The sequence below is a fragment of the Bacteroides caecicola genome (genome assembly GCF_023337095.1).
Classification (GTDB): domain Bacteria; phylum Bacteroidota; class Bacteroidia; order Bacteroidales; family Bacteroidaceae; genus Phocaeicola; species Phocaeicola gallinarum.
In genome coordinates, this window is sequence record NZ_JAMBLM010000002.1 from 115,343 (window position 1) to 173,013 (window position 57,671).

44 protein-coding genes (1 of these 44 cut by a window edge) are annotated in these 57,671 nt (G+C 47.9%); 19 read left to right on the forward strand and 25 right to left on the reverse strand.

The window, feature by feature from the left end; genetic code table 11:
• Positions 1 to 407 precede the first annotated feature (407 nt).
• Genes hisG through hisC form a run of 3 tightly spaced genes read left to right on the forward strand, consistent with a single transcriptional unit; the run spans position 408 to position 3,619 of the window.
• Positions 408 to 1,259, forward strand: a complete 852-nt coding sequence (hisG, locus tag M3085_RS02220; RefSeq protein ID WP_249052197.1) for an ATP phosphoribosyltransferase — start codon at positions 408 to 410, stop codon at positions 1,257 to 1,259.
• Positions 1,260 to 1,283: 24 nt separating this feature from the next.
• Positions 1,284 to 2,579: a histidinol dehydrogenase gene (hisD, locus tag M3085_RS02225; RefSeq protein WP_249052198.1), complete on the forward strand. Its 1,296-nt coding sequence runs from the start codon at positions 1,284 to 1,286 to the stop codon at positions 2,577 to 2,579.
• Positions 2,576 to 3,619, forward strand: a complete 1,044-nt coding sequence (hisC, locus tag M3085_RS02230) for a histidinol-phosphate transaminase (protein ID WP_178255847.1) — start codon at positions 2,576 to 2,578, stop codon at positions 3,617 to 3,619. The genes hisD and hisC overlap by 4 nt, the downstream gene beginning before the upstream one ends.
• Positions 3,620 to 3,713: 94 nt before the next feature.
• Here hisC and M3085_RS02235 read toward each other — a convergent pair whose 3' ends face one another.
• The 5 genes from M3085_RS02235 to M3085_RS02255 form a co-directional block, all read right to left on the reverse strand.
• Positions 3,714 to 5,366 (reverse strand): AMP-binding protein, encoded by a 1,653-nt coding sequence (locus M3085_RS02235; protein ID WP_178255848.1) that lies wholly within the window; start codon positions 5,364 to 5,366, stop codon positions 3,714 to 3,716.
• A 19-nt stretch (positions 5,367 to 5,385) separates the two neighbouring features.
• On the reverse strand, positions 5,386 to 5,964 hold the full coding sequence (locus M3085_RS02240; protein WP_178255849.1) for a helix-turn-helix domain-containing protein: 579 nt from the start codon (positions 5,962 to 5,964) through the stop codon (positions 5,386 to 5,388).
• Between the two features lie 144 nt (positions 5,965 to 6,108).
• Complete coding sequence (locus M3085_RS02245; RefSeq protein ID WP_249052199.1) at positions 6,109 to 7,074, reverse strand: transporter; 966 nt, start codon at positions 7,072 to 7,074, stop codon at positions 6,109 to 6,111.
• A gap of 4 nt (positions 7,075 to 7,078) precedes the next feature.
• Positions 7,079 to 9,547, reverse strand: a complete 2,469-nt coding sequence (locus M3085_RS02250; RefSeq protein WP_204501051.1) for a bifunctional UDP-N-acetylmuramoyl-tripeptide:D-alanyl-D-alanine ligase/alanine racemase — start codon at positions 9,545 to 9,547, stop codon at positions 7,079 to 7,081.
• Positions 9,523 to 10,509 carry a GSCFA domain-containing protein gene (locus M3085_RS02255; protein WP_249052200.1) on the reverse strand — a complete coding sequence of 329 codons (987 nt, stop codon included), beginning with the start codon at positions 10,507 to 10,509 and terminating at the stop codon, positions 9,523 to 9,525. Before M3085_RS02255 ends, M3085_RS02250 begins: the two co-directional genes overlap by 25 nt.
• A gap of 171 nt (positions 10,510 to 10,680) precedes the next feature.
• Between M3085_RS02255 and dxs the strand changes: the two genes are divergently transcribed.
• The 5 genes from dxs to scpA all read left to right on the forward strand — a co-directional run bounded on the left by dxs (position 10,681) and on the right by scpA (position 19,030).
• Positions 10,681 to 12,588, forward strand: a complete 1,908-nt coding sequence (dxs, locus tag M3085_RS02260) for a 1-deoxy-D-xylulose-5-phosphate synthase (protein ID WP_249052201.1) — start codon at positions 10,681 to 10,683, stop codon at positions 12,586 to 12,588.
• Positions 12,585 to 13,922, forward strand: a complete 1,338-nt coding sequence (trkA, locus tag M3085_RS02265) for a Trk system potassium transporter TrkA (protein WP_178257509.1) — start codon at positions 12,585 to 12,587, stop codon at positions 13,920 to 13,922. The genes dxs and trkA overlap by 4 nt, the downstream gene beginning before the upstream one ends.
• A gap of 246 nt (positions 13,923 to 14,168) precedes the next feature.
• On the forward strand, positions 14,169 to 14,774 hold the full coding sequence (locus M3085_RS02270) for a hypothetical protein (RefSeq protein WP_249052202.1): 606 nt from the start codon (positions 14,169 to 14,171) through the stop codon (positions 14,772 to 14,774).
• 221 nt (positions 14,775 to 14,995) lie between these two features.
• The gene (gene mutA, locus M3085_RS02275; protein WP_249052203.1) at positions 14,996 to 16,852 is read left to right on the forward strand and encodes a methylmalonyl-CoA mutase small subunit; all 1,857 of its coding nucleotides are present in this window, start codon (positions 14,996 to 14,998) and stop codon (positions 16,850 to 16,852) included.
• Positions 16,853 to 16,879: 27 nt separating this feature from the next.
• Positions 16,880 to 19,030, forward strand: a complete 2,151-nt coding sequence (gene scpA / locus M3085_RS02280) for a methylmalonyl-CoA mutase (RefSeq protein ID WP_178257512.1) — start codon at positions 16,880 to 16,882, stop codon at positions 19,028 to 19,030.
• Between the two features lie 117 nt (positions 19,031 to 19,147).
• Here scpA and M3085_RS02285 read toward each other — a convergent pair whose 3' ends face one another.
• The 3 genes from M3085_RS02285 to pflB all read right to left on the reverse strand — a co-directional run bounded on the left by M3085_RS02285 (position 19,148) and on the right by pflB (position 22,548).
• Positions 19,148 to 19,387, reverse strand: a complete 240-nt coding sequence (locus tag M3085_RS02285) for a hypothetical protein (RefSeq protein ID WP_178257513.1) — start codon at positions 19,385 to 19,387, stop codon at positions 19,148 to 19,150.
• Positions 19,388 to 19,486: 99 nt separating this feature from the next.
• Positions 19,487 to 20,215 carry a pyruvate formate-lyase-activating protein gene (gene pflA / locus M3085_RS02290; RefSeq protein WP_178257514.1) on the reverse strand — a complete coding sequence of 243 codons (729 nt, stop codon included), beginning with the start codon at positions 20,213 to 20,215 and terminating at the stop codon, positions 19,487 to 19,489.
• A gap of 110 nt (positions 20,216 to 20,325) precedes the next feature.
• The gene (pflB, locus tag M3085_RS02295) at positions 20,326 to 22,548 is read right to left on the reverse strand and encodes a formate C-acetyltransferase (RefSeq protein ID WP_178257515.1); all 2,223 of its coding nucleotides are present in this window, start codon (positions 22,546 to 22,548) and stop codon (positions 20,326 to 20,328) included.
• Between the two features lie 353 nt (positions 22,549 to 22,901).
• Between pflB and mazG the strand changes: the two genes are divergently transcribed.
• The 3 genes from mazG to M3085_RS02310 all read left to right on the forward strand — a co-directional run bounded on the left by mazG (position 22,902) and on the right by M3085_RS02310 (position 27,402).
• Positions 22,902 to 23,690 carry a nucleoside triphosphate pyrophosphohydrolase gene (gene mazG / locus M3085_RS02300; protein WP_178257516.1) on the forward strand — a complete coding sequence of 263 codons (789 nt, stop codon included), beginning with the start codon at positions 22,902 to 22,904 and terminating at the stop codon, positions 23,688 to 23,690.
• Positions 23,691 to 23,713: 23 nt separating this feature from the next.
• A complete protein-coding gene (locus tag M3085_RS02305) occupies positions 23,714 to 25,024 on the forward strand; it encodes a S28 family serine protease (protein WP_410554058.1) in 1,311 nt (436 codons plus the stop codon).
• A gap of 86 nt (positions 25,025 to 25,110) precedes the next feature.
• On the forward strand, positions 25,111 to 27,402 hold the full coding sequence (locus tag M3085_RS02310) for a cation:proton antiporter (RefSeq protein WP_178257517.1): 2,292 nt from the start codon (positions 25,111 to 25,113) through the stop codon (positions 27,400 to 27,402).
• Positions 27,403 to 27,495: 93 nt separating this feature from the next.
• On the opposite strand, the gene M3085_RS02315 is transcribed toward M3085_RS02310, so the two are convergent.
• From M3085_RS02315 to M3085_RS02370, 12 genes are all read right to left on the reverse strand, one after another.
• A complete protein-coding gene (locus tag M3085_RS02315) occupies positions 27,496 to 28,869 on the reverse strand; it encodes a glycoside hydrolase family 57 protein (protein ID WP_178257518.1) in 1,374 nt (457 codons plus the stop codon).
• A gap of 18 nt (positions 28,870 to 28,887) precedes the next feature.
• Positions 28,888 to 30,159 (reverse strand): glycosyltransferase family 4 protein, encoded by a 1,272-nt coding sequence (locus M3085_RS02320; RefSeq protein WP_178257519.1) that lies wholly within the window; start codon positions 30,157 to 30,159, stop codon positions 28,888 to 28,890.
• A 16-nt stretch (positions 30,160 to 30,175) separates the two neighbouring features.
• The gene (locus M3085_RS02325) at positions 30,176 to 32,113 is read right to left on the reverse strand and encodes a glycogen debranching enzyme N-terminal domain-containing protein (protein ID WP_178257520.1); all 1,938 of its coding nucleotides are present in this window, start codon (positions 32,111 to 32,113) and stop codon (positions 30,176 to 30,178) included.
• Between the two features lie 314 nt (positions 32,114 to 32,427).
• A complete protein-coding gene (serS, locus tag M3085_RS02330) occupies positions 32,428 to 33,702 on the reverse strand; it encodes a serine--tRNA ligase (RefSeq protein WP_178257521.1) in 1,275 nt (424 codons plus the stop codon).
• Between the two features lie 255 nt (positions 33,703 to 33,957).
• The gene (gene kdsA, locus M3085_RS02335; protein ID WP_178257522.1) at positions 33,958 to 34,761 is read right to left on the reverse strand and encodes a 3-deoxy-8-phosphooctulonate synthase; all 804 of its coding nucleotides are present in this window, start codon (positions 34,759 to 34,761) and stop codon (positions 33,958 to 33,960) included.
• Positions 34,762 to 34,765: 4 nt separating this feature from the next.
• Positions 34,766 to 35,698, reverse strand: coding sequence for a diacylglycerol/lipid kinase family protein (locus M3085_RS02340; RefSeq protein WP_178257523.1), 933 nt, complete (start codon positions 35,696 to 35,698; stop codon positions 34,766 to 34,768).
• A gap of 4 nt (positions 35,699 to 35,702) precedes the next feature.
• Positions 35,703 to 36,617 carry a tRNA (adenosine(37)-N6)-dimethylallyltransferase MiaA gene (miaA, locus tag M3085_RS02345; RefSeq protein WP_249052204.1) on the reverse strand — a complete coding sequence of 305 codons (915 nt, stop codon included), beginning with the start codon at positions 36,615 to 36,617 and terminating at the stop codon, positions 35,703 to 35,705.
• A gap of 145 nt (positions 36,618 to 36,762) precedes the next feature.
• Entirely contained in the window at positions 36,763 to 37,773 is a 1,011-nt protein-coding gene (gap, locus tag M3085_RS02350; protein ID WP_191710409.1) for a type I glyceraldehyde-3-phosphate dehydrogenase, read from the reverse strand.
• Between the two features lie 171 nt (positions 37,774 to 37,944).
• Positions 37,945 to 39,477, reverse strand: a complete 1,533-nt coding sequence (locus M3085_RS02355; protein WP_178256266.1) for an acyl-CoA carboxylase subunit beta — start codon at positions 39,475 to 39,477, stop codon at positions 37,945 to 37,947.
• Positions 39,478 to 39,479: 2 nt separating this feature from the next.
• Complete coding sequence (locus M3085_RS02360) at positions 39,480 to 40,001, reverse strand: biotin/lipoyl-containing protein (RefSeq protein ID WP_178256267.1); 522 nt, start codon at positions 39,999 to 40,001, stop codon at positions 39,480 to 39,482.
• A gap of 38 nt (positions 40,002 to 40,039) precedes the next feature.
• Positions 40,040 to 41,551: an acetyl-CoA carboxylase biotin carboxylase subunit gene (accC, locus tag M3085_RS02365; RefSeq protein ID WP_191710408.1), complete on the reverse strand. Its 1,512-nt coding sequence runs from the start codon at positions 41,549 to 41,551 to the stop codon at positions 40,040 to 40,042.
• 243 nt (positions 41,552 to 41,794) lie between these two features.
• The gene (locus M3085_RS02370; RefSeq protein ID WP_204500797.1) at positions 41,795 to 42,289 is read right to left on the reverse strand and encodes a hypothetical protein; all 495 of its coding nucleotides are present in this window, start codon (positions 42,287 to 42,289) and stop codon (positions 41,795 to 41,797) included.
• Positions 42,290 to 42,459: 170 nt separating this feature from the next.
• Here M3085_RS02370 and M3085_RS02375 point away from each other — a divergent pair, with 170 nt between their 5' ends.
• Complete coding sequence (locus tag M3085_RS02375) at positions 42,460 to 43,122, forward strand: uracil-DNA glycosylase (RefSeq protein ID WP_249052205.1); 663 nt, start codon at positions 42,460 to 42,462, stop codon at positions 43,120 to 43,122.
• Positions 43,123 to 43,238: 116 nt separating this feature from the next.
• Here the strand turns inward: M3085_RS02375 and M3085_RS02380 are convergent, their stop codons facing one another.
• From M3085_RS02380 to M3085_RS02395, 4 genes are all read right to left on the reverse strand, one after another.
• A complete protein-coding gene (locus M3085_RS02380; RefSeq protein WP_249052206.1) occupies positions 43,239 to 45,119 on the reverse strand; it encodes a glycoside hydrolase family 35 protein in 1,881 nt (626 codons plus the stop codon).
• Between the two features lie 105 nt (positions 45,120 to 45,224).
• Entirely contained in the window at positions 45,225 to 46,310 is a 1,086-nt protein-coding gene (locus M3085_RS02385; protein ID WP_249052207.1) for a BF3164 family lipoprotein, read from the reverse strand.
• Positions 46,311 to 46,454: 144 nt separating this feature from the next.
• On the reverse strand, positions 46,455 to 46,721 hold the full coding sequence (locus M3085_RS02390; protein WP_191710403.1) for an NVEALA domain-containing protein: 267 nt from the start codon (positions 46,719 to 46,721) through the stop codon (positions 46,455 to 46,457).
• Positions 46,722 to 47,141: 420 nt separating this feature from the next.
• On the reverse strand, positions 47,142 to 48,449 hold the full coding sequence (locus M3085_RS02395; protein ID WP_178256273.1) for an inositol-3-phosphate synthase: 1,308 nt from the start codon (positions 48,447 to 48,449) through the stop codon (positions 47,142 to 47,144).
• A gap of 237 nt (positions 48,450 to 48,686) precedes the next feature.
• On the opposite strand from M3085_RS02395, the gene M3085_RS02400 reads away from it, so the two are divergent.
• From M3085_RS02400 to metH, 7 genes are all read left to right on the forward strand, one after another.
• A complete protein-coding gene (locus tag M3085_RS02400; protein WP_178255675.1) occupies positions 48,687 to 49,583 on the forward strand; it encodes a PfkB family carbohydrate kinase in 897 nt (298 codons plus the stop codon).
• Between the two features lie 80 nt (positions 49,584 to 49,663).
• On the forward strand, positions 49,664 to 49,969 hold the full coding sequence (locus tag M3085_RS02405; protein ID WP_178255676.1) for a hypothetical protein: 306 nt from the start codon (positions 49,664 to 49,666) through the stop codon (positions 49,967 to 49,969).
• Positions 49,950 to 51,779, forward strand: coding sequence for a YgiQ family radical SAM protein (locus M3085_RS02410; RefSeq protein WP_249052208.1), 1,830 nt, complete (start codon positions 49,950 to 49,952; stop codon positions 51,777 to 51,779). The genes M3085_RS02405 and M3085_RS02410 overlap by 20 nt, the downstream gene beginning before the upstream one ends.
• Positions 51,780 to 52,213: 434 nt before the next feature.
• The gene (locus tag M3085_RS02415) at positions 52,214 to 53,062 is read left to right on the forward strand and encodes a hypothetical protein (protein ID WP_178255677.1); all 849 of its coding nucleotides are present in this window, start codon (positions 52,214 to 52,216) and stop codon (positions 53,060 to 53,062) included.
• 94 nt (positions 53,063 to 53,156) lie between these two features.
• Positions 53,157 to 53,726, forward strand: a complete 570-nt coding sequence (locus M3085_RS02420; RefSeq protein WP_249052209.1) for a Yip1 family protein — start codon at positions 53,157 to 53,159, stop codon at positions 53,724 to 53,726.
• The gene (gene smpB / locus M3085_RS02425; protein WP_249052210.1) at positions 53,726 to 54,187 is read left to right on the forward strand and encodes an SsrA-binding protein SmpB; all 462 of its coding nucleotides are present in this window, start codon (positions 53,726 to 53,728) and stop codon (positions 54,185 to 54,187) included. The genes M3085_RS02420 and smpB overlap by 1 nt, the downstream gene beginning before the upstream one ends.
• A 64-nt stretch (positions 54,188 to 54,251) precedes the next feature.
• Positions 54,252 to 56,987 carry a methionine synthase gene (metH, locus tag M3085_RS02430; RefSeq protein WP_249052211.1) on the forward strand — a complete coding sequence of 912 codons (2,736 nt, stop codon included), beginning with the start codon at positions 54,252 to 54,254 and terminating at the stop codon, positions 56,985 to 56,987.
• Positions 56,988 to 57,175: 188 nt separating this feature from the next.
• Here metH and M3085_RS02435 read toward each other — a convergent pair whose 3' ends face one another.
• A protein-coding gene (locus M3085_RS02435) for a beta-N-acetylglucosaminidase domain-containing protein (protein WP_249052212.1) crosses the window boundary here: on the reverse strand, positions 57,176 to 57,671 show its 3' end. The gene runs 2,066 nt beyond the window's last position; 496 of the gene's 2,562 nt are visible here — the last part of the coding sequence; the start codon falls outside the window, past its right edge; it ends in the stop codon at positions 57,176 to 57,178.

The following is a 57,671-nucleotide window of genomic DNA, read 5'->3' on the forward strand; positions in this document are numbered from 1 at the left end:
AAATCTCGCCAACAGACTTTACTTTTGCCAAAAACAAACAAAGATAATCATGAATATTACAGCTACATACCACGTGCATCATCATTACCTAACGTTTATGCGGTAGGCTGATACGGCGTGTATGTAACAAGAAAAAAACGCAAAGGCTTGCCCATTACCAACGGCGAGCCTTTTTTTATTTCCGGGATTGAAGAAACACGGTGTCCGGCGTTGTCCGGAGCTTGAAAAAATTCTATCCGATAAACCGATGAATCCTACGGGTAAGAAGGGGCAACCCTTCCGCTTGGAAGGGGGAGTGCTAACGGTAGCGTTTTCGGGAGGGATATCGGCTGCGGATTTCTTCCATGTTTCAGTTGGTCGGGAAATTTAACCGGTTATTTGACAACTTCATAAATACATAAAAAGATATGCTTAGAATTGCTGTACAATCAAAAGGTCGGTTGTTTGATGACACAATGACCTTACTTGCGGAAGCCGACATCAAGCTGTCGACTTCGAAACGTACCTTGCTCACCCAGTCGTCCAACTTCCCGGTGGAGGTTTTGTTTCTGCGCGACGATGACATCCCCCAGTGTGTGGCAAGCGGAGTAGCCGACTTGGGAATCGTGGGCGAGAACGAATTTGTAGAACGAAATGAAAATGCCGACATCATCTACCGCTTGGGCTTCAGCAAATGCCGCCTGTCGCTCGCCATCCATAAAGAGGAGAATTACGAGGGGCTGGAGTGGTTCCGGGGAAAGAAAATAGCCACGTCGTATCCGGGCATCCTGCAACGCTTCTTGGACAAGAACGGAATCGATGCGGAAATCCACGTAATTACCGGTTCGGTGGAGATAGCTCCGGGCATCGGACTGGCAGACGCTATCTTCGATATCGTAAGCTCCGGCTCTACGCTTATCAGCAATAACCTGAAAGAGGTAGAGGTGGTGATGAAGAGCGAAGCGTTGCTCATCGGGAACAAGAGCCTCAGCGACGAGAAAAAGGAAACGCTCAAAGAGCTGCTGTTCCGCATTGATGCTGTAAAGGCTGCCGAAGACAAGAAGTATGTGCTGATGAACGCTCCCACCGAGCGGGTGAAAGACATCATCGGCGTGCTGCCGGGCATCAAGAGTCCCACCGTGATGCCGCTTGCCACCGAGGGATGGAGCAGCGTACACACGGTGCTCGACCAGAAGTGTTTCTGGGACATCATCGGTAAGCTGAAGGCGCTGGGCGCACAGGGCATACTGGTGTTACCCATCGAGAAAATGATTATTTAACCTTACTACATAGAACGGAATGCCATGAATATCATAACTTATCCCGAACGTTCTGCATGGAACGAACTGCTGAAACGCCCCGTGATGAATACCGACACGCTGCGCGACACGGTACTCGAAATTCTGAACCGCGTACGCACCGAGGGAGACCGGGCGGTAATGGAGTACGAAGAGAAATTCGACAAAGTAACGCTTCAATCGCTCGCCGTGAGCGAACAGGAATTTGCCGATGCCGAAAAAGCGGTAAGCATCGAGCTGAAAGCTGCCATCATGCTGGCTTTTAACAACATCCGCACGTTTCACGCTGCCCAGAAATTTGAGGGGAAACGGGTTACCACGCTGCCGGGCGTTACGTGCTGGCAGAAAGCGGTGGCTATCGAAAAGGTGGGTCTGTACGTTCCCGGCGGAACGGCGCCGCTGTTCTCTACCGTGCTGATGCTCGCCACTCCCGCCCAGATAGCCGGATGCAAGGAAATCATTCTCTGTACGCCTCCCGACCGGAGCGGGAAAATCCACCCCGCCATCTTGTACGCGGCAAAGGTGGCAGGCGTAAGCAGGGTATTCAAGGCGGGAGGTGTGCAGGCTATCGGGGCAATGGCATACGGAACGAGCAGCATCCCGAAGGTGTACAAGATATTCGGACCGGGCAACCAGTATGTTACGGCTGCCAAACAGCAGGTGTCACTGCGCGATGTGGCTATCGACATGCCTGCCGGTCCGTCGGAAGTGGCGGTGCTTGCCGACGAGATGGCGCAACCTGCTTTCGTGGCTGCCGACCTGCTCTCGCAGGCGGAACACGGAACCGACAGTCAGGCGATACTGATTACCACTTCGGAGGCATTGCTGCGTGAAGTGACCGGAGAAGTACAGCGCCAGCTTGAACAGCTTCCGCGCAAGGGCATCGCCGAGAAGTCGCTCGCCAACAGCAAACTGATACTGGTGCGCACGATGGACGAGGCTGTCGACATGGTGAACGAGTATGCGCCCGAACACCTGATTATCGAAACAAAAGATTACCAGCAGACGGCGGAACGCATCGTCAACGCAGGTTCGGTATTCCTCGGCCCTTACTCGCCGGAAAGTGCGGGCGATTATGCGTCGGGCACGAACCATACGCTGCCCACCAACGGCTACGCAAAGGCATACAGCGGCGTAAGTCTGGATAGTTTCATCCGCAAAATCACGTTCCAAGAAGTAACGCAGGAAGGTATCCGCATGATAGGTCCTGCCATCGAAGTATTGGCTGCCAACGAGTATTTAGACGCGCATAAGAATGCCGTGAGTGTCCGATTGGCTTTTAACCCTCAGAACAAACTATGAAACCGTTACAAGAATTGACTCGCCCGAACATCTGGGCGCTGAAGCCTTACTCATCGGCACGCGACGAGTATAGTGGCGCAGAGGCATCTATCTTTTTGGATGCCAACGAGAACCCGTATAACACGCCTAACAACCGTTATCCCGACCCGCTGCAAAAGGAACTGAAAAACCTGATTGCACCGGTCAAGAAGGTGCTGCCCTCACAGCTTTTCCTCGGAAACGGGAGCGATGAAGCCATCGACCTGATGTATCGGGCGTTCTGCCGTCCGGGGGTAGACAACGTGGTGGCTATCGACCCTACGTATGGCATGTATCAGGTGTGTGCCGAGGTGAACGATGTGGAGTACCGTAAAGTGCAGCTTGATGAGAATTTCCAGTTTACGGCAGACTCGCTGCTGGCGGCTTCGGACGAACACACGAAACTCATCTTTCTCTGCTCGCCCAACAACCCGACGGGGAACAACCTGTGCAGGGAAGAGATTATCGCGCTCTTGCAGGGATTTGAAGGACTGGTGATTATCGACGAGGCGTATGCCGACTTTTCCGATGCTCCTTCGTTCCTGCTCGACTTGGAGAAATACCCCAACATGGTGGTGCTTCAAACGTTCTCGAAAGCATGGGGATGTGCTGCCATCCGCCTCGGCATGGCATTTGCCCACGCCGACATCATCGGCATTTTAAATAAAATAAAATATCCGTATAATGTGAACAGGCTGACGCAGCAAGAGGCGGTGCGGATGATGGAGCAGCATTACCGGGTAAAGGAATGGGTCAGCTCGCTGCTCGAAGAGCGTACCCGCCTCGTCCGTGAGTTCAAGAAACTCCCCTGCTGTCAGCATGTATATCCTACGGATGCCAATTTCTTCCTGACGCGGGTTACCGATGCCAAGAAAATTTACGATTACTTGGTGAGTCAGGGTATCATCGTGCGGAACCGGAGCAACATCACACTCTGTAAAGACTGCCTGCGGATTACCATCGGCACGCGCCCCGAAAACGATGCACTATTAGATGCACTCAAGAAACTGAAACTTCAGTAAGCTGAGCTTGTAAATAACGAAATCCCGCCGCACCGTCCGGATGCACATCTCAGACGGTACGGCGGGATTCTGTTATGACAGCCACCGTCGGTTATCAGATAATTTCTATTCCTTGCTGCTTACATAATTCCAGTCCGACATCTTTCAACTTGAATTTTTGTATTTTCCCGCTTCCGGTCATCGGGAACTCTTTCACGAAGAAGATGTATTTCGGAATCTTATAGCGGGCTATCTTGCCTTGACAGAACTCACGCACGTCGAACTCGTTCATCGTGTATCCGTCGTGAAGGATGATGAAAGCACCTACCGCTTCACCGTATTTCTTCGAAGGGATTCCGGCTACCTGCACATCCTTGATACCCGGCATCTGATACAGGAACTCTTCTATCTCGCGCGGATAGATGTTTTCACCGCCACGGATAATCATGTCTTTGATACGCCCCGTGATGCGGTAATTGCCGTTTTCGTCTTTCACACCCAAGTCGCCCGAATGGAGGAAACCGTCCTTATCGATAACCTCGGCTGTAGCTTCGGGATTCTTATAATACCCCTTCATGGTGTTATATCCCCGGTTACACATTTCACCCTGCACGCCTACGGGACATTCTTCGCCCGTTTCGGGGTCGATAACGCGCACTTCGGTAAATTCGTAATCGCGTCCTACGGTGTTATAGCGCACTTCCGCATCGTCGTCGATACGGCTGTGAGTCATTCCCGGCGAAGTCTCGGTAAGCCCGTACACACTGGTTACGCGCATAAACATCTTTTCTTCCACCTGACGCATCAGTTCTACAGGACAGAGCGAACCTGCCATGATGCCCGTGCGCAGACACGAGAGGTCGAACATGTCGAACATCGGATGATGAAGCTCGGCAATAAACATGGTAGGCACACCGTAAAGGGCAGTACAACGTTCCTTGTGTACGGATGCCAGCACCAGCAGAGGATCGAACCGCTCTACCATCACCTCCGTACATCCATGCGTGAGGCAGTTCATCGTAGCAAGTACCACACCGAAACAATGGAACAGCGGCACACATACACAGAGTTTGTCATCGGCAGTAAACTTCATGTGTTCACCTGTGAGGAAGCCGTTGTTTGCAATATTATAATGTGTAAGCATAACGCCTTTGGGGAATCCCGTAGTTCCGGAAGTATACTGCATATTCACCGTGTCGTGGCAGTTTACCTTGCTGCGTGCTTGGCGCAACTCCTCATCATCGATGTTATTTCCCAGCAACAGAATCTCCGCCGTGTTATACATACCGCGATACTTCTCCTGCCCGATGTAAACCACATTGCGCATACACGGAAAACGTTTGCTCTTCATGTGTCCGCGCTCGAAAGTTTTCAGTTCGGGCAGCATGGTGTAAGTCATGTCAACAAAGTTACTGTCTTTCTCGCCGTTCACGATGCAAAGCGTGTGCATGTCAGAGTTCTTGCAAAGATACTCCAGCTCCGCTTGCTTATAACTGGTATTCACCGTTACTGCCACCGCCCCTATCTTGGCACAGGCATAAAGGAAAGTAAGCCAGTCGGGGACGTTGCCAGCCCATATCCCCACGTGTGTACCTTTTTTCACACCGATGGCAAGCAATCCCTTCGCCATATTGTCTACACGCCGGTTAAACTGGCTCCATGTAAAACGCAGGTTACGGTCGGAATACACCAAATACTCCTTATCGGGAGTGGTTTCCGCCCAATGCTCCAGCCAGTCGCCTAAAGTTCTTTCAGAGAGTTGTAACATAGCCGTTGGGTTTTAGAGATTAAATGGGAGTATAAATTACCGCAAGAATGCGCGCCGCCTGTCCTTCGTAAGCATGTACGTGATGTGGCACGATGGAGTCGTAATAAATCGTATCTCCTTCGCTCAATACATACGTCTGTTTACCGTAATTCACTTCCAGCTTACCGCTCATCACCAGAATGAATTCCTCTCCCTCGTGTGCCGAGAGGCGGAAATCCTCGTTTTCTCCGGCATCGATGTCAATGACAAACGGCTCCATGTGACGGTCGGTCTTGCTGCGTGCCAACGAGTGATAATGCAAGTGCTGGCGGGCATCGACGGCATTGTTCGAGAAGCTCACCGTATCGTCGGCTTCTCCCTGACGGCAAACTACGGCTCCCACTTCGTCGGGCTGGTCATCGAGGAACGTTCCCAGACGTACCCCCAGCGTCCGTGCTATCTTGATTAGCGGAGCCAGCGAAGGGATGTCGATGTTATCTTCAATGCGGCGGATTTGGTCGACAGTCAGTTCCGAGCGTTCCGCCAATTCTTCAATGCTTATTTCCTTGAGTGTTCTGAGCGATTTAATCTTTTCGCCAATGATATTCGTGCAATCCATAGTAATCGTTGTTTTAAGTTATCTGTATTTGCTATAAAATAACCACTTAGCTGCAAATATACGCAAATTACATAATATAAAGAAAAGAAAATCAGTAAAACCGCACAATCCGTTATGATTTATCGCCACAGGGTATCGTTTCGCTTATTCCGAGGCAGACGATGCTTCCTCTTTCCGCTTACGATAGAGCTGATACGAATTGACCACATTATGCCATACGCTGTAAAAGCCGGCGGCAAGGGAGGTTACGGGAGTGAAAAACGTATATCCCATCCAAATGGCGAGGGCGGTATTTTTCTGTCCCAATGCTTGTCCGGCAGTAATGGAATCGCCATACACACTGCCTATGCGTTTCCCGAAAATAAACTGTAAAGCGCAACACACGAGTGATATTACTGCCAGTCCTGCCTGATACCAGAAAGAGACATCGCTGTGAGCCACACTTTTAGCCGTAACCGCAATGGCGATGGTAAGGGCTACTGCCCACAGGTAGAACGAGAGGTCTTGATACTCGGCGACACGCGCATGGAGCTTGGGACAAAGGTAGCGCAACAGGATGGCTGCCACAAACGGACAGAGCAGCAGCGGAAAGACTTTGCCTAACGTAAGCGTAAAGGCGCTTGCGAAACTTACACCCGGCTGCGGATGCACCAAAGGAAGCAGCAGGGGCACAAGAAACGAAGTCAGCAGGTTGGCGAGGATAATGTAGGTGGTGATGTGTCCGGCATCGCCTCCCAACTTGCGTGTTACCACGGCGGAAGCAGTAGCCGTAGGACATATCATGCAGAGCATGGCACCCTCTACCAAGATGCGTGCGGGGAAGTGGGGCAAGAGTATAAGAAGCAATGCCATCAGCGAGAAACTCCCGCCTTGTATCAGCAGCAGCCACAAATGCCAGCGGCAGGGGCGCAGGTCGTGCAGGCTAATCTTACAGAAGGCAAGAAACAGCATCGTGAATATCAGCAGCGGCTGAATGATGTCGACGGCACGTGCCACAAAAGGTTTGGTCGGGGCAAGCGCGGGAATGTTTACGTAGACCACATAAAGCAACACTCCCGATGCCATTGCTATCGGGAGTGTCCAGTTCTTACAAAATCGAATAATGTTCATGGGGTTAATCTTGGTAATAAATGCGTTTTACGCGATTGGATACGCTGGTCAATACCTCGTAAGGGATGGTTTCAAGAATGTCTGACAACACCGTTACAGGCAGGTCGTCGCCAAAGATAATCACCTTATCGCCCTCTTTACAGTCGATGTCTGTCACATCTATCATACATACATCCATACAGATATTGCCCACGTAAGGAGCTTTCTGTCCGTTCACAAGGCAGTAGGCATGTCCGTTACCCAAGTGTCGGTTCAATCCGTCGGCATATCCGATGGGGATGGCTGCAATGCGCGAATCGCGGTTCAGGATTCCCTTCCGGCTGTAGCCCACGGTTTCCTCTGCCGGAACGTCGCGTATCTGGAGAATGGTAGTCTTCAGGGTAGTAACGTTATGAAGCATTTTATTGGTAAAGGGGTCTACCCCGTACAGTCCGATGCCCAGACGAACCATGTCAAACTGTGCGCCGGGGTAACGCTCGATACCAGCCGTGTTACAGATGTGACGCAGAATCTTATGATTGAATCCTGCTTGCAGTTCGGCGGCGGCAGCTTCGAACGTCTCTATCTGGCGGCGGGTAAAGGCATCGAAACGGGCATCGTCACTGCCTGCCAGATGCGAGAATACCGACCGTGGAATCACGGCACTCTGTCGATGCAGGCGTTCCACCAATCGGGACATATCTTCGGGTGCAAAACCCAGCCGGTGCATTCCTGTATCTATTTTCACATGAATCGGGAAGTTGGTCACGCCCTCACGTTCGGCGGCTTTTATCAGTTCTTCCAGCAAGTGGAAACTGTAAACTTCGGGTTCGAGCTTGTAATCGAACATGGTATGGAAAGCGGTTACTTCAGGATTCATGATGATAATGGAGCTTTGGATACCTGCTTTGCGAAGGTCGGCTCCCTCATCGGCAACAGCCACTGCCAAGTAATCTACACGCTGGTCTTCAAGCGTTTTCGCCACTTCGAATGAACCTGCCCCGTACGCCGATGCTTTCACCATGCAAACCATTTTGGTATCCTGACGCTTCAACTTATTACGATAGTGATTCAGGTTGTCAACCAAAGCGTTCAGATTGATTTCCAGAATGGTCTCATGTACTTTCAGTTCCAGCAAGTCGGTTATCGTGTCGAAATGAAAAGCCCGTGCTCCTTTGATAAGTACCACTTCGTTACGCAGCCCGTTCAGGATTCCGGACTCCAACAATTCGGAGGTAGAGCGGAAGAACGATTTTTCTATTTCAAACCGCGATGCCGATTCGGAGATTTCTTTCCCCACACCGATAATGCGGTTTACGCCACGGCTGTGTACCAAGTCTGCCACCTGCCGGTAAAGCAGTTTGCTGGTTTGTCCGCTCTCAAGAATATCCGACAAAATCAAGGTACGCTTACGGTGTTTGTCTTCGGAACGACGCGCCATAAAGTCGAGTGCAATGTCCAGTGAAGCAAAATCGGAGTTGTAACTGTCGTTAATCAATACGCATCCGTTCTTTCCCTCTTTCACTTCCAGACGCATGGCAATCGGCTCTAACCGTGCCATCCGTTCGGCGATAAGTTCGGGCGACACCATCAGGTAAAGCGCCACTGCCAGACAGTTCAGCGAGTTTTCGATGGAAGCATCGTCAATAAAAGGGATGCGGTATTCTTTGAAGAACCCCAAGTAGCGGTATTTAATGGTGGTTCCGGTATCGTCTTTCTGTATTTTCTCAATGAAGAGCGGGCGTTCGCTGTCTTTCATCGACCATGCTATTTCACGTGCCGTGAAGAGCGATTTTGCAATGCAGCTGCTTATCAGCTCGTTATCGCCGTTATAAATTATCACGTCGCAGTCTTTAAACAGTTGTACTTTTTCCATGCACTTGTCTTGCAGCGAGGAAAAGTTTTCCTGATGCGCCCACCCGATGTTGGTCAGCACGCCGATGGTGGGGCGGATAATCGGAGTAAGAGATTCCATTTCTCCCATCTCGGATATGCCGGCCTCGAAGATACCCAGCTCGGTATGTTCATTCATCAGCCATACCGACAAGGGCACGCCTATCTGTGAATTATAGCTGCGGGGCGAACGGGTGATGATACGTTCCGGACTGAGCAACTGATACAGCCACTCTTTGACCACCGTTTTCCCGTTACTGCCGGTGATGCCTATAACCGGCACATCGAACTGCTCGCGCCGGCGTGCTGCCAGCTTCTGCAAGGCTTTCAGCGGGTCTGCCACCAACAGAAAGTTGGCATCGGCATAACGTGCAATGTTTTCGGGCAACGTACTCACCACAAAATTGCGCACTCCGCGCGTATAAAGGTCGTCTATATATTTGTGTCCATCGTTGCGCTTGGTTTTCAACGCAAAAAATAAGGTTTCTTCCGGAAAGCACAGCGAACGGCTGTCCGTCAGAATCCAATCAATCTGTGCCGAAGCGTTTCCATGACGCTCCGCACCCGTGACAAGAGTTATTTCTTCAATATTGCTCGACATAACTTGATTTCTTTTTCCGCGTCTAAGTACGGTAATTTTTCTTTTAGTCTTTCAATCTTTAACAGTATTTGACTTAAAAAGCTGCGATATGCCTCGGATGTGGCATCGAACGGGCGGTGAGCGAGTCCCCGGCGGATTTCATCCCATTGCTTCATCACAATCCGGGTATCGGCAGAGAAGGCTGTATCGGAAAAACATTCCCAAATATAATTAACAGCCAGAGGAGTGGGATGAAACATATCATCGGCATAAAAACGGTAGTCGCGCAACTCGTCCATCATGATTTCGTAAGAAGGAAAATAATGGCAGTAGGATAACCGGCGGCACAAACAGTCGGCAGCAAGCAGCAGCGTGGCTTTGCTCACCTGATTGCCGTGCATCCCGTCTCTGACGTGGCGGATGGGGCTTACCGTAAACAGGATTTTCAGGTGGGGATTCATGCGTTTAAGCTCGCCCAGCATGGTGGTATAAACGGATACGATTTCTTCCACCTCCAGCAGACGGCGCGTAAACAACCGTTCCGGCAGCTTGTGGCAGTTGCCTACGATATTCCTGTCCTCACACCACTCGTACACACGTGCCGTTCCCCACGTAAACAACAGCCAGTCAGCCTGTTTCAGATGCTCTTCCCCTGCTTCCATACGGCGGTTGATAGCTTCGAGGCAGACTGCTTTATCGGGCGACGAAAACGAACCGTGGTGCATCAGGCTGAACCATTGCCCACGGTCGTAACGCAAATCGGCATCCGTGTATCGTTTTCCGCGGTAAAGCTGGGCGATGCCCTCGGCTATCGACAGCGGATTATATAAAATGCCGAAAGGATTAACGTCACAAGTAAACTTGTAAGTATCCAGTTTTTCTCCGATATTTTCGGCAAAACACGACCCCCACAACATTAACTTATCGGCATGGCGGATTTCATATTGTCCGACAGGAAGTTCTACTTTAGTTCTCAATTCCATAAATCATCGCAAGATTCTTACATTTTGTTTCTTTTTCGAAAAAGTCTCAGCATCCCGAATAAATATTCTTCCAAGCCTCAACGGAAGCGTGTCTGTACTTTTTTACGCAAAAATAAGTACAATCTATTTATTTATGCTAATTTTGTGCGATTAATGTTTAACGAAACAGGAATGAAAGAAGAAACTTCATACGAATTGTTAAATAAAATAGATTCTCCTGACGACTTGCGCCAACTGCCCGTCAAGGCTTTGCCACGGGTATGTGCCGAGCTTCGGGATAAAATAATCGACGAACTTTCACGTAATCCGGGGCACTTCGGTTCGAGCTTAGGCGTAGTGGAACTGACGGTTGCCATTCATTATATATTTAATACTCCTTACGACCGCATCGTGTGGGACGTAGGGCATCAGGCGTATGGGCATAAGATACTGACCGGACGCAGAGACATCTTTTATACAAACCGCAAACTGAACGGCCTTTGTCCGTTTCCTACACCGACAGAGAGCGAATATGATACGTTTACGTGCGGACACGCATCCAATTCCATTTCCGCCGCACTCGGTATGGCTGTGGCTGCGGCACGGAAAGGAGAGGAAAACCGCCGGGTGGTAGCGGTTATCGGAGACGGCTCCATGAGCGGAGGACTGGCTTTCGAGGGGTTAAACAACGTGTCGTCTACTCCCAATGATTTGCTTATCATTCTTAATGACAACAACATGGCGATAGACCGGAGTGTGGGGGGAATGAAGCAATATTTGCTTAACCTGCATACGTCTGAAGGATATAACCGCCTGCGGAACGCTTTGTCGAAAAAACTTTATCGCTGGGGAATCCTGAACGATGAACGGCGCAAAAGCCTGATTCGTTTCAACAACAGCCTGAAGTCGATGCTCATGCAACAGCAAAACATTTTCGAGGGCATGAATATCCGCTATTTCGGTCCGGTGGACGGACATGATGTGACGGCGCTCACACGGGTATTGAAGGAGATAAAAGACATGAAAGGCCCGAAACTGCTTCACGTTCATACGCGGAAAGGCAAGGGATTCAAGCCGGCAGAAGAGGCGGCTACCGTGTGGCACGCTCCCGGCATATTCGATAAGGAAACGGGCGAACGTATCGTGGCAGATACCACAGGGATGCCTCCATTGTTCCAAGACGTATTCGGGAATACCCTGCTGGAGCTGGCACGGCAGAACGACAAAATAGTGGGTGTCACGCCTGCCATGCCTTCCGGATGTTCGATGAACATTCTGATGAAGGCAATGCCTGAACGGGCTTTCGATGTCGGCATTGCCGAAGGTCACGCCGTGACGTTCTCAGGAGGAATGGCTAAAGAAGGATTGCTGCCGTTCTGTAACGTCTATTCGTCGTTCATGCAGCGTGCGTACGACAATATCATCCACGACGTTGCCATATTAAAACTCAACGTGGTGTTCTGCCTTGACCGTGCCGGACTGGTTGGCGAGGACGGGCCTACGCATCACGGAGCATTCGACTTGGCATACTTGCGCCCTATACCGAACCTCATCATCGCCTCGCCTTACGACGAACATGAACTGCGGCGGCTGATGTACACCGCCCAACTCCCCGACCGTGGTCCTTTTGCCATCCGCTATCCGAGGGGAAGAGGGGTGCTGACCGACTGGCACTGTCCGTTAGAGGAGGTTGAAATAGGAAAAGGACGGAAAATGAAATCGGGCACCGACCTTGCCGTAGTAACCATCGGACCGATTGGAAACGATGCCGCAGCAGCCATCCGGCGTGCCGAGAAAGAAACCGGATGCAGCATCGCACATTACGACTTGCGATTCCTGAAACCCATTGACGAAGAGATGCTCCACGAAATAGGACGCAACTTCCGACACGTCATTACGGTAGAAGACGGTGTGCTAAAAGGAGGCATGGGAAGCGCATTACTTGAATTTATGGCAGACCACGGTTACACACCTGCCGTAAAGCGCTTGGGCATCCCGGACCGTTTCATCCAACACGGTACAGTAAAAGAACTTCGTGCCTTGTGTGGCTTTGACGAAGACAGTATATATCATGCTATTATTCATACGTTAAACTTATGAAAATCATCATTGCAGGCGCAGGAGCGGTAGGAACCCACCTCGCCAAACTGCTTTCGGGCGAAAAACAAGACATTATATTAATGGACGAGGATGACGAAAAGTTAAGCCGGATGGGAAACAACCTCGACTTAATGACGGTCAACCTGTCTCCAACCTCGATTAACGGTTTAAAAGAAGCCGGAGTAGCCAATGCCGACTTGTTTATCGCCGTAACTCCCTACGAAAGTCAAAACATGACCGCGTGTATGCTTGCCACGAACTTGGGAGCGAAGAAAACGGTAGCGCGTATCGACAATTACGAGTACCTGCTGCCTAAACACAAAGAGTTTTTTTCCCGCTTGGGCGTACACTCGCTGATTTATCCGGAAATGCTCGCCGCACGCGAAATCGTAGATGCCGTGAAGCTGAGCTGGATACGCCAATGGTGGGAATTTGCCGGAGGCGCATTGGTAATGCTGGGTACTAAAATGCGTGAAACGGCTGAGATTCTGAACGTTCCGCTTCACGAACTGGGCGGACAAAACATCCCGTTCCATATCGTAGCCATCAAGCGCGGAAGCGAAACGATTATCCCGCGAGGAGATGACACCATCCGGCTGAACGATGTAGTTTACTTTACCACAACAAAGAAATACATCCCTTACATCCGCAAAATATCCGGAAAGGAAAACGAACCCGACATACATAACGTTATGATTATGGGAGGCAGCCGGATAGCCGTGCGCACGGTGCAGTATATGCCTGAAGACATCCATGCCAAAATCATAGAGAACGACCTGAACCGCTGCAACCGCCTGACCGAACTGGTAGACGACAAGGTGATGATTATCAACGGAGACGGACGCGACATAGAACTGCTGCGCGAGGAGGGTATACGCAACACCGAGGCTTTCGTGGCACTGACGGGAAGCTCGGAAACCAACATTCTGGCTTGTTTGGCTGCCAAGCGAATGGGCGTTACGAAGGTGATTGCGCAGGTAGAAAACGTCGACTATATCAGCATGGCTGAAAGTTTAGACATCGGAACGGTTATCAACAAAAAATTCATCGCCGCAAGCCATATCTATCAAATGATGCTGGACGCCGACGTTTCAAACGTAAAGTGTCTGACATTTGCCGATGCCGACGTAGCGGAATTTACCGTCAAGGCAGGGTCGCGCATCACAAAAGCTCCCGTAAAAGACATCGGGCTGCCTAAAGGCGCAACCATCGGCGGACTGACCCGAAACGGGGAAGGCATGTTGGTTACAGGTAATACCATGATTCAAGAAGGAGACCACGTGGTAGTATTCTGTTTAGGCATGATGATAAAGAAACTGGAGAAATATTTCTAAAACACTGAAAACCAACAGTCAACAGACAGATCTATTCCTCCACAAAACACTACCGTTAGCATCTCACTGCACAAGCGGTAGAATTGCTTCACGCTACCCATAGAAACCACCGGTTCTACGGGTAGCGTTTTTTATGCTCCTACAAAGCCACACAAAGTTAAGCAAATTATATTAATAATGTTAACAAAAACACGTTCTATCGAATAAATCCATATTTTTGCAGAAACACGATATAATCCGATGATTATGAGAACAAACCATTTTATCACAGCAGCTTTGATAGGCATTGCGCTATCATTTACCGATTCGTATGCCGGCAATTTAAAGTTAGAAAGAAATGAAGTAAACGTTTCTTCCATACAAAGAAACGTCCCGCCACGAAGAGCCATCAATTCTTTCATCAAACAAAAATATCCCGGATGCAGGATTCTTGACAGAGACACCGACGACGGGTTTGTTGAAATAAAAATCAGACATCACGGCATAGAAAAAATAATCTTGTTCGACGGCAATGCAAAATGGCTTCATACGCTTTGGGAAGTAAGGCGGAACCAGTTGCCCGAACGAGTTATCGTAGGCTTGAAACGTGCGGGATTTGCTTATTCCGACATCGACGACAACGACAACCAGCTTCTGGAAACCCCACGCGGACGATATTTCGCTGTACAGGTGGATTGCGGCAGACGAGACGGGATGTACCTCGTTTCGGAACGGGGCAAAGTGATACGCCGGTACAGCGACGATCGGTGGAATGACGGACGGATTTACTTCGGCGGACGGTTTAACAAAGAATGGGACGATGGCGAAGACCATTTCGACGAAGGAGATGACGAGTGGGACTTCATCCGTTAATCCTGACACAAGCCCCTGTCACCCTAACCGGAACCTGGCGAAAACCCTGCTTTCTGCCGGGTTCTGCTGCGAAATAAAACCTTGTACACAAAACATTTGTACAATTTCTTAAAATATTTTGTTCTTCTTGCCTCCATTCTTCTTTTATTTGTATATTTGCCCTAACCGATGCTTCCAAACATCGGGACTTAATTTAATATCAACAAAAACACTGATTCACTATGGCAGATAGTAAAGAAAAACTCTTTTCGGATTTTCCAGCCGTCACAACCCAAGAATGGATGGATAAAATCATGGTAGACCTGAAGGGAGCCGATTACGAAAAGAAGTTGGTATGGAAAACCAACGAAGGATTTAAAGTAAAACCTTTCTACCGCCGCGAAGATTTGGAGGGCCTGAAAACAACCGAAGGACTTCCGGGACAATATCCTTACATCCGAGGCAACAAGAAAGATGACAATACATGGTTTGTCCGGCAGGATATCCGTGTGGACAATCCGGCTGAAGCCAATGCCAAAGCTCTCGACTTGCTGAACAAAGGTATTGATTCGCTGGGTTTTCATATCAAAGCAAAAGACCTGAATGCCGATTATATCCGCACGTTACTGAAAGATATTTGCTGCGAATGCGTGGAACTGAACTTCAAGACTTGCCAGCGGCATACCGTAGAGTTAGCCAAGCTGCTGACCGAATATTTCAAAGAAAAGGGTTACAACCCTGAAAAGCTGCAAGGCTCTTTGGATTTCGACCCCATCAGCCGGATGATGAAGAAGGGTAAAAATGTGAGCGGACTGATAGCCAATGCCAAAGAATTGGTTGAGGTAATGGCTCCTTATCCCAAGTTCCGGTGTATCGCGGTCAACTCTCTCGCCTTGAACAACGCAGGCGCTTATATTTATCAGGAATTGGGGTATGCTTTAGCGTGGGGTAACGAATATTTGAGCCGGCTGACGGAGGCGGGAGTCTCTGCTGATCTGGCTGCCAAAAAGATTAAATTCAACTTCGGAATCAGTTCCAACTACTTCATGGAGATTGCGAAATTCCGTGCAGCGCGCATGTTGTGGGCAGACATCGTAAACGAATATCACCCCGCTTGCCAGTGTGCCTGCCAGATGGCGGTACATGCCGAAACTTCGTCGTTCAACCTGACGCTGTTCGATGCGCACGTAAACCTGCTCCGCACGCAAACCGAAGCCATGAGTGCAGCGATAGCGGGCGTAGATTCAATCACCGTAACTCCGTTCGACAAGGCATACGAAACACCGAACGATTTTTCTGAACGCATCGCCCGTAATCAGCAGTTGCTGTTGAAAGAAGAATCTCACCTGAACCGCATCGTCGACCCGGCTGCCGGTTCGTATTACATTGAAAACCTTACCGTGTCTATCGCCAAGCAAGCATGGGATTTGTTCTTGCAGACGGAAGAAGCGGGCGGTATGGTGAAAGCCGTGCTGGACAGCAGCGTGCAAAACGCCGTAAACAGCAGCAACCGCGCACGCCACGAAGCGGTATCGAAACGCAAAGAAATCTTGTTGGGAACCAATCAATATCCGAATTTCAACGAAACCGCAGGCGAGAAAGCTCCGCTGGAACATGCGTGCTGCTGCGGACATGGCGACGAGGCCGGCGAATTTGCCACCCTGAACACTGACCGCGCTGCCAGCGAGTTTGAAGCGCTCCGCCTCGAAACCGAACATTCCGGCAAGCGTCCGAAAGCATTCATGCTGACCATCGGAAACTTGGCTATGCGTCAGGCACGCGCACAGTTCTCTTGCAACTTCCTTGCTTGTGCGGGTTACGAAGTCATCGACAACTTGGGATTCCCCACCGTGGAAGAAGGCATCGAAGCTGCCATGAAAGCGAACGCCGACATCGTGGTTCTCTGTTCCAGCGACGATGAATACGCCGAATACGCTATCCCGGCATTCAAAGCCCTGAACGGCCGCGCCATGTTCATCGTAGCAGGTGCACCGGCATGTATGGACGAGCTGAAAGCCGCCGGCATCGAAAACTTCATCCACGTTCGTTGCAATGTATTGGAGACACTGAAAGAATACAATAAAAAGTTATTAAGCTGATAAGGCAATCCTCCAAACTTAAAATCTATGAAACCCAACTTTAAACATATTGATATATTCGCCGGATTCCATCCGCAAAACGGCATGGAGTGGCAAAAAGCCAACGGCATTGAAGCAAACTGGAAAACGCCCGAACAGATTCAGGTGAAACCGGTTTACACGAAAGAAGACCTTGAGGGCATGGAGCATCTTGATTATGCGGCAGGTATTCCTCCTTACTTGCGCGGCCCCTATTCTATGATGTACACGTTCCGCCCGTGGACCATCCGACAGTATGCCGGATTTTCTACTGCTGAAGAATCGAACGCATTTTATCGCCGTAATCTGGCTTCGGGACAGAAGGGACTGTCTGTGGCGTTCGACCTCCCGACTCACCGTGGATACGACCCCGACCATCCGCGCGTAGTGGGCGATGTGGGTAAGGCAGGTGTGTCTATCTGTTCGCTGGAAAATATGAAGGTGCTTTTCGACGGTATTCCGCTGAACAAGATGTCGGTATCCATGACCATGAACGGGGCGGTGCTTCCTATCATGGCATTCTACATCAATGCCGGACTGGAACAGGGAGCCAAGTTGGAAGAGATGGCAGGAACCATCCAAAACGATATTCTGAAAGAGTTCATGGTGCGCAATACTTATATTTATCCGCCCGCATTCTCCATGAAAATCATTTCCGACATCTTTGAATATACCTCGCAGAAGATGCCGAAGTTCAATTCCATCTCTATCTCCGGATACCACATGCAGGAAGCAGGAGCTACTGCCGACATCGAACTGGCTTACACGCTTGCCGACGGACTGGAATACCTACGCGCGGGAGTGGCTGCCGGTATCGACATCGATGCCTTTGCTCCCCGTCTGTCTTTCTTCTGGGCTATCGGCATGAACCATTTCATGGAAATTGCCAAGATGCGTGCAGCACGTATGTTGTGGGCTAAAATCGTGAAACAGTTTAACCCGAAGAATCCGAAATCGCTGGCGCTGCGTACCCACTCGCAGACTTCGGGATGGTCGCTCACCGAGCAAGACCCGTTCAACAACGTAGGACGTACTTGCATCGAAGCTATGGCAGCAGCATTAGGACATACGCAGTCACTCCACACCAATGCGCTTGACGAGGCGATTGCACTGCCTACCGACTTCTCGGCACGTATCGCCCGCAATACGCAGATTTACATTCAGGAAGAAACCCAAATCTGTAAAAACGTAGACCCGTGGGGTGGTTCTTATTACGTGGAATCGCTGACCAACGAACTGGCTCACCGCGCTTGGGAACACATTCAGGAAATCGAGCGCTTGGGAGGCATGGCAAAGGCCATCGAAACCGGTATCCCCAAAATGCGTATCGAAGAGGCTGCCGCACGCACGCAAGCTCGCATCGATTCCGGCGAACAGACCATCGTGGGTACAAACAAGTATCGCTTGGAAAAAGAAGACCCGATTGACATCTTGGAAGTAGACAACACTGCCGTACGCCAAGAGCAGATAGAAAACCTGCGCCGACTGAAGGAGGGACGAAACCAAGCCGAAGTAGACCGCGCACTGGCGGCAATTACCGAATGTGTGAAAACCGGAAAAGGAAACCTGCTGGAGCTGGCAGTAGAGGCAGCACGGGTACGGGCTACGCTGGGAGAAATCTCGGATGCCTGCGAAGCGGTAGTAGGACGTTATAAAGCAATAATCAGAACTATATCAGGCGTGTATTCATCAGAAAGTAAAAAGGATGCAGACTTCGCAAGGGCTTGCGAACTGACCGAAGAATTTGCTAAGAAAGAGGGTCGCCGTCCGCGTGTAATGATTGCCAAAATGGGGCAGGACGGACACGACCGCGGTGCAAAAGTGGTAGCTACGGGATTTGCCGACTGTGGTTTCGACGTAGATATGGGACCGCTGTTCCAAACGCCGGAAGAGGCTGCGCGCGAAGCTGTGGAGAACGACGTACATGCAGTGGGCGTATCGTCATTGGCGGCAGGACATAAGACGCTGATTCCGCAAATCATAGCCGAACTGAAACGTTTGGGACGCGAAGACATCTTGGTTTTTGCAGGCGGTGTCATCCCTCCGCAAGATTACGATTTCTTATACCAAGCAGGCGTAATGGCTATTTTCGGACCGGGTACATCGGTTGCCAAATCAGCTTGTCAGATCATGGAACTGTTGCTTGAATATGCAGAATAATCCTCTTTCAGAGCCTGTTTAAATTGAAACAGGCTCTGAAACAACTCAGGCACGAATTACGCTTCACTTTCAGGGGTTGCGTAATCCGTGCCTGATAAAAAACACACCTGTTTTTAGTTAGGGATGAACCTCAATCTGAGTATACAAGTGGGGATGTTGCACCGTTTCTAACGTCGACATTGCCGGAACGTTTTCCGGAACAATCGAACGGCTGCCTGCCCACCATAATACATTGAGGATGATTACTGCAAACAGAACTGTATAGGCAGTAATCTTTGCTTCTAATTGCTTACTGGTTACTTTTTGCGAAACAGTTTTTTCCATCACGGCACTTTCCGCAGTTAACATCTTCTCCATATAGCTCATTTGTTATAGTTTTCTTTCAATTGACATCCATAAAATGTCCCGATATATGGAATACTGCACAGCCTCCGAATTTTTTATCAAAAATTTTCGCTAATTCACATAAACGGTTTTGAAATACTTGCTGAACAACTGTTTTATTTCGTCTAACTGCTGCGGAGTATTTACCGGAACGTTAGTCAGGCGATACGTCATGCCCATTGCCTCGTATTTATGCACACCCAGCGTGTGATAGGGCAAAATCTCCACCCGCTCAATCATCCGGTAATCTTTAAAATGGTTGCCTAACGCCTCAATGTCTTCAGAAAAGGCACTATACCCTTGTACTGCTACATAGCGCAACCAAAAGGGTTTGCCGTGAGCCTCCAGCCATGCGGCAGTTTTCAGCGTCTGCTCGTTGCCTCGCGAAGTAAGCAAGCGGTGACGTTCGTTGTTAAACTCTTTCACATCGAGCAAGACAAGGTCGGCCAGCGAAAACAGTTCTTCCACATCGCTATTCCATATTCCGCCGTTCGTATCAACACAGATATGGATACCGGCTTCTTTCAACAGACGAAACAGCGGTACGAGCGATTTGGCTTGAAAGGTAGGCTCGCCGCCACTGAATGTTATTCCGCCCTTCTTACCGAAAAAAGGTTTCTGACTCACCGCCATGCGCAAGATTTCTTCGGGTGAAGTTTCCTTACTCTCGCCTTTGGCATCTATCGTGTCGGGATTGGCGCAATACAGGCAGCGGAAATTACATCCTTGCAAAAATACCACAAGGCGGATGCCCGGACCGTCGTACGTGCCGAGCGATTCGTACGAATGTACTCTAATCATAAATTATTTTATCGTTTTCAAGTTATCCTGATAAAAAGAATCGGACACGGAAGGCGGGACTGTCTATCCGCATATTCCGTGCCCGATTACCGTATGTTTAAAAATTCTGATTACATGCGTTCGTGGAAGCTACGCGAAATAACTTCCAACTGATGCTCACGGCTCAGCTTGATGAAGTTTACGGCATAGCCCGATACGCGGATGGTGAGCTGCGGATATTTCTCCGGATGCTCCATCGCATCTTCCAGCATTTCGCGGTTCAACACGTTCACGTTCAAGTGGTGAGCGCCTTTCACGAAGTAACCGTCCATCATCGTTACGAGGTTTTCGATACGGCTTTCCATATCTACACCCAGCGATTTCGGAACGATAGAGAACGTGTTGCTGATTCCGTCTTGCGAGTCGCGGTAACGCAGCTTGGCTACCGAACTTAACGAAGCGATGGCACCGTTCTTGTCGCGTCCGTGCATCGGGTTGGCTCCCGGAGCAAAAGCGATGCCTTTGGCGCGTCCGTCGGGGGTAGCTCCCGTTTTCTTTCCGTACATCACGTTCGATGTAATGGTAAGAATAGACAGGGTAGGTTTGGCGTTCTTGTAAACCGGAAGTTTCTTCAATTCTTCATCGAAGTAATAAATCAGGTCGACAGCCAGATGGTCTACACGGTCGTCGTCATTACCGAAGCAGGGGAACTCGCCTTCGATGTCGAAACCTTCGGTCAGACCGATGTCGTTACGTTTTGCCGTTACTTTGGCATACTTGATTGCCGACAACGAGTCGACAGCGATAGACATACCTGCCACACCGTAAGCCAAGTTAATGGCAGGATCGGTGTCAACAAACGCCATCTGCGCTTTTTCGTAATAATACTTATCGTGCATGTAGTGGATGATGTTCATCGCTTCGTTATACACGCGAGCCATCTCTTTCAGCACCTTCTTATAGTTAGCCAACACTTCTTCGAAGTTCAACACATCGCCGCTCAATACGGGGATGTCTTTCACCATCAGCGTACCCGTGTTCTCGCAACGTCCGCCGTTAATGGCAAGCAGCAATGCCTTTGCCAGATTACAGCGTGCACCGAAGAACTGGATGTGGCGGCCGATGTCTTGGTAAGACACACAACATGCGATGCCGTAGTCATCAGAGCCGCGCACCTCGCGCATCAAGTCGTCGTTTTCATACTGGATGGAAGACGTGTCGATGGAAACCTGTGCGCAGAACTGCTTGAAGCCTTCGGGCAACTCCGGACTCCACAGCACGGTGAGGTTCGGTTCGGGCGACGGGCCTAAGTTATACAGCGTCTGGAGGAAACGGAACGAGGTTTTGGTAACCTTTACACGTCCGTCGTTGAAACGTCCGGCGATAGATTCCGTAACCCAAGTGGGGTCTCCGGCAAAGATGTCGGTATAAGCCTGCATACGCAAGTGGCGCACCATGCGCAACTTGATAACAAACTGGTCTATCAATTCCTGTGCATGAACCTCGTCCAGCAATCCGTGAGTCATATCGTACTCGATGTAGATGTCGAGGAACGACGAAACGTTACCCAGCGACATGGCTGCTCCGTCTTGTTCTTTCACGGCAGCAAGATAAGCCATATACACCCACTGTACTGCCTCGCGGGCGTTTGTAGCCGGGCGGCTCAGGTCGAGTCCGTACTGTTCGCCCAATATCTTGATTTCTTTCAGCGCCTTGATTTGCTCCGCCACTTCTTCACGCAGGCGGATACGTGCGTCCGTCATCGGTCCTGTCAGATGACGCAAATCATCCTGCTTTGCTTCAATCAAACGGTCAAGTCCGTAAAGCGCCAACCGACGGTAATCGCCAATAATACGACCACGGGCATAGTTGTCCGGTAATCCGGTAAGGAATCCTAACGAGCGGAACGAACGAATTTCTTCGGTATAAGCATCGAACACGCCATCGTTATGCGTCTTGCGATAATGCGTAAATATGTCTTTTACTTTTGCGTCAACTTCCACACCGTTTTCACGACATGCCTTTTCCACCACCTTAATGCCACCGTAAGGTTTGATAGCCCGACGCAATACTTCGTCTGTTTGTAAACCAACGATTACTTCATTCTCCTTATCAATGTATCCGGGAGCGAAAGAGGTAATGGTAGAAACGGTCGACGGATCGAGCGAGCGTACTCCGTTATTCGCACGTTCTTCGGCTAATGCCTCCAAACATTTGTTCCACACTGCTTTAGTACGTTCTGTTGCACCCACCAAAAAAGACGCATCGCCTTCGTAAGAGGTAATATTCGTCTTAACGAAATCGGTTACGTTAATTTCGTGGTTCCAACGGCCTTCTTTAAAATTCATGGTCATAAATATAAAATGTATTAAAGTGAAAGTTCAGCAGATTTCTAAAACCGCTGCAAAGGTACGACTTTTCTACGGCTCAAGCAATACCATATATTAAGTATTTAATTATTAAAATGTTTTGTTTAATTTTGCCTGACTTTAAAACAGGGCTTGTTCAAACGTTTCCTGCCTTGCCGGAAGCCGGGAAAAACGCTACCCATAGAACGGGGTAACCTTATGGGTAGAAACGGGTAACTTTACCGCATGGAACGAACAACGCTTACGGTAGCGTTTTTAGCGACCTGAGAGCGGAGATTTTCTTCCATGTTTTCGCCGGGCGGGAGGGTTTCGACAGGTTCATACAAATAAAAAGAACAATGACACATACAAGAAAAGAACAAATGGAGGCATTCGGGCGGCTGCTCGACGTGCTGGACGAGTTGCGCGTAAAATGTCCGTGGGACAGAAAACAAACCAATGAAAGTTTACGGCCCAATACCATCGAAGAGGTATACGAACTGTGTGACGCGCTGATGAAAGATGACAAGAAAGACATCTGTAAAGAGTTGGGCGACGTGTTGCTCCACGTGGTGTTTTATGCGAAAATAGGCAGCGAAACCGGAGATTTCGACATCAAGGACGTGTGCGACAAACTCTGCGACAAACTGATATTCCGCCATCCGCATGTATTCGGAGAGGTAAAGGCGGATACTGCCGAAAAGGTATCGGAAAACTGGGAACAGATTAAACTGAAGGAAAAAGACGGTAACAAATCGGTGTTGAGCGGTGTTCCGCAGGCGTTGCCTTCGCTCATCAAGGCGTACCGCATCCAAGACAAGGCGCGTAACGTGGGCTTCGACTGGGAGGAACGCGAACAGGTATGGGAGAAGGTAAAAGAAGAGGTTTCTGAATTTGAAGCCGAAGTGGGAAACATGGACAAAGACAAGGCGGAAGCCGAGTTCGGCGACGTGATGTTCAGCCTGATAAATGCCGCACGGCTCTATAAAATCAACCCCGACAATGCGCTGGAACGCACGAACCAGAAGTTTATCCGCCGTTTCAATTACCTTGAAGAACATACCATCAAACAGGGACAGAAGCTGACTGACATGTCGCTGGAGGAAATGGATGCCATCTGGAACGAAGCAAAAGCAAAAGGATTATAAACCCGTTAATGTACAAAAACAAAATGAAAACACAAAAAATGACCATCGGGCGACTGGCTTTACTGCTGGTATTACTCATGACACAGGCAGTAACCGCCGGAGCCGTAAATCAAGAAGTTTGGCAGAAGCTGAAAAATCTGCCGGGAATAACAGATGTTGACACACTGGCAAGCACGCAGTATGCCGATAAATTCGTGATGTACATCGACCAACTGCTCGACCCGGAGCATCCGGAAGCAGGAAGTTTCAAACAGCGCGTCATCGTGGCACACGCGGGATACGACCGTCCCACCGTTCTGGTTACAGAGGGATATGACGCCAACTATGCGGTGAATCCCAAATACAAGGAGGAATTGTCGAAGCTGCTGAACGCCAATCTGATATTCGTAGAATACCGGTACTTCGGCAAGTCAATGCCTCAGCCTTGCAACTGGGATTATCTGACAGTAAAGAACTCGCTTGCCGATTTGCATCACGTGAATACGACATTCAAACGGCTGTACGGCGGGAAATGGATAGCCACCGGAATCAGCAAGGGAGGACAAACCACCATGTTCTACCGTTCTTACTACCCCGACGATGTGGATGTCTCCGTCCCCTACGTGGCTCCGCTGAACAAGTCGCTGGAAGACGGCAGACACGAAGTGTTCTTACGCGACAAGGTAGGAAACGCCGCATCGCGCAATGCCGTCAAAAATGCCCAGCTCTCCTTATTGAAACGCAAGCAGGCGTTGCTGCCAATGCTCGACAGCTATTGCAAAGAGAAAGGATATACGTTCCGCATTCCCATTGCCGACGTGTTCGATTACTGCGTGCTTGAATATTCGTTTGCCTTATGGCAGTGGGGAACTCCGCTGACGGCAATCCCCGCGGAGGATGCACCCGACCAAGCATGGTTCCACCATCTGATAACCATCAGCGAACCGGGGTATTTTTCTCTCCAGACTCCCTACCCTTCGTTTAACGTTCAGGCGGCTAAAGAACTGGGATATTATGGGTATGACATCGAACCGTTTAAACCGTATCTGAGCATCAAGAGCGCGAAAGATTACCTGCGCCGTGTCATGCTGCCCGAAGACCTGTCGGGACTGACGTTCGACGACACGCTGTATAAACACACCGTAAAATTCTTACAGGAGAACGACCCCGACATGATTTACATCTACGGAGGCGATGACCCGTGGACGGCATCGGGCGTAACGTGGCTGAAAGGCAAGAAAAACATCCACGTATTCGTACTCCCCGAAGGAAGTCACTCTACACGCATTGCGAGCTTCGACGAAAAGACGCAGCAAGAGATAAAAGCATTACTCTCACAATGGCTGGGAATGTAACGGATATCACTCATAATCGAACATATTTTAGGAAAAACGCAAAGAAATATATAACTTTGTTTGCGTAATCTAACATTCAGAAACAAATGTCTCATTTAGCTCCATTAATCAGTGACTTGGCGCTCATCCTTATTTGCGCCGGCATTATGACGCTTCTCTTCAAAAAGCTGAAGCAACCTTTAGTTCTCGGTTACATCGTAGCGGGCTTTATCTCCAGTCCGCATTTCACCTTTACGCCGTCTGTAACCGATGCCGCCAACATACAAACGTGGTCTGAAATCGGCGTCATCTTCCTTCTTTTCGCCTTGGGGCTTGAGTTCAGCTTCAAGAAACTGATGAAGGTGGGAGGCTCGGCGGTGATATCGGCGTGCGCCATCATATTTTGCATGATAATGATTGGCATCGTCGTAGGATGGTCGTTCGGGTGGAAACAAATGGACTGCATTTACTTGGGAGGTATGCTTGCCATGTCGTCTACCACCATTATCTACAAGGCGTTCGACGACCTCGGACTAAGGCAGCAACGCTTTGCGGGCATCGTGCTGAGTATCCTGATTCTGGAAGACATCCTTGCCATCGTGCTGATGGTGATGCTGTCTACGATGGCGGTAAGCAAGAACTTTGAAGGGGGCGAAATGGGATACAGCATACTGAAACTGTTGTTTTTCCTGATTCTGTGGTTCGTGGTAGGCATCTACCTGATTCCGCTGTTCCTGAAGCGCGTGCGCAAGCTGATGAACAGCGAAACGTTACTCATCGTGTCGCTGGCTCTGTGTTTCGGCATGGTGGTGTTTGCTGCCAACGTGGGTTTCTCGCCCGCATTCGGAGCTTTTATCATGGGTTCCATCCTTGCCGAAACGATAGAGTCGGAAAACATTGACAAGTTAGTGGCTCCGGTAAAGGATTTGTTCGGAGCCATCTTCTTCGTTTCGGTGGGCATGATGGTCGATCCGAACATGATAGTAGAATACATCGTACCGATATTGGTTATCGTTGCAGCCATCCTTGTGGGGCAAACCGTGTTCGGAACGGCAGGTGTCCTGTTATCCGGTCAGCCGCTGAAAATAGCCATGCAGTGCGGATTCAGTCTGACCCAGATAGGCGAGTTTGCTTTCATCATCGCCTCGCTGGGCGTAAGCCTGAACGTTACGAGCCATTTCCTTTACCCTATCGTGGTTGCCGTATCGGTTATCACCACCTTCCTCACGCCGTACATGATTCGTCTGTCCGGACCTGCTTATCGGGTAGTAGACCGCTATATGCCGGTCCGCTGGAAACACTTGCTTGAACATTACGCTACGGGAGCACAGACGGTAAGCCACGAGAATAAATGGCATAAACTGGTGTCGGCGATAATCCGTGTGGTTGCCATCTACTCGGTACTGTGTATCGCCGTAACCATGCTTTCGCTGAATTTCTTTGTTCCGATGCTGGTTTCGGTGCTGGGCGACGGATGGGGACGCATTGCAGGAGCCGTGTTGACCATCGGACTGCTGGCTCCTTTCCTCCGCGCACTGATCATGAAGAAAAACCATTCGTCAGAATTCCGTTCGCTGTGGGTCGACAACCGGTTTAACCGCGCTCCTCTCCTTTCGCTTATCGTGTTACGTATCCTGATAGCCGTCTCTTTCTTGGTTTACGTCATCAAGCAACTGTTCGAGGCTTCGGTGGCTCTCATGGTAGGAATAGCCATTATCGCTGTACTGATAATCATTCTTTCCCGTTTCTTGAAAAAGCAATCCATCGCTTTAGAACGGGTCTTTGTTCAGAATCTCCGGTCAAAAGAGATGCACAAAGAATATTTAGGCGAAAAACAGCCGGAATATGCCGGCAGCTTGCTCGACCGAGACCTTCACCTAAGCGATTTCACGATTCCCGCCGATTCGCTTTGGGCGGGACGCACCTTGCAGGAACTTGATTTGGGTAAGAAGTACGACGTACATGTAGCCTCGATTATCCGCGGAACGCATCGCATCAACATCCCCGGCGGCGGCAACCGGATTTATCCGAACGACACGCTTCAGGTTATCGGCACAGACGAACAGCTTTCGCTTTTCGGCGCACAAGCCGAAAAGGTGAAAGACAACAAGCAGGATGATAACTTTGAGCAGCACGAAATGTACCTGAAACAATTTGTAATCGACTCTTCCTCTCCCTTCTGCGGACATACGATTCGCGAAAGCGGCATCCGTAACAAGTTCCATTGCTTGGTTGTGGGTGTGGAATCGGCTACGGAAGGTTCACTTCGGAAGCCCGATGTAAACGTTCCTTTCCGTAAAGGAGACATCGTATGGGTGGTGGGCGAAAAAACCAACCTCGCACGGTTGTTTATGGCTTCATCGGCGGGAAGCACGGAAGGAGAAGCAAATAACAGCTAAGCCAACCGTTTCTACCCGACAAAAAAACGCGGATTTGCAGTTGAACATTTAGTCCTTTCTGCAAATCCGCGTTTTTAATATGATTCAAGAGGATTATGCCTCTTTATCTTCTTTCTTAGCTGCCGCTTTCTTGGTAGTAGTCTTCTTGGCTGCCGTTTTCTTTGGAGCAGCTTCAGCTTTCTTCAATTCGTCTTGCAACTTCTTCACCTCATCGGTAAGCTGAACCAATTCACTTTCCTGATTCTTGATGGTAGTCAGCAATGAGTTGAGTTCTTCATCGTCCATATCTACCGGATAGAGTGCATTTACACGTCCGATGAAATCACCCAAGATGTTCATGTAGTTGGTAAAGGCATCGTACGGAGAATCATAGATACCGCGGTTCAACCCTACACCCGTGTCCTTCGTAGTCATGAAACGGAAGTTGTTACTAGCCTGAAGGTAATACCAGTCTTGCTTGATACGCTTATCAGTGCAGAGGTAAACACGTTCGGCTACACTATACAACTTATTAAAGGCCTCACGCTGCATCACGTTGCCCAACCACGGACTGATGTCGCGCTCTTCGTCTGACCATGACATCGGGTAAGCCACGTCTACCATGTCTACTGATTTCAGCTTGGTAACGATTTCTGACGGCGTAGAGAAAGTAATGCCTTTTTGTTTTGCGCAAACGGGCAATGCTTTCAAGAACTCCAGAATGTTAGATGACAGCGGTTGAGCCATACCCAATGCCGACAGTTCCATGAAGATATTGATGACCTGTTCGTTTTCGGGCAGCGAAGCTATCCAGCCAATATAGGTGTCGGCAAACAACGGATATTCATTCCATTCGGTGTTCGAGAAACGAAGGCTGATGTCGTCCGACAACTTGAAGTCGCGCATCAACAGTTTCAAATTAGGATTCTCAGAGCAGTGGTAGAGGTAGTGAGGACTCTTCCATCCCAAGACGTGTTTTGCACCCTCAACCAACATTCCCTTAAAGCCCATGCTGGCTACGATACCACCGATTTCATTGTCGTAAATCAAACTGGAATTGCGGAATACTTTCGGCTCCTGACCAAAGAAATCTTTTACTTTACGGCGCATTGCTTCTACTTCTTCGCGGAAGCAGTCTTCATTCTTCAACGAAGACAAACCGTGAGAATAAGGTTCGCAAACAAATTCGCAACATCCCGTAGCGTTCAACTCATGCAGAAGTTCAATAACAGCAGGAGCATAAATTTCAAGCTGTTCCAAAGCCACGCCGGAAATAGAGAGAGCTACTTTAAACGCTCCTTCATTGGCCTTAGCCATTTCTATCAGCGTTTTCAGAGCAGGAATATAAGAACGCTCAGCCACTTCGTTGATGCCTTGCTCGTTGGCATAATCATCATAATAATAGTGGTCTGTGCCTATTTCGAAGAAACGATAACGTTTCAGGTGAATTATCTGGTGAATTTCAAAGTAAAGACAGATTGTTTTCATAACGATTGAGTTAGATTATTATTTACCATAGTTGCTTAAAACTTGATCATACAGGGCACGTACTTTCAGTCCTACCTTTTCCCATACGATACCATCAACTTCTTTCTTGCCTTCATCGCGCAAGTATTCATAGAGTGATTCGTTGGTACAGATAGAGTGAATGGCATCTGCCATCGCATGAATATCCCAATAATCAATCTTGATACACTTGTCCAAAATCTCGGCACAGCCCGACTGCTTGGATATAATGGTAGGAACGCTACACTGCATGGCTTCCAACGGCGAGATACCAAACGGCTCAGATACCGAGGGCATGATATATACATCGCTTGCTTTAAGCACTTCGTATACTTGCTTGCCTTTCATGAATCCGGGGAAGTGGAAACGGTCGGCAATGCCTCTTTCGGCAGCCAGACGAATCATGGCGTTCATCATGTCTCCGCTACCTGCCATGACAAAACGCACATTACGCGCACGTTTCAGCACCATAGCTGCTGCTTCGACGAAATATTCCGGACCCTTTTGCATCGTGATACGTCCTAAGAAAGTTACAATCTTTTCTTTCGGATTTTTATGAGGAACAATCTCCTGAATTTCCTTTGACAAAGGAGACACTGCATTGTGCATGGTAAAACACTTGCGAGGGTCTTGGTAATATTTGTGGATAACGGTTTGGCGCGTCAGCTCACTTACACACATGATGCAGTCGGCGTGATCCATTCCGTTTTTCTCAATGGCGTAAACAGTGGGATTGACATTACCACGGCTACGGTCGAAGTCGGTTGCGTGAACATGGATGACCAGCGGTTTTCCCGAAATCTGCTTGGCATGAATGCCGGCGGGATAAGTCAGCCAGTCGTGTGAATGAATAATATCAAACTGCTGCTGACGGGCTACCACACCTGCCACGATGGAGTAGTTATTGATTTCTTCGTGCAGGTTATCGGGGTAGCGTCCGGAAAATTCCAGACAGCCGAGGTCATTCGTATGCATATAATTGAAGTCGGCATAAATATGGTCGCGCATGTCATAATACAACTGCGGATCCATATAAGAGCCTACCCGACTCTTCACATAATCCCACTGAACGTCACGCCATACGATAGGCACGCTGTTCATACCGATAATTTTCAGGAAACTCTGGTCTTCATCGCCCCACGGCTTAGGGATACAGAAAGTGATTTCCATATCCTCCTGCTGCGACATACCTTTTGTCAACCCGTAACTGGCTGTACCTAAACCTCCTAAAATATGAGGAGGAAATTCCCAACCAAACATTAAAACTTTCATAGTACTTTCCTCCTTTTTATTGGTTATCGTATTTAGCTAACAAATTCAACGTACGCAAGATTTCTGCCACGTTCATTGCAAACGAAACAGCTCCTCGTCCCTGGAACGGCGGATTTCCGTCGAACAGTTCGGGGATAGAGCCTACGCAATGGCATGTCATCTGGTCTTCATAGCTAATCATCTGACGTTCGACAAAGGATATCGCACTACGCTTGTAGATCCGCAGATAGGCTTCCAGATAGAATCCTTCCAGCCACGGCCATGCCGTACCCTGATGATAAGCGTAATCGCGCTGAATCTGAGGACCTACGTAATTGGGGTTATAGCCTCCACTCTTCGGGCTCAGCGAACGGATGCCTTTCGGGGTCAACAATTCTTTCGTTACGATATCGACAACGCCTTTCTTTTGTTTGGCGTCCAACGGAGAGTAATCGAATGCTGCGGCGAAAATCATATTCGGACGTACACTCCAGTCCATCATGTTTCCATCTACGAAATCCAACAGATAACCATATTCATTCAAGAAAGTATCGATGAACGAAACGGCTGTTTTATCGGCAATCTGGTTCAAGCGGAAACTGAATTCACCGTCTTCAACAAACAAGTCGGCAACGAAACGCAGCGCGTTATACCACAAAGAGTTAAATTCAACGATATACCCCGTGCGGGCTACAACCGGACGGCCGTTTACAGTAGAATTCATCCACGTAATGGCTTTTTCGCGTCCGTTAGCATATACCAATCCGTTGTCATGTACCTGAAGATTCGGGTGTTTTCCGTCTGCCAGATAGGTCATGATATCTTTCAACAATTGACCGTATTTCTCTTTTGCAGCCTCACGCGAAACCATTTTGGCGTATTGTTGAACAGTCCATACCGCCCACATCAACACGTCAGGATGTTCCATTTCGTAAACCTTCAAGTCGGTTGTTTCACCGTTCATAAACGCATAAACCGCCTTGACAGCTGTTTGCATCACGACTTCGAACTTCTCGACTTCGCCGATAGCCAGCGTCAATCCCGGCAATGAAATGAACATGTCGCGCGCACGACACTTGAACCACGGATAGCCGGCGAGTATATATGACTCTTCGCCTTGCTTGTTCAAGAACTGGTGTGCCGTGTTAATCAGACAGTTTTTAAAGCTGTCGCGCGGAATACGTTTTTCTACCTCATAAGTGAAAAGATCGTTCAGCGAAGCCGTATCGATAGCCGAAATACCTCCGGCAAATGTAACCGATTCGCCTTTCTTGATGTTGAATTCGAAATATCCCGGAACGTACAGGTCTTCATTGAAATCGTACCCGCGTTCTTGTTCTTTGGGATACTCGATACCACGATACCAGTCGGGTTGGAAATGGAAAGTGTTTTCCTTACTAAACTGCATGTACAATTCAGGATATCCCGGATACATGCATGTTTTGATACCGTTTTCCACTTCATCGTAATGGCGGCTTGCTTGTGCATTTTCGTGCGTATATTGGCGCACGCTGCGGAAAGCCAGATACGGGCGCAACCGGAGAATCGTTTCAGAATGCGCATCTACCAGTGTGTAACGGATCAGGATGCGGTTTTCATGGTGAACAAAGACTTTTTCTTTTTTCAGAACCACACCTCCTACCCGATACAGGGTGGTAGGAACTTTTTCGCATTCAAACTCACGAATGTACTTATGTCCGCGCGGACTAAAGTTATCACCGTGGTACTTATGAAGCCCCAAGTTGAACTCCGCTCCATGTTGTATCACCGTTTCGTCTAACGAAGACAGCAACACATGATTCTCGTCATCCAGTTCCGGAACCGGAATGACTAACAAACCATGATATTTGCGAGTGTTACAATCGACGATGGTTGAACAATGATACGCCCCCGAACGATTAGTCCGAAGAACCTCGCGCGTAAGAGATTCTTCCAAATTGGTCAGCAGAGTTTTATCAAATCGTAAATAACTCATAGTTGTGTATTAAGGTTATAATTATTATGTTCTTCCGTAAAAAATGTTACTTATTTTCTCTCAAAAGTAGTAATTAAATAGAAACTTCAAAACTAAAAATCTACTTTTTTTACTTTCGAAGCCGTTTTTTTTCAAACAAAAGGATTTTTTCTCCCAATATATGTCAAGCAACATAAAAATATTAGTCTGACATTATTCATAACCCGTTTTACATAACAGAGCCAACAATAAAAAAGCTGTTGCAGCAACCTTTTTATCAAGTTGCCGCAACAGCTTATTCTTTCTGTCGGTGTAAAAATATTTAAAGCCCGATTTTAATCGATCATGTCAAATCCGCAGTAAGGAACCAATGCTTTCGGTATGCGAATACCTTCCGGCGTCTGGTTGTTTTCCAACAGGGCAGCCACGATACGGGGCAATGCCAATGCCGAACCGTTCAGCGTATGGCAAAGTTCGGTTTTCTTCTCTGCCGTGCGATAACGACATTTCAAGCGGTTAGCCTGATAGGTATCAAAGTTAGAAACCGAACTAACCTCTAACCAGCGTTTTTGGGCTTCAGAATAAACTTCAAAGTCGAAGCAAAGCGCTGCCGTAAAGCTGATGTCACCTCCACACAGGCGCAAGATGCGGTAAGGAAGTTCCAGCTTCTTCAGCAAACCTTCTACGTGGTCGAGCATCTCTTGGTGAGACTGCTGTGAGTGTTCGGGCTTGTCGATACGTACAAGTTCTACTTTTGAAAACTCATGCAGGCGGTTCAGTCCGCGCACGTCTTTACCGTAAGAGCCTGCTTCGCGACGGAAACACTGCGTGTATGCACAGTTCTTTATCGGCAACTGCTTTTCATCCAGTATCACATCGCGATAAATATTCGTGACCGGTACTTCTGCCGTAGGAATCAGGTATAAATCGTCCAGATTACAATGATACATTTGTCCTTCTTTATCGGGCAACTGTCCGGTTCCGTATCCTGAAGCTGCGTTTACCACCGTAGGAGGCATAATTTCCTCGTAACCTGCCGCACGAGCTTCATCGAGGAAGAAATTAATCAGGGCGCGCTGCAAGCGGGCTCCTTTACCTTTATATACGGGGAATCCTGCTCCCGTGATTTTTACGCCAAGGTCGAAATCTATCAAATCGTATTTCTTGGCAAGTTCCCAATGAGGCAGCGCGTCTTTCGGCAGTTCTGTTTCCATCCCTCCCATTTTTTCTACCACGTTGTCCTCGGCTCCGTTTCCTTCCGGCACACTTTCGTAAGGCACATTCGGAATCGTATATAAAAGAGTCTGCAAATCTTCGGCTGCTTTATCCATTTCAAGCTGGAGCGCCTTGCTTGCCTCTTTTATTTCAGCTACGCGCGCTTTTGCCGATTCGGCTTCTTCTTTCTTCCCGTCTTTCATCAATGCCCCGATGGTTTTCGACGTAGCGTTTACTTCTGCAAGATTTTTATCCAACTGGTTTTGCGCGCTTTTTCTCTTGTCATTCAGTTCAAGTACCTGCGCGATGGTTTCCTTCGCATTGGCAAAATGTTTTTTCTCCAATCCGCGGATAACCTTGTCGGTATCTTCTGTAATTTGTTTAATAGTAAGCATATCGTATTACTTTATTGTACTCTTTATTCGTGATGCAAAGATAAAGTTTTTTATCAAGGGCAAAAAACAGACTGCCATTTTTTAGGAGTCTGTTTTGATTTTCCCCGACGGCGGAAAACGCTACGGGTAGAACCGGGTTACGCTACCGCATGGACGAAGGAACGCTACCGCATGGGATAGAGAACACTAACGGTAGCGTTTTGGGGGCTTTTAAAGTCGAAAAGGAAAAGATTCAAGCAAGTCCTCAGAAAAGAATTACAGACTGCGGCGTATGCGCACTAATTTTTCCAACAACCCTTCCAGCAAGTCGAGTTTCAGCATGTTGGCTCCGTCGCTCTTTGCCACCGAAGGGTCTTCATGAGTTTCCATGAAAAGTCCGTCCACACCCACGGCTACGCCGGCTTTTGCGATGGTCTCAATCAGTTGAGGCATACCGCCGGTTACTCCCGAAGTCTGGTTCGGACGCTGCAACGAGTGGGTAACGTCTAAAATAACCGGAAAACCGAACGATTGCATTTCAGGGATTCCGCGATAATCCACTATCAGGTCCTGATAGCCGAAAGTCGTTCCGCGCTCGGTGAGCATCACTTGGTTATTTCCCGCCTCTACCACCTTGTCGGCGGCAAAGCGCATCGCTTCGGGAGACAGGAACTGCCCTTTCTTGATATTGACTATCTTACCCGTTTGGGCAGCGGCAACCAGCAAGTCGGTCTGACGACACAGAAAAGCCGGAATCTGCAACACATCCACGTATTCGGCAGCCATCTGTGCCTCGTTTGCTGCGTGGATATCGGTTACTACAGGAACTCCGAATGTTTCGCGGACTTTAGCCAACACTTTCAACGCCTTTTCATCCCCGATTCCGGTAAACGAATCCAGCCGCGAACGATTGGCTTTACGGTAAGACCCTTTAAAAACATAAGGAATATTTAAACGTTCTGTTACTTTCACTACACGTTCCGCTATGCGGAGCGCCATGTCTTCACCTTCGATGACACACGGTCCTGCCAACAGGAAAAAATTATCTCCGCGCTTCAAATCTGCTACTGATTGTATCATAAACTTAATTCGGTATTATCAATGTTAATGCTTCTTGAGCAATCGTTATTTCAATCGGGAAATGGCGATCGAGCCACAAACGTCCGTCGAGACTGACTTCTGCATTCTGAGCGCGAAGCACTTTCACCTGCCGCGTACGGTAAGGCTTCACTATTTTATGATTCAGCAAACGTCCTTGTTGCAACATCCACAAGCCCGATATAAGCTGGCGAAGTTCGGGACGATAGATTACCGATACATCCAACCATCCGTTATACGGAACTGCACTTGGCGTCAATCCGTATCCGCGGGCGCTCCCCACGCCCACAGCCATGATGCGTCCACGGATGTGTTCATCGTTTACTTTCAGGTGCATCCGATAGAGTTTGCGCTCAAACGCAACCAAGAACAGAGAAGAAAGGTAAGAGATTAGGGGGATTCCCCAGAAACGACGGGTCTCGTTAGTGATTCGCACGATACGGGCTCCCAAGCCCATGTAAACGGCGTTCAGGAAATAGCGGGTTTTGTGGACTTCGCCGTCGTAATAACAGAACACCCCGACGTCCACTTTGCGCAAGCGACGGTTAATCAATACATCTACCGCACCGCGATAATCGTCGGAATCCAATCCCCAGTATTTGGCAAAATCGTTACCGATTCCGTTTGGTATTATTCCAAAGGCAATGCTGTTTTTATCTTCCACATCAGAGTACATAATACCGTTTACCGCATCGTTTATTGCTCCGTCTCCGCCCACGACAACGATGGTCCGGTAGCCGTTATTTGCCATCGTACGTGCCAAGCGCTCTACTGAACCGAACCCTTCCGATTGGACATAATCAAACTCTACTCCGCGACTTTTCATGTAATCACGGATTTCTATCCACCGCTTCTGAGCTTTCCGGCTTCCGGCTTTCGGGTTGTAAATCACCCCCCATCTATTCGGTTCTACCGCCATATCTTCAAACTTTCATTAAATCCATTATTTTAGCGACTTTTTCTTCCATCGGCAGCGTAGCGTCTATCCAGTGAATCGTGATTCCCCTCCTTTCCATGCCTCGAAACCAAGTCATCTGCCGCTTGGCAAACTGGTGAATCGCTGTCTCCAAACCGTGGAACATTTCATCGTAAGTTATTTCGCCCGTAACGTAAAGCGTAAGGAATTTATATTCCAAACCATAGTAAATCAAATCTTCGGGCGCAATACCTTCGTCTAACAATTTGCGAACTTCATCGACCATCCCTTCGTCTAAGCGCTGCTTCAAACGGCGTGTTATTTTCTCCCGGCGTAAATCCCGGTCAATATCCACTCCCACCACCAAACTTTTAATTTCGGGAAACGAACGAGCTTCCGGCGACTGCGTTAAATAATATTCTTCTATTTCTATCGCCCGGATAGCACGCTTTACCGTATCTACATCCGTAGAATTATGCAATTTCTTGTAAGTAGAGAGCAATGCAGTCAATTCTTCCAACGATTTTCCAGCCAACTTTGTTCGCAACTCCTGATTTTCAGGAACAGGCAACAACCTATAACCTTTCAGAACGGCTTCCAGATACATTCCGGTTCCACCGCAAAGGACAGGAATTATCCCCCTGCCCATTATATCCTTATAAACGCTTAAAAAATCTCTCTGATATTCGAATACATTATATTTATATCCCGGCTCAACAATATCAATCAAATGATACGGAACACGATACGTCCCCACCTCATAATCTGCCAAATCTTTTCCTGTTCCTAAATCCATCCTGCGGTATACCTGCCTGCTATCGGCGCTGATAATTTCCGATTTCAACCGTGCAGCCAACGCAGCTGCCAGCGACGTTTTTCCCGAAGCAGTAGGACCAAGTATGGTTATCATTTCATAATTCATATAACATATCCGAAAGTTCTGTCGACAAAGATAGTTTTTTCTGCACAAAACCAACTCTAATGCGCAGAAAACTTTACCGGCGGGTATAAAAAAAGCCGTCCGAAAGAATCGGACGGCCAGTGCTTTATTTGGTTCTCAAAACTAATTAGCAGTTTACAGAAGCCATGTGAGCGATCAAATCCAATACTTTGTTAGAGTAACCGATTTCGTTGTCATACCAAGAAACAACTTTAACGAAAGTATCAGTCAAAGCGATACCAGCTTTAGCATCGAAGATAGAAGTGTGAGTATCACCCAAGAAGTCAGAAGAAACAACTGCATCTTCAGTGTAACCCAGAATACCCTTCAATTCGCCTTCAGAAGCTTCTTTCATAGCTGCACAGATTTCAGCATAAGTAGCCGGTTTAGCCAAGTTTACAGTCAAGTCAACTACAGAAACGTCCAAAGTCGGAACACGCATTGACATACCAGTCAATTTACCGTTCAAAGTCGGGATAACTTTACCTACAGCTTTAGCAGCACCAGTTGATGACGGGATGATATTGCCAGAAGCAGCACGACCACCTCTCCAGTCTTTCATAGACGGACCGTCAACAGTCTTCTGAGTAGCAGTAGTAGAGTGAACAGTAGTCATCAAACCATCAGTGATACCCCATTTGTCGTTCAAAACTTTAGCGATCGGAGCCAAGCAGTTAGTAGTACAAGATGCGTTAGAAACGAATTGAGTACCTTTAACGTAAGTCTTTTCGTTAACACCGCAAACGAACATCGGAGTATCGTCTTTAGAAGGAGCAGACATAACTACGTATTTAGCACCAGCTTGGATGTGAGCCTGAGCTTTTTCTTTAGTCAAGAACAAACCAGTTGATTCAACTACGTATTCTGCTTCAACTTCGTTCCATTTCAAGTCAGCCGGATTCTTTTCTGCTGTTACACGGATTTCTTTGCCATTAACAATCAATTTGCTGTTTTCAACGTCAGCTTCGATTGTACCATTGAATTTGCCGTGCATTGTATCGTATTTCAACATGTAAGCCAAGTAATCAACCGGGCACAAGTCGTTAATACCTACAATCTGAATGTCGTTTCTGTTTTGAGCAGCACGGAATACGAAACGGCCGATACGACCGAAACCGTTAATACCTACTTTAATCATTTTGTTTAAGTTTTAAAGGTTTTATAATTAATTTATAAACACTCACCTACATCGTTCCGGAGCTTTTCGCTCCTTCTCTTATCAATTTGCGTTGCAAAAATAAGAATTTCTTTTTAAAAAGAGGAAGGAAGTAAGATAATTTTTGTAAAAATTCGTATCCTTCTTTAAGAATTACAACGGCATATTGCCATGCTTCTTCGGCGGATTGCTTTGGCTCTTATTCTGAGTCATTTCCAAAGCCTGAATCAGCTTGAAGCGAGTATCTTTCGGAAGAATGATTTCATCAATGTAACCTTGCTCGGCAGCACGATACGGATTCGAGAATTTTTCTTTGTATTCTTCTACCGCCTGTGCCTTTTCTTCGGGCGTTGATTTACGATACAGGATATTGACTGCACCGTCTGCTCCCATCACGGCAATTTCGGCTGTGGGGTACGAGAAGTTTACATCCGAACCAATCGGTTTGCTGTTCATCACGATGTATGCGCCACCGTATGCCTTGCGGGTTATCACCGTAATTTTGGGAACGGTAGCCTCGGCATAAGCGTAGACTATCTTCGCACCGTGGCGGATGATTCCGTTGTGTTCCTGAGCACATCCCGGAAGGAAACCGGGAACGTCTTCGAAAGTAACAATAGGGATATTGAAGCAGTCGCAGAAACGGATGAAGCGAGATGCCTTATCGGAAGCATCGATATCGAGCACACCCGCCAGATAAGCAGGCTGATTTGCCACGATACCTACCGAACGGCCTCCCAAGCGCGCAAATCCCACTACTATGTTTTTAGCGAAATGAGGCATTACCTCGAAGAAGTATTGGTTGTCAACCACCGGCTCGATGATATTTTTGATATCGTAAGGCATGTTGGGGTCGTCGGGGATAACGCTCATCAGCGATTCGTCCGCACGACGGATGTCGTCTGAGCAGGGTTGCATCGGGGCATCTTCCATGTTGTTCGAGGGAAGGAAGCTCAGCAACTCACGGATGCTCATCAGGGTTTCTTCTTCCGTTTCACACAAGAAATGGGTTACACCGCTCTTGCTGCTGTGCGTATAAGCACCTCCCAATTCTTCTTTATCTACCTCCTCGTGTGTAACAGCCTTTACCACATCGGGTCCGGTAATAAACATGTGGCTTTTTTCTTTCACCATGAAAATAAAGTCGGTCAGCGCCGGAGAGTAACAAGCTCCTCCCGCACACGGGCCCAAGATGGCAGATATTTGCGGAATCACGCCCGAAGCAATGGTATTCTGGTAAAAGATTGAAGCATATCCGGAAATACTGCCCACGCCTTCTTGGATACGTGCGCCGCCTGAGTCATTCAAGGCAATAACCGGAGCTCCGTTCTTCAGAGCCAGTTCTTGCACTTTCACGATTTTCTTCGCACCGGTTGTACTCAGCGTACCTCCATACACCGTAAAGTCGTAAGCATATACGTATACCAGCCGACCGTCTATTTTACCGTAACCACATACGATACCGTCGCCGGGAATATGCTTTTTATCCATTCCGAAATCGGTGCAATGATGAATCACAAACTTGTCGATTTCATTGAACGTACCTTTATCCAATAACATGTCGATACGTTCGCGGGCAGTCATGTGTCCGTTGGCATGTTGTTTTTCCACACGCTCTACACCGCCGCCTTGAGATGCCAGTTTATCCAGCTCCTCAAATTTCTTATATTGTTCTTCTGCCGTCATAATCAATCTTGCTCGTTATTAATTACATCCAATGTCATAATCACTTGATTGCTGTTTACAGAGTCTCCTTCGTTTACCAGAATATCTTTTACGACACAATCACTGCTTACCTTATAGTTGCTCTGCATCTTCATCGCTTCGATTACCACCACGATGTCGCCTGCCTGCAAGCGGTCGCCCACCTTCACCGGAATCTTGACTACCTTGCCCGGCATCGGAGAAACAATCTTGTCTTCCTGCTTTTCTTCGGCACCCTTGCGCATACGCAGGTATTTCGCCTGAGAGTCGATGATATCAATGTTATACGACTGATAGTGAGCATTTACCGTATAACTCTTACCTCCCTCTTTGCGAATCAGTTCGGCGTTATACGATTTTCCGTTGTGCAGAATCGAACAACTTCCGTTTTCTGCCATTACAATGTCGACATCGTAAGGCACTCCGTCAATAGTCAGTTGCACCTTGTTTCCTTCTTTACTTACCAACGTTACATCGGCCACTCTTTCACCTATATGTATTTCCATACCTTATTAGTTTTTGAGTTCTTCAGAATTCAAAGAACTTAAATCCGTAATACTCCTTTCTTCAAACCAAATTCGCGCCAGCGGCTGATGGGTCGGTTGTCCGACGAACCGGTGTTGTTTTCTTCCAGATTCATCAGATAGTCAATGTAAGCCGCAATCATTGCAATGTTTTCGGTTTCTTCTTCTTTCTGTCCCGCCCATTGGCGCAACATATCCTGATGTTTCGGGATGAAGAGCGTGTTATAATGTCCTTCCACAAAGTCAGGTACATTCATTATATGGCGCAAGTAAGCGATATTGGTCTTCAATCCTGTAATCTTATATTCGTATAACACACGGCGCATACGCTCGATGGCAAACTGGCGGGTGGTAGCCCATACAATCAGCTTACCTATCATCGGGTCGTAGTAAATAGGAATTTCGTAGCTTTCATATACATAGCTGTCGATGCGTACGCCAATGCCGTTCGGTTCAATCAACTGACGGATGATACCCGGAGAAGGCATGAAGTTATTTTCCGAATCTTCGGCACAGATACGGCATTCGATTGCGTGTCCGCGCTGAATGAGTTCTTCCTGTTTGAAATGCAGCGGTTCGTTATTGGCTATACGGAGCTGTTCTTTCACCAAGTCAACGCCTACTACCTCTTCCGTAATCGGATGTTCTACCTGAAGACGGGTATTCATTTCGAGGAAGTAGAAGTTGCGATGCTTGTCCACCAAGAATTCAATGGTTCCCGCACCCTTGTAGTTCACAGCTTTGGCTGCTGCCACAGCCGCCTCACCCATTTTCTTACGCAACTCAGGAGTTACGAACGGCGACGGGGTTTCTTCTACTATTTTCTGGTTACGGCGCTGGATGGAACATTCGCGCTCAAACAAGTGAACGGCGTTTCCGTAATTATCGCCTAAAATCTGAAACTCGATATGGTGGGGTTCTTCCACGAATTTTTCCAAGTAAACCGTGTCGTCGCCGAACGAAGACATTGATTCCGAACGAGCCGTATTATAGGCTTCTTCCACTTCGTCTTCACTATGAATCAGGCGCATCCCCTTTCCGCCGCCACCCATAGAGGCTTTCAGCATCACGGGGTAGCCTATGCGGTTACAGATTTCTTTTGCTTCTTCTACACTCTGCAAGGGCTGTTCCGTACCCGGCACTACCGGCACACCGGCTGCAATCATGTGTTTGCGGGCAGAGATTTTATCGCCCATCGCATCCATTGTTTCCGGGTCGGGACCGATAAAGATAATTCCTTCCTCGCGGCAACGGCGTGCGAACTCCGAGTTTTCAGACAAAAAGCCATATCCCGGATGGATGGCATCCGCTCCATGACGTTTTGCTGCCATGATAATTTTATCAATATTCAAATAACTCTCACGCGAGGCAGCCGGACCTATCAAACAAGCCTCATCGGCATAAAGAACGTGGCGAGCCGTTCTGTCGGCTTCCGAAAAGACTGCCACCGTGCGGATGCCCATCTCACGACAAGAGCGCATTACACGTACAGCTATTTCACCACGGTTAGCGATTAATACTTTGTGTATCATGCTTTAGGATTTAATTATAATCTTTTTCATTCTCTTTCCGGGAGGCCCTTTCGTTTCGGCACAAGAACCCAGAAACTGTGCAAAAGTAGAAAAAAAGCGCAACCGTTCCAACGAATGCCCCGTTTTTTTGACATTACGTTGGTAAATTGCACCAAAATCCCCTTTTTCAGGTAAACAAAGGTTGATAAAAACAAGAAAAAGCAAAGTCGAGTTTGCAATAGGGTATATTCTGATTCGCTCTTTTTATTCTTTAAGCGGGAAAACACGGCCTTCCATGCTGATTTGCGACACTCTTCCGGGCTGTGTTACTTTCACCGTACACCGGTTTGAATGCGGGCGGAGCAGGATAACGACATCCCTGTCGTCTACGATGCCTTCGCCGCGCACTTTGATATGGAAGCGACATTCGCCGTTGCGTTTCTTCTTGCCTTCCGACACTTCTGCCCGCAGGTTCTCTTTCCGATCGGCAGGGAAACCAATATGCAGCCTCATGCCGTCATTGGGGGATATGTAGTAAGAAAAGTCCCCACCGTTTGCTTTCAGATAGCTTTCCCTCATCTCTTTGTATTCGGTGAGGGCAGGCGTAAGCGGACTGGCGGACGAGGGGTAGAGGGCATCCAGCTGCACGATGAAACACCCGTTGCGTAATGACGCAAGGGCTTCCTGATGTTCCGATTTCTGCTCCGGTGTTATCTGCTGTGTTTTACAACTGACACATAAACAGAAAAGAGCAAACATGAAAGAAAAGATTTTTATAAAACGCATCTTTGTCTATAAATTACATTTAAACTCTAAGGTAACAACTCTCGCTGTAAATATAACAATTTAGTTTCACATATCATAGCTATCCACCGCAGTTTTCAGGAAAAAAAGATTACCTTTACACCTTGAAACAAATCGCAATGCTTATGAACGTACAGATAGAAGAAAGTTGGAAAGAAGTCCTTGCTCCGGAATTTGAAAAAGATTATTTTGTCAAGCTGACCGATTTCGTCCGTCAGGAATACCGCACCACTACGGTCTATCCTCCGGGACGGTTAATATTCAACGCCTTTAACCTCTGCCCTTATAATAAAGTTAAGGTAGTTATTATCGGGCAAGACCCTTACCACGGTCCGGGACAGGCGCATGGGCTTTGCTTTTCGGTGAACGACGGAATCCCTTTCCCTCCTTCCCTTCAAAATATATTCAAGGAAATCCATGACGATTTAGGCACTCCGATTCCTACTACCGGAAACCTGACGCGCTGGGCGGAACAAGGGGTATTAATGCTCAACGCCACGCTGACCGTGCGAGCGCACCAAGCCGGTTCACACCAGCGCAAAGGATGGGAGGAGTTTACCGATGCCGCCATCCGCGCACTCGCCGAAAACCGCGAGCATTTGGTATTCATCCTATGGGGTTCGTATGCACAAAAGAAGGGGGCATTCATCGACCGCACCAAGCATTTGGTACTGACTTCCGTCCATCCCTCTCCCCTTTCTGCCTATAACGGCTTTTTCGGGAACAAACATTTCAGTCGCACCAATGCGTACTTGGTGGAACATGGGGAAACGCCGATTAATTGGTAATACTTTTCAACGGCATAAAAAGAGGAAAGGCTGCCTGCGAGTAAAAACATCATACTCGCAAACAGCCTTTTCTGCTATGAATGAGGCCCTATATTCAGGCTATCCGTTCTGTTTGGCTACTTCAGCTTCATCAATACAGGCTGTTTCACAGTGCTGACTTCCGACTGAACGGTTTCGTTCAGTTGCTCGAAAATCGTAATTTTGTTTTCGCCTTTCTTCAACCAAACACCGGGAATGTACAGTGTTTGCTGAGGACCTACCTGCCAGTAACGACCGATGTTGATTCCGTTGATGAAGATAATTCCTTTTCCCCATGCTTCCATGTCGATGAAGGTGTCACCGGTTTGGTCAAGCGTGAAAGTTCCTTCGTAAATAGCCGGACAGTCTTTCAATTTGTTGGCTTGGGTAGATCCGATTGTGTACACATTTCTCTTCAACGTCTGCAAATCGGGAGCTTCGCTCATGGGCAGGCGGTACATGTTCCATCCGCCGGTGATTTCTTTGCCGGCAATGGTTACGGGACTGATGATTCCTTTCGTATTGTGTACGATTTCGCTGCCGTAATTGATGCGTCCCATGTTTTCTACCAATATTTCCAATGTGGCGTTAAAGGGAACGTCGATTTCCATTGAGTAGGTTTGCGTATTACGGTTCAGTACACCCACCTTTTCGCCATCGACATATACCACGGCGTAATCGCGCAAGCCCGGAATCTCCAGCGTGCCACTGATGGGCTGATTGAAGTGACGGGTGTATAACACGTAGCCGTAACCCTGATTCAGCTGTTCGAAAGTTTGGGGATCGTTGCTTGTTACGGGTGTTGTAGATTCGGTAAGGGCAAGCACATCAGCCACTTTATTCAACTTAATAGATGGTATCTCGATAACCGGATTAGGAGCGGGGGCATCGGGGATGGCGTATTTCACGTAGCGTTTCATCACGTTACGGATGGAGTCGTACTTGGGAGTAACCCAGCCTGCTTCGCTGATGGGTGCATCGTAATCGTAACTGGTCATGTCGGGCTGAATGTCACGTCTCTTGTCGTAGTTGGCTCCGCTGGTAAATCCGAAGTTAGTACCTCCGTGTACCATATAGAAGTTGAAAGACACGTCGTTCTTCAAGTAGGTTTCCGTCTGGCGGGCGATTTCCGACGCACTTACCTGCGGGAAGGGTTCCGCCCAGTGAGACAACCATCCGGGGTAAAATTCCGCCACCATGTACGGGCCTTTGCCGCCGTGATACTGGTCGACTACTTTTTTCAGGTTTTCGATGTCGCTTTCACCGTTTGCCGTGGGCAGTGCGCCTTCGGTAGTTCCGCCTTCAAACAGCCAGCTTCCGTCGGACGTAAACAGCGGGACATTGAAACCGGCATCGGCAAGCTGCTGCTTAATCTTGGCATTGTAAGCGCGGTGTTCTTCCAACGGAATATCTTTCCGCTGAGCTACATACGAGCCGAACTCGTTTTCGCACTGCACCATAACGATAGGGCCTCCCTTCGTACACTGCAAGTCGCCCACTTCCTGATACAGACGTTCAATGTAGGCTTTCGTACGTTCCAAGAAAGCCGGGTTATCGCGACGGATTTCCATGCCGGGGATATTCTGAAGCCACCACGGATAGCCTCCGTATTCCCATTCGGCACATACATACGGACCGGGACGAAGTATCACCATCATGCCTTCTTCGCCGGCAATACGGATATACTCGGCAAGGTTCTTATCGCCCGAAAAATCCCATTTTCCGGGTTCTGTTTCATGCAGATTCCAAAACACGTATGTAGCCACCGTGTTCAGCCCCATTCCTTTCATCATCTGCAAACGATGACGCCAGTATTGATGCGGAATACGGGCGTAGTGCATCTCTCCTGCATGGATTGACACCACCTCGCCGTTCCGATAAAAATGACCGTCTTTAATTTCGAAAGTTGTTTTCTTTGAGGCTGCAAACCCTAACGAAGAAAATAACATCAGCAACACACAAATAAGGTTCGTTTTCATGATAAGATTTAGTTTTAATGATAAAATGTGTTATGTGTAATAAGCCGAGCTGACAAACAGCCGTTCCAAACACAAAGATAGAGGTTAGCCGAAAACGAAACAAACTTATCGGGGATATTTTAACGGGATGCTTACCAACTTGTAACCATTCACTTCGTCAGCAGCCATTGCGTAAATCACATTCCGTGCCTCATCTACACACAAGCGCAGCAAACGTTGCTTAACGTTTATCTTCCGGAGGGCTTTTCCCTGCCAGTCGAATACCATTACCGATTGAGGCTCCGCAGCATCGCCTTTCTCGTGCAACAGCGCATAAACAAACTGATCTGTCGCATAAACATCTTCAAACCCCAACTGCGTATTTTCATTACCTACAACAAACGATGGCACTGCTCCTTCTGCCAATCCGTAGACAGGTTCATAGATATATAATGCTGTGTCTGCACGCAGTCCTAAATCCGGCTGCACACTAAAGTATTCCAATATCCCGCCTATGTAAGTAGCATTTAACACCTTTGAACAATCAGGCTTTAAGCAAGTGCGCGTATCGCTACTAAACACCGACCACACTTCTTCAGCTTTGCCGGCTACACAATCAGTAGGAAAATCACCATAAACAGATGTTATTTCACCTTTTGCCAAATCCAATTTGCCATAACGCAGCTTGGGTTGATTAGCCTTAACCAAAAACACCTCATCCTTCACCGGAAGCATATCGTATAGGATATAAGGAATATCCGACGGGGGAAGCAGCGTGTAATCTATTTTATATTCTTGGAAAGGCAAATCCTTTACGTAATCTCCATTCAATTTATACATCACTATTTTACGTGATACGCCATCATAAACATATAACGAATCTCTGTCTTCTGACAGATGGAACTGATTGGCAGACAAAAGTTCGCCCGGTCCTTGTCCCTTACGTGCAAAATGCCCAATAGGTTCTCCCTTCAATGTATATACATGAAAGTAATAATCATCCATATAATCCAATACCACAAGCAGGGAATCCGTATATTCCATCTGCAAGGGGAAACGCCATAAAGAAGAGTCATTCAAGATTTGCACCTGTACATCATAAACATTTTCCGAGTTAATCCCATTGGAATAATAATCTGACTTGCTACTTCCGGAACATCCTACAATCAACCAGCTTACAAATAATAGCAAATAAATAATTGAGTTCTTCATCCTTTATACTTTTATCAAAATAGTACATCTTAAATGAATGTGCCATCATGTCAAAAATACACACTAAATAAAAATTGATTTATCACTTCTCTATGACGAGTCTTTTTCACATTTTAGCACATTCAAGAACTCTCACATTTTTAATTACATGGAACAAGAATGGCTACCTGTTAAAGTCCCTTTAGATGGTCCTATTTCAGTCCCACATAATCCACATTTTGCATGACACCTATTTACACTACCCCTACATGACCAGCTTGTATTTGTTCCACTTTCATTACCTGCCAATGCTTCTATATTCTCCAAAGCCAAATCTGACAATTCTTCTTTATTCTGTGCATTATAAGCTGTAATACCGGCTACCACAGCTAAAGCAGCCGCAAAAGCAATTTTTAAAATCGTATTTTTCATAAAATAATTTGTTGTTTGTTATTCGTTTCTTTGGTTTACTTTTCTCTTACAAAGCTGCAAATCCCCGATTTGCAGATAAAGATAAAAACTATTGAGAAACGGAACAAACTTTTCAGAAATATTTTTACAGTGTTCTCTTTTAAAGGACAAGAAAGGAAGCAACTAAAATAGCAACACACTGATTTTAAACACTTTACACCCATGCAAAGAAGTTGAAAAACCTTAGCGGTAGCGCAGGGCAGTCTTCCGAATAGAATTGATCAACTCTACCGCATGGACTGACCAACACTAACGGTAGCGTTTTGAAGGTATTTTAAATGGTTGGCAAAGCAGTTGGGTTCAGATAAAAAAGCGTGCAGGCTTGGAGATTTCTCCGACAAGTCTGCACGCAACCAAATGTAATGAAACTAAGTCTAACTATCAGTCGATTTCTTCATCGGCTTCGTAACCGCCCATTTCGCGGATGGCGTTTTTCAGCATCACGTATTGCTGGAACAGGTGGTTTACGGGGATTTCGTTTTCGGTATAATCGTGCATCGGGCTCTTGAGGAAGAAGCTCAAGAAACGCTGGATGCCATAACGTCCGGCGCGAGCAGCCAAATCGCTCAACAAAACAAGGTCGAGACACAGCGGAGCTGCCAAAATAGAGTCGCGGCAAAGGAAGTTAATCTTAATCTGCATCGGGTATCCCATCCAGCCGAAGATGTCGATGTTATCCCAACCCTCTTTGTTATCGTTACGCGGCGGATAGTAGTTGATACGTACCTTGTGATAGTAATCAGTATAAAGGTCAGGCTGATTTTCGGGCACCAAAATAGACTCCAACGTAGAGAGTTTGCTTACCTCTTTGGTATGGAAGTTGGCAGGTTCGTCGAGCACCAAGCCGTCGCGGTTACCCAAGATATTGGTAGAGAACCATCCCGACAAACCTAAGCAGCGTGTCCCGATAATCGGTGCGAAACCCGATTTAACCAAAGTCTGTCCGGTTTTGAAGTCTTTGCCGGCAATCGGCATTTGGGTCTTTTCAGCCATTTCCCACATCGCCGGAATGTCAACTGTGGTATTAGGCGCACCCATAATGAAAGGAGCACCTTCGGCAAGTGCGGCATAAGCGTAACACATAGACGGAGCCACATGCTCGCGGTCGTCGTTCTTCATAGCCTGTTCAAGGGCAGCCAGCGTGCCGTGTACCTCTTCGCACACCGGAACATAAATTTCGGTAGAAGCCGCCCAAAGCACTACGATACGGCTGCATCCGTTTGCCTCCTTGAAGTTACGGATATCTTGGCGGAGCTGTTCCACCATCTCCCAGCGCGTAGCACAGTCTTTCACATTGTTTCCATCCAAACGTTTTGCATAGTTGTGGTCGAAAGCCGCTTTCATCGGAACAATCTTTTCCAGTTCGTCTTTAACCGGATTGATGTCTTTTTCTTTCAGCACCTCGCAGTTGATGGCAGATTCGTAAGCATTGGCAGGATATACATCCCATGCACCAAACACGATGTCGCTCAACTGAGCCATCGGAACGATGTCGCCATAATGCAAGTATTTCTTTTCAGCTCCCCTTCCTACGCGGATTTTATCGTATTGGGTCATCGAACCCACCGGTTTTGCCAGTCCTTTACGAACCATTAACACTCCAGTTATAAAGGTTGTGGCCACAGCGCCCAGCCCCACGCACAATACGCCCAGCTTTCCGTCAGCCGGTTTTACATTCATGTTTTTCATTTCTAAATTCCTTTTTTCCTTTTTATAAACAATATTTTTTGCTTTATAGACAAAACAAGTGCCCAAAGTTACGGTTTTGTTTAAATAAAACCACTTTTCGGGGAGCATTTTATTTGTATATCGGTAAATATGTGCCATAAAATCAGAGAAAAGGAACATTTGTTTAATTTCCAAGAAAAGAAGAACATAAGAAAAATATATGTATCTTTGCGCCCGAATCTTAGAACAGTAAGAAAGATGAATGATATTTGTTGCATAGGACATATCACTTTAGACAAAATCGTAACCCCGAAACAAACCACTTACCTGCCGGGAGGTACGTCTTATTATTTTTCACATGGTATGCGCCATCTGAAAGACACTCGCAACTACAAGCTCATCACAGCGCTTGCACCCAGCGAATACAAAGCAGTAGAAGACATGCGCAAAGAAGGCATCCGGGTAAAGGTATTACCCAGCCGGAAAACCGTTTATTTTGAAAATACGTACGGAGAAAACCAAGATAACCGCACGCAGCGAGTGCTTGCCAAAGCCGATCCGTTTACGGTAGACGAGCTGAAAGACGAAAAAGCTCACATCTTTCATTTGGGCAGCCTGCTGTCGGACGATTTCTCGCTGGACGTAGTAAAGATGCTTTCCGACAAAGGAATCCTTGCCGTTGATGCACAAGGCTATCTTCGCGAGGTGAGAGGTGAAAAAGTTTACCCCATTGATTGGAAAGACAAAAAAGAAGCGCTGAAGTACATCGACATTTTGAAAGTAAACGAACACGAAGCCGAGGTATTGACGGGTTTCAAAGACCCGAAACAGGCTGCGCTGCAACTGGCTGCTTGGGGCGTAAAAGAAGTGTTGCTTACGTTAGGCAGCCTCGGTTCGCTGATTTACGCTGAAGGGAAGTTCCACAAGATTCCTGCCTACCCTCCCCATGAGGTAGTAGACGCAACGGGATGTGGCGACACGTATGTATTGGGATACTTATATATGCGTAACAAAGGGGCATCGTATGAAGAAGCCGGATGTTTCGCCGCTGCCATGTCAACCATCAAGCTCGAAAAGTCGGGACCGTTCTCCGGCACGGAAGAAGATGTCTGGAAAATAATCCACACAAGCAACCTGCATCCGCAAACTTTATAACGAAAATAAAGACAGAAAACAGATGTTATTCGGGAAAAAGGTATAACTTTGTCTGTATGAAACTCTAAAATTTGACGACTATGTACACAATACAGACAAACCCTTCGGGAACCCGAAGCATGGAAATCTCGGAAACACATCTGGAAACAATTGATAAATATGCGCTCTTTCAAGGATTAATAGACAGCAACGGAATCGTAGACGAGAGCGTACTCGACAAACTGAAGCTGAACGTCCGTTCGCTGATTGCTTCGATGGAAGAAAACAGCAAAGACTTGCTCGACCTCTGCATCGATGTGATTTATCATAATAACATGAAAGCCTTCGGGCTGCATCAGCTCATTTTGCTTTACATCAACTGGAAACGTGATAAAGAAACAGAATAACCTGACTGATTGGTTGCCTACAACCAAAAAAGAAGTAGAATTAAGAGGATGGGACGAACTGGATGTCGTTCTGTTCAGTGGCGATGCTTATGTAGACCATCCGTCGTTCGGGGCGGCTGTCATCGGGCGTATGCTGGAGGCGCAGGGGCTGAAAGTGGCGATTGTTCCTCAACCGAATTGGCGCGATGACTTGCGCGATTTCAAGAAATTGGGTCGCCCGCGCCTGTTTTTCGGTGTATCTGCCGGATGCATGGACAGCATGGTAAACAAATATACGGCAAACAAACGGCTCCGCAGCGAGGATGCTTATACTCCCGATGGGCGTCATGACATGCGTCCGGAGTATCCCACCATCGTTTATTCCCAGATATTAAAAAGACTTTTTCCCGATGTCCCCGTCATCATAGGGGGCATCGAGGCTTCTTTACGCCGGCTGACGCATTATGATTACTGGCAAGACAAGGTGCGTCCGTCTATTTTATTGGAATCGGGAGCCGATTTGCTGATTTACGGCATGGGCGAGAAACCGATTACGGAACTTTGCCGGCGCATGAAGATTTCGGCTGACATTCCTCACGACATCCCGCAGACTGCTTACCTGACCCGGCGCAACAAAACGATTTCCGCCACCGGGGGCTGGGAAGACTTGACGTTGTTCTCGCACGAGGAATGCCTGAAAGACAAGCGCAAGCAGGCGCAAAACTTCCGTCACATTGAAGAAGAATCAAACAAGTATGCGGCGGCACGCATCCTGCAAACCGTTGAGGGACGTACCGTGGTGGTTAATCCGCCCTATCCGCCCATGACACAGGGCGAACTTGACCGTTCGTTCGACCTTCCTTATACGCGACTTCCTCATCCCAAATACAAAGGAAAACGGATTCCTGCCTACGAGATGATTAAATTCTCGGTCAACATTCACCGCGGATGTTTCGGAGGATGTGCGTTCTGCACCATTTCTGCCCATCAAGGCAAGTTCATAGTAAGCCGAAGCAAAGAGAGTATCTTGCGCGAGGTGAAGGCTATTACCGAAATGCCCGACTTCAAGGGATACCTAAGCGACCTCGGCGGGCCGTCTGCCAACATGTATCGCATGGGTGGAAAAGACGAAACGCTTTGCCGGCGGTGCAAGCGTCCGTCGTGCATTCATCCCAAAGTGTGTCCGAATCTGAATACCGACCATCGCCCGCTGTTGGATATTTATCGGGCGGTCGATGCCTTGCCGGGTATCAAGAAGAGCTTCATCGGGAGCGGAGTGCGTTACGACCTGTTGCTTCACGAGAGCAAAGACGAGGCGACGAACCGCGCCGCAGCCGAGTACACGCGAGAGCTTATCGTGCACCATGTGAGCGGACGGCTGAAAGTGGCTCCCGAACACACCAGCGACCGCGTGCTTTACCTGATGCGCAAGCCTCCGTTCGAGCAGTTCTACCGGTTCAAACGCATCTTCGACACGCTGAACCGTGAACTGAACCTTCGCCAGCAGATTATCCCTTACTTTATCAGCAGCCACCCCGGATGTACCGAAGAGGACATGGCAGAACTGGCGGCTATCACTAAAAAGTTGGATTTCCATTTAGAGCAGGTTCAAGACTTCACTCCCACGCCGATGACCGTTGCCACCGAAGCTTGGTATACAGGTTTTCACCCTTACACCCTTGAACCGGTTTATTCTGCCAAGACCCAACGAGAGAAATTAGCCCAACGCATGTTTTTCTTCTGGTATAAACCCGAAGAACGGCGGAATATTATCAATGAGCTTAAACGCATGGGCAGAAACGACCTTATCGACAAACTTTACAAAAGATAACTGACCGGATTCAGAGCCTGCTATACAGCTGTTATGCAGGCTCTAAAATCCGATTTTAAACTTTCCCCCTCAAGCCCGGATTCCCGGTCTGTACACCTCTAAAAACATTACGGTTAGAAATTTAATTTCTTGCGGAAGGATTCATCGTTTCTATTCGGAAGACTTACGGGGCTTTCGGGTAGAATTTTCCAGCTTTCAGACGAGGTATAAAACACGCCCTAATTCCCCTGTATGCTTGCCGCGAAACTTCACCCCTCCCTTACGTAAAAGAGGTCAAAATTCCGCCGCATTCTTACCTCCCTGCCTCAAGTTACGCCCGATGTTCTGTTTATATTTGTTAAATCATACAGACACGTGCAGTATATTCGTTAAGAAACCATTTATTTAGCACAGAAATACTGAAAAACATTTAGAAACCAAAAAATTAATTGAATATGAAGAAAATGAAATGGGCGGCAATGTTTGCCGCAGCTGTGGCGATGTTGGGATTTACCTCTTGCTTGAATAGCGATGACGATAACTCTAACTATCCGGGATATGAGTATGTACAAATAACCAGCTCAATCGGTTATTATTCTTTCCGCAACGCCAGCGGATATACCCTTACCCCGACCAATCAGGGAGATTTATCGAAAGTCAATTTTGGAAGCGCACGGTATGCAGTGATGAGCTACCAGTATAATCCGGATTCGATAAATAATGTAACCCACACAGTAGACATCACTGTTACAGGATTAGCTCCGGTAGAAACGTACCGTAATCTTTACAACGAAAGTGAAGTAACCAGTTTCGCCAACGCTCCGTTCTATGCCGTAGGTGTAGACTCTTATGCAGCTCCTTACTTCGATAAGAACACGCTTTTCATTTTAGCCGCATACTATGCCAAACTTGATTCAGACGGCGACCTTGACGAAGCGAGCACCAACCATACATTCGGTCTTTACTATGATGCAAATGCTGAACCGGAAGCGATGTATTCAGACGACTTGGTAATGACGCTGTATCACCACGTAACCGATACAAACCTTAACAAAGAGCGTACGCAATTTACCAGCAAATATCTGCATTTCGACATCAGCAGTGCCGTTGCCGCTTACCAAAGCAAAAACGGTGAATTGCCCGACCAGATTGTAATCAAATACAAAACTCCGGATACTTCAATGGGAGGAACCGACTATGAAAAGCTGTTGGATTATGCCAATGCAAAGGATGCTACCAACCCGCTGCAAATACCTTACCAACGATATTTCGCTGAAGACAGCAACAGCAGTACGAATAACTAATGCTTAATTTATAATAAACAAAAAGGAGACATGCCGATAATGTCTCCTTTTTTTATACATTTGCGTTTCGTTCTAACCAAAGAATGAAGAAAAGATGAATTATAAAGAGTTATTCCATAAAATACTGGGTTTGCTTTCTGCTCCGGGAAAGGCGTGGGAGGAAATTTGTACTGAGAACGAAAGAAACAACATACTGACCGGATTTGTCTACCCTCTCATCGGAGTTTGCGGGCTGGCAGAATTTGCAGGAACATTCATCGAACGAGGCATCTCGCCCGATGTGTTCCAGTATGCCTTACAGAGTTGTTGCGCCGTAGCCGTGGCTTTATTCGGCGGTTTTTTCCTTGCCTCCTACCTGCTTGAACGGATGGGACAACGATGGTTCGGCTTGTCGTGCTCCCGCGAAAGGATGCAAGCCTTTACGGGTTACTCGATGGTAGTTATCTTCGTACTCGATACCATTTGCCCGTTTTTCCCGATAGCCATATTACGCTGGCTGTTACAGTTATATACGCTTTTCATCGTTTTTGAAGGCGCACGCCGCTATCTGGATATCAAAGAAACCAAACTCACGTCGTACACTCTCGTGGCTACCATACTCATCTTGCTCTCGCCGGCATTGATTGAATTTATATTTAATAAACTCTCTGTTATTTTGAACTGATGAAAACTACCGCTAACAATAATATCAATATAAAAAACAAACGAGCGTCTTTCGACTATGAATTTATTGATACATACACTGCCGGAATCGTACTCACCGGAACGGAAATCAAATCCATCCGTCAGGGTAAGGCGAGTTTGGTAGATACGTATTGTTTCTTCTCAAGAGGCGAACTGTGGGTGAAAAACATGCACATCGCCGAATATTTTTACGGTTCGTACAACAATCATGCTGCACGGCGTGACCGCAAGCTGCTGCTTACCAAAAAAGAACTGCGCAAACTGGAACGCACATCAGACGAACCGGGATTTACCATCGTACCCGTACGCATGTACATCAACGAAAAAGGATTGGCGAAAGTTGTTATCGCATTGGCGAAAGGTAAGAAGCAATACGATAAACGACAAACGCTGAAGGAAAAAGAAGATAAGCGCATGATAGACAGAATGTTTAAAAGATAATGCTGCAAACGGCATTAATATGTTTTTCTTCCTTTAACTTTTCCTATACTCAACTCTTCGAACCATGACAATACAACAACTGACAGACCAACGCATCCTCATCCTTGACGGAGCGATGGGGACAATGATTCAACGGTATCGCCTTTCGGAAACAGACTTTCGCGGAGAACGTTTTAAAGACATCGCGGGGCAACTGAAAGGATGTAACGACTTACTCAACCTGACGCGCCCCGATGTTATCGAAGATATTCACCGGAAATATCTGGAAGCGGGCGCAGACATCATCGAAACCAATACATTCAACGCCACTTCCATCTCGATGGCGGATTACCACATACAGGAGTATTGCCGCGAAATCAACCTTGCGGGTGCTGAACTGGCACGACGCATGGCGGACAGATATGCCACACCGGAAAAACCGCGGTTTGTAGCCGGCTCGGTAGGACCGACCAACAAAACCTGTTCCATGAGTCCCGATGTAAACAATCCCGCTTTCCGTGCCCTCACGTTCGACGAATTGCAGGATGCTTATTGTGAACAGATGGAAGCGCTCTTACAGGGAGGTGTAGACGCACTGCTGATAGAAACGATTTTCGATACGCTAAATGCCAAAGCAGCTATCCGTGCCGCTGAACTTTCGATGGCGAAAACCGGACGCCGCGTGCCGCTGATGCTGTCGGTCACCGTATCGGACGTGGCAGGGAGAACCCTATCCGGACAGACGCTTGACGCATTCCTCGCTTCGGTTCAACATGCAGACATTTTCTCGATAGGGCTGAACTGCTCATTCGGAGCCAAACAATTAAAACCTTTCTTGGAACAGTTGGCTAAGCGTGCGCCCTACCGCATCAGTGCCTACCCGAATGCCGGACTTCCCAACAGCCTCGGCGAATATGACCAGACGCCGGAAGAGATGGCAGACGAGGTGAAAGAATACATTGATGAAGGGCTGGTAAACATCATAGGCGGATGTTGCGGAACTACCGAAGCATACATCGCCAAGTTCAGCGAGCTGGCGGAGGGAAAGAAACCGCACGTTCCGGCCGAATGTCCGCAGTATTTGTGGCTGTCGGGACTGGAGCTGTTAGAAGTATCGCCCGAAATAAACTTCGTAAACGTGGGCGAACGTTGTAACGTGGCGGGGTCGCGCAAGTTTCTGCGTCTGATAAACGAGAAGAAGTACGAAGAAGCCTTGTCTATCGCCCGCAAACAGGTGGAGGACGGAGCGCAGATTATCGACGTAAACATGGACGACGGACTGCTGGACGCTGCCGAAGAGATAACAACTTTTCTTAATCTCGTTGCCTCGGAACCGGAGATAGCCCGCGTGCCGATCATGATTGACTCCTCGAAGTGGGACGTTATTCTTGCCGGATTAAAATGTACGCAGGGGAAAAGCATTGTCAATTCCATCTCGCTGAAAGAGGGGGAAGAGGCATTTATCAACCACGCCCGCACGGTAAAACAGTACGGAGCGGCGGTTATCGTCATGGCATTCGACGAGAAGGGTCAGGCAGACACATTCGAACGGAAAATCGAAGTCTGCGAGCGTGCATACCGTATCCTGACCGAACGGGTGGGATTCAAGCCGCAAGACATCATATTCGACCCCAACGTACTTGCCGTTGCCACGGGTATGGAAGAACATAACAATTATGCCGTCGACTTTATAAAAGCTACCGGATGGATTCGGCGCAACCTGCCGGGTGCCCATGTCAGCGGCGGGGTAAGCAACCTTTCTTTCTCGTTCCGGGGGAACAATTACATCCGTGAAGCGATGCACGCCGTATTCCTTTACCACGCCATCCGCGAAGGCATGGACATGGGCATCGTAAACCCCGGTACATCGGTGCTTTACACAGACATTCCCGCCGACATCTTGGAACGCATTGAGGATGTGATTCTAAACCGCCGGCCCGACGCAGCCGAGCGACTGATTGAGACTGCCGAAATGTTGAAAAGCCAAAACGAAGCCTCAACCGGAAAAACGTCCGACACCACACCTGCTGCCGGACAGACAGTGGAAGAGCGTTTGCAATACGCATTGGTCAAGGGTATAGGCGACCATCTGGAAGAAGATTTGCACGAAGCACTACAAACTTATCCCAACGCCGTAAGCATCATCGAAGGACCGCTGATGGCGGGCATGAATTACGTGGGCGAGCTGTTCGGGTCGGGAAAAATGTTCCTGCCGCAAGTGGTAAAAACCGCACGCACCATGAAGAAGGCGGTTGCCATCCTTCAGCCTTACATCGAAGCCGAAAAACAGGAGGGGACAAAAAGTGCCGGAAAGGTATTGGTGGCAACGGTGAAGGGCGACGTACACGACATCGGAAAGAACATTGTTTCGGTAGTCATGGCATGTAACGGTTACGAGATTATCGACCTCGGTGTGATGGTGCCCGCCGAAAAGATTGTAGAGACGGCTATCAAAGAGAAAGTAGACATTGTGGGACTGAGCGGACTGATTACGCCTTCGCTGGAAGAGATGGTGCACGTGGTAACGGAATTGCAACGCGCCGGGCTTGACATTCCGGTGATGATAGGCGGCGCCACTACCTCGAAGCTCCACACGGCATTGAAAATATCGCCCGTCTACCATGCGCCCGTGGTTTATATGAAAGATGCTTCGCAAAACGCTTTAGTGGCGGCAAAGCTGTTAAATCCCGACCAGCGCAATGCGTTTACCGAAGAGTTGGAAAAAGAATACCAAGAGCTGCGCGAAAAGAACCGTACGCGCACGGTGAAAACGGTTTCGCTGAAGGAAGCGCAAGAAAACAAACTCAATTTATGGGACTAAACGCAAGCGGTAGAACAGTTGGCTTCTACCCATAGAAACAGGCAACTCTATGGGAAGGAATTGACCGCTCTACCGCATGAAATTAAGAGGGCATAAAAAGAATCCCGAAGCGTGTTCGAATGTTGCTTGAACCGCTTCGGGATTTCTTTTATAATCAATCGGTCAGGAAGCTGTATACTCCCTCGCCGTTATTTCTTAGTCACCACTTCGAAGATTTCGGCTGTACCTTCAAGGCTCAGCGAAACAACCTTGTCGCTTGCTATTTCTACCTTTGCGAAGGCGGTGTTGAGCATGGTTTCCGAAACCACCTTGCCGTCTTTATCCAACTGTTTGCAGGTTATGGGAGCTGACAGTTTGTTCATCAACAGTACGTAACCTTTCACGCCTTGAGGAACTTCAAACGTCAGCGTACCTTTGCTCAGGTAAGAGGTTTCCAGATTCTGGTCGAATGCAAACACCGCTTTGGCGGGTTCTTCTGCCTTGACAGCGAATCCCAAGTTATCGGGAGTAAGCGGATTTACCTCGAACGAACGTACGGAAGCGTAGTTCTTACGGTCGGAATCCAAACGGAGCAAGCGGATGTAACGCGCTTTCACAGCATCGCCCTTCCAGTTGATGTCGTACTGTTTGGTCAGTTCTTCGGTAAGCGGTTTCCATGTCTTTCCATCGGCCGAATACTGCACC

Bases quoted from the DNA above. Each gene is read 5' to 3' on its own strand.
- M3085_RS02400 (WP_178255675.1), top strand. From the start codon at position 48,687: ATGAATGATATTTGTTGCATAGGACATATCACTTTAGACAAAATCGTA.
- hisG (WP_249052197.1), top strand. From the start codon at position 408: ATGCTTAGAATTGCTGTACAATCAAAAGGTCGGTTGTTTGATGACACA.
- kdsA (WP_178257522.1), bottom strand. From the start codon at position 34,761: ATGATACAATCAGTAGCAGATTTGAAGCGCGGAGATAATTTTTTCCTG.
- M3085_RS02385 (WP_249052207.1), bottom strand. From the start codon at position 46,310: ATGAAGAACTCAATTATTTATTTGCTATTATTTGTAAGCTGGTTGATT.
- M3085_RS02370 (WP_204500797.1), bottom strand. From the start codon at position 42,289: ATGTTTGCTCTTTTCTGTTTATGTGTCAGTTGTAAAACACAGCAGATA.
- gap (WP_191710409.1), bottom strand. From the start codon at position 37,773: ATGATTAAAGTAGGTATTAACGGTTTCGGTCGTATCGGCCGTTTCGTA.
- M3085_RS02320 (WP_178257519.1), bottom strand. From the start codon at position 30,159: ATGAAAGTTTTAATGTTTGGTTGGGAATTTCCTCCTCATATTTTAGGA.
- hisD (WP_249052198.1), top strand. From the start codon at position 1,284: ATGAATATCATAACTTATCCCGAACGTTCTGCATGGAACGAACTGCTG.
- smpB (WP_249052210.1), top strand. From the start codon at position 53,726: ATGAAAACTACCGCTAACAATAATATCAATATAAAAAACAAACGAGCG.
- miaA (WP_249052204.1), bottom strand. From the start codon at position 36,617: ATGAATTATGAAATGATAACCATACTTGGTCCTACTGCTTCGGGAAAA.
- serS (WP_178257521.1), bottom strand. From the start codon at position 33,702: ATGCTTACTATTAAACAAATTACAGAAGATACCGACAAGGTTATCCGC.
- pflB (WP_178257515.1), bottom strand. From the start codon at position 22,548: ATGACCATGAATTTTAAAGAAGGCCGTTGGAACCACGAAATTAACGTA.
- mutA (WP_249052203.1), top strand. From the start codon at position 14,996: ATGGCAGATAGTAAAGAAAAACTCTTTTCGGATTTTCCAGCCGTCACA.
- M3085_RS02340 (WP_178257523.1), bottom strand. From the start codon at position 35,698: ATGGCGGTAGAACCGAATAGATGGGGGGTGATTTACAACCCGAAAGCC.
- M3085_RS02235 (WP_178255848.1), bottom strand. From the start codon at position 5,366: ATGTTACAACTCTCTGAAAGAACTTTAGGCGACTGGCTGGAGCATTGG.
- mazG (WP_178257516.1), top strand. From the start codon at position 22,902: ATGACACATACAAGAAAAGAACAAATGGAGGCATTCGGGCGGCTGCTC.
- hisC (WP_178255847.1), top strand. From the start codon at position 2,576: ATGAAACCGTTACAAGAATTGACTCGCCCGAACATCTGGGCGCTGAAG.
- M3085_RS02250 (WP_204501051.1), bottom strand. From the start codon at position 9,547: ATGTCGAGCAATATTGAAGAAATAACTCTTGTCACGGGTGCGGAGCGT.
- accC (WP_191710408.1), bottom strand. From the start codon at position 41,551: ATGATACACAAAGTATTAATCGCTAACCGTGGTGAAATAGCTGTACGT.
- M3085_RS02325 (WP_178257520.1), bottom strand. From the start codon at position 32,113: ATGAGTTATTTACGATTTGATAAAACTCTGCTGACCAATTTGGAAGAA.
- M3085_RS02375 (WP_249052205.1), top strand. From the start codon at position 42,460: ATGAACGTACAGATAGAAGAAAGTTGGAAAGAAGTCCTTGCTCCGGAA.
- scpA (WP_178257512.1), top strand. From the start codon at position 16,880: ATGAAACCCAACTTTAAACATATTGATATATTCGCCGGATTCCATCCG.
- M3085_RS02315 (WP_178257518.1), bottom strand. From the start codon at position 28,869: ATGAAAACAATCTGTCTTTACTTTGAAATTCACCAGATAATTCACCTG.
- M3085_RS02360 (WP_178256267.1), bottom strand. From the start codon at position 40,001: ATGGAAATACATATAGGTGAAAGAGTGGCCGATGTAACGTTGGTAAGT.
- metH (WP_249052211.1), top strand. From the start codon at position 54,252: ATGACAATACAACAACTGACAGACCAACGCATCCTCATCCTTGACGGA.
- M3085_RS02355 (WP_178256266.1), bottom strand. From the start codon at position 39,477: ATGACGGCAGAAGAACAATATAAGAAATTTGAGGAGCTGGATAAACTG.
- M3085_RS02270 (WP_249052202.1), top strand. From the start codon at position 14,169: ATGAGAACAAACCATTTTATCACAGCAGCTTTGATAGGCATTGCGCTA.
- dxs (WP_249052201.1), top strand. From the start codon at position 10,681: ATGAAAGAAGAAACTTCATACGAATTGTTAAATAAAATAGATTCTCCT.
- pflA (WP_178257514.1), bottom strand. From the start codon at position 20,215: ATGATTAGAGTACATTCGTACGAATCGCTCGGCACGTACGACGGTCCG.
- M3085_RS02285 (WP_178257513.1), bottom strand. From the start codon at position 19,387: ATGGAGAAGATGTTAACTGCGGAAAGTGCCGTGATGGAAAAAACTGTT.
- M3085_RS02405 (WP_178255676.1), top strand. From the start codon at position 49,664: ATGTACACAATACAGACAAACCCTTCGGGAACCCGAAGCATGGAAATC.
- M3085_RS02390 (WP_191710403.1), bottom strand. From the start codon at position 46,721: ATGAAAAATACGATTTTAAAAATTGCTTTTGCGGCTGCTTTAGCTGTG.
- M3085_RS02415 (WP_178255677.1), top strand. From the start codon at position 52,214: ATGAAGAAAATGAAATGGGCGGCAATGTTTGCCGCAGCTGTGGCGATG.
- M3085_RS02245 (WP_249052199.1), bottom strand. From the start codon at position 7,074: ATGAACATTATTCGATTTTGTAAGAACTGGACACTCCCGATAGCAATG.
- M3085_RS02395 (WP_178256273.1), bottom strand. From the start codon at position 48,449: ATGAAAAACATGAATGTAAAACCGGCTGACGGAAAGCTGGGCGTATTG.
- M3085_RS02420 (WP_249052209.1), top strand. From the start codon at position 53,157: ATGAATTATAAAGAGTTATTCCATAAAATACTGGGTTTGCTTTCTGCT.
- M3085_RS02380 (WP_249052206.1), bottom strand. From the start codon at position 45,119: ATGAAAACGAACCTTATTTGTGTGTTGCTGATGTTATTTTCTTCGTTA.
- M3085_RS02305 (WP_410554058.1), top strand. From the start codon at position 23,714: ATGAAAACACAAAAAATGACCATCGGGCGACTGGCTTTACTGCTGGTA.
- M3085_RS02240 (WP_178255849.1), bottom strand. From the start codon at position 5,964: ATGGATTGCACGAATATCATTGGCGAAAAGATTAAATCGCTCAGAACA.
- M3085_RS02310 (WP_178257517.1), top strand. From the start codon at position 25,111: ATGTCTCATTTAGCTCCATTAATCAGTGACTTGGCGCTCATCCTTATT.
- trkA (WP_178257509.1), top strand. From the start codon at position 12,585: ATGAAAATCATCATTGCAGGCGCAGGAGCGGTAGGAACCCACCTCGCC.
- M3085_RS02255 (WP_249052200.1), bottom strand. From the start codon at position 10,509: ATGGAATTGAGAACTAAAGTAGAACTTCCTGTCGGACAATATGAAATC.